The sequence below is a fragment of the Natronoflexus pectinivorans genome, assembly GCF_004345615.1.
Classification (GTDB): Bacteria; Bacteroidota; Bacteroidia; order Bacteroidales; family Marinilabiliaceae; genus Natronoflexus; species Natronoflexus pectinivorans.
This window is the reverse complement of record NZ_SLWK01000004.1, coordinates 230,687-288,357: the sequence shown is the minus strand read 5'-3', so window position 1 is coordinate 288,357 and position 57,671 is coordinate 230,687. Positions and strand designations below refer to the sequence as shown.

The window sequence follows — 57,671 nt, the reverse complement described above, 5'->3', positions numbered from 1 at the left end:
TTGCTCATTTCTTCGGTATAGATTTGACAACCTTAGTACTACTGAATAATCCCGAGGATTTTGGTCTAAAGATATCTCATAGTAATAGATGGCAGAATCAGGCTGGTTTATATTTTCATAAATTCTTCCCAATTGTTTATTCAAATGCTGTGTTGAATGATTGTTTCGGCATTTTATATAGTATTGTTTCGCTTCTGAAAACTGGCTGTTATTAAACAATGCGTCTCCAAGTCTCTGACTGATATAAAAGTTTTTCGGTTCTATTTCACGTGCTTTTCGGTAATATGAAATGGCATTATTGTAGTTGTACATCGACATATATCCGTTGGCTAATTCCAAAATGGAATAGACATTTGTGGTGTCCTGTTTATATAACAGCTCCTGAAACTTTATGGCCTCTTCAAATCTGTTTGTATTTCTGAGTGCCGTAATTTTAAGATGGAGTAATCCTGTTTCTAATGATTCTGCGAGTCTGATTTGCTCCAGTGCTTCATCATATTTGTGCTCAGCAACGAGTTTTGCAATTGCTTCCTGATTTGAAGCTGAGATATGGTTTGTCACTATCAGGACTATTAGTATTAAGATAAATCTATGCATATAGCTTGTTTTTGGGTTAGCATTCAAAGTAATAGGAGAAGTTGCCTGATCTGTTTTAAGTTCATCTCTTATTTAAAGAGTATACTTGCACTTGTCAGGCAACTTCTGCTTTGTGGGTTAGGGATTTAACTGTTACACTTCGTTGTTTAGAACAAAGTTTATGGGAACGGTGTAACTTACGGCCACTGGGATGTTTCTTTGTGTTCCGGGTTGCCAGTTGGGCATTTGGCTGACTACCCTGTATGCTTCATTATCAAGTAAAGGATGAACTCCACGTAGTATCTTAACCTTGTCTATTTCACCTTCTTTCGTAATGACGAATTGAACATATACGCGCCCTTGAATTCCGTCTGCAGCTGCCAGTGTAGGATACCTTATACTGCTTCTGAGGTAGTCTTGAAGAGCTTCTATACCTCCTGGAAATTCGGGCATGTTTTCTACCATCACGAAAACGGCCTCTCCATCACTGCTGCGAATTGTTTCTCTTGGAAGGTTTGCTCTTTGATCTTCAGTCATATTTCGATAAAAATCAGCCAGCGTTTTACCAAAATCCTGAGTTCGGGTGTTTATCTCAATGACTCCATTTTTCCCAAGATTTCCGAATTTCTCAAGAGCAAACTCATCTTTATAAATCTGAATTGAAGCTATCATGTCAGGAGTCAGTACTTTATTTAAAACTTCCTCATGCACGTCTGTAATGACGCCGTCAATGAAGTAAATGACTCCCTCTTCATGTGGGGGGATTGTGGAGGGTGAGTGTTCCCCTTTTTCGATGGAGCCATAGTTCTCATCCAGTTTTGTACACGCATAAACTGTAAAGGCAATGGCTGGTAAAATCCATAAGAATTTTAACTTCTGTAATGCTGTTGTTGTTTGTTTTGTCATCATGGTAAATCGTTTTTTGTTGAGTGAGTAACAGAACATATTGCCCAGACGAATGGCTTCTCCACCTACCATCTGGTTAATGAGAACAGCTCTGTAAATTGCCGGATTACTGCAGTTTTGTATTGCGTGATTATCTGCCAGATATTCATGGTTTTGGCGAACGAAATGACCATATAACCAAGCAACCGGATTAAACCAAAGCAATAAACGGACAATTTCGGAGAGCATCAGGTCAATACAATGATATTGCTTAATGTGCTCCGCCTCGTGTCTCACAATTTCTCTCATATCGCTTTTATTAACAGAGGGATTAATAAAAACATAAGAGAAGAATGAAAACGGGGCAGGGTATCGGTTTGATTCTATAACTGTAAAGTCATTGACGTAAGTTCGTGGTGAATTAACAATTTCTTTGAATAGAATGCTGGTTTGGTAGAGGAGTCTGGAGGCTAAGGCAAGCAGACCTATGGCAAACAGTATCGGTAAAATGAACACCCAATTTATGCGTCTGGTGATATCATCAGTGATGACTTCTCCTGCAACTAATTCCCCAACAATCACCTGTTCGGTATGTGTTAACGAGTCAACTAACAGAGTTGGATAGGAAAAAGTAAATAAGGGTAATATGATCGATGCCAGTATTCCTACAATCAGGAATATTCGGTTTGCAAAGAATAGTCGTTGGTTGCGTAAAAAAAGATAATAGACCAAGGCAAAGGCTGAAAGCCACAGCGACGATTTTAAAAGATAGAGGATTAGAGCATTCATAATTATACTTTAAAGGGTTAATCTTTATTCTTGTTGTTATTCGAGCCAGGTTTAAATTGCTTTAACTCCAGCTTTGTTTGTTCCATAAGCTCCTCCAGTTCTCTAATCGACAAATCTTTTTCTTTAGCAAAAAAGGAGGCCATGGCAGGAAATGAATTGTTGAAATAGTCATTCATTAATCCAAAAAGTTGATTTTTTGAATAATCTTCCTTTTTAATTAGAGGGAAATATACGTGCACATTGCCATAGGTTTTGTGGTCAACAAACCCTTTTTTTTCTAGTATTCGTATTATGGTTGATACAGTATTGCGGGCAGGTTTTGGGTCAGGAAATTGTTCCCTGACATCTCGCACCGGCCCTTCTTCCAGTTTCCATAAAATCTGCATTATTTGTTCTTCTGCTTTCGTTAGTTGCATAGTTCGTTTTATTGCAAAATGAAGTCGATTGATAAAGTATATGCCACATCAACTGGGATGTTTCTTTGTTTTCCTGGATTCCACTCGGGCATGGACTGTACAACTCTTAAAGCTTCACTATCTAAAGAAGGATCAACACCCTTTAAAATGGTAGCATTGGTAATTTGTCCAGTTTTCTGAACAATAAATTGCACCAAAACTTGACCTTGCATGTTTTTCTCTTGTGCGCTTATCGGATATCTAATGGAGGTAGCTATAAAACGCATTAAGGCGTCTTTACCTCCCAGAAATTCAGGCATTTGTTCAACGACTATAAAAATTTCTTTACTGTTATCCTCGTTTTCCAGATCAGTTGTAACTGTTTTTTTTGTTGTGATTTCAATCACGCCATATTGACCTTTTTCTCCATATATTTTTATGGCTTCATCGATTTTGTATACACTTATGTGTTCAATGTTATCATGGTTTAGTTTATTGAATTCTGATTTGCTGATTACTTGTCCGTCTAAAATATATAATGGTTCATTATCATTTTTATGGTGTACTGTAGTTTTTATTGCAGTATCCAGTTCACTTTTATGACCATATCCTACAACTACTATGTTTTCAAGTGGCTCGTTTATATTAATTAGTACAACTTTCATCGTTTCCGTAAATTCAGGTCTAGTTATTACAGACTTAAGGCCAACAAAGGAGAAAACTATTTGGCTTTCTGTAGGTACATCTGAAAGATTAAAGACTCCATCTTTATTTGAAACAGTTCCGTTCGAAGTGCCCCTGATGATGACGCTTGCACCATGCAATGGAGTTCCATCTTCTCTGTAAACAATGCCTGAAATAGTATTAGTCGATTGATCTGTATTTTCGTTTACTACAATGCTTTCGCTATCGGCGAAAACATGCTCAGGTTGAGCAAATGCATAAAAAACGAACATTACAACGGGCACAATCAAAAGAATTTTTGATTTTCTTAATGTTGAAGTTTTTTTATTAGTCATCATGGCAAATCTTTTTTTGTTTAGGGAATAGTTAAATGAGTTAGCAAGTCGGATTACTTCACCACCAAATAGGTAGTTAATGAGAGTGGCTTTATAAAGAGCCGGGTTTTCAGAATGTTGTATAGCTTTTGTGTCGGCCAGATATTCATGGTTTTGCCTTATAAAACGCCCATAAATCCAAGCTGTTGGATTAAACCATTGAAAAAGAATAATGAGTTCCGAAAGTATAAGATCAATCCAGTGCATTTGGCGGATATGTTCTTTTTCATGTTTCAATATTTCCGTTGTTGACGTGCCTGAGACTAAAGGATTGACAAACACATAAGTAAAAAATGAAAAATGAGTTTTGAATTCTTCGGATTCAACTATTTTTATTTCTTGCTTGACAACAACTTCTGAACGTTTAATAATTTTATATAGAGAATAGCTTTGTTTTAGTATTCGAAAAAGAAATATGGCAAAACCTGTTGTGAATATTATTGCTAGATAGGCAGTCCAATTAAAATGAAATGCTTGATCAATAATTACTGCCTCTGTTATTTGTGATGATTCAGAATTGATAGGAGGTAATGAATTAGGAACTGGTAAGGAAGTTAAAAGTACCTTATAGCTAAAGTTTATGAATGGAAATATGAATGCTGCTAGTATTCCTGAAATCAGGTACAAACGGTTTAGAAAAAAATATCTTTCGTTTCGCAGAAATAGGAAGTATATAGATGCGAAACAGCTTAACCAAAGCGAAGATTTCAGAATGTATCCGATTATAGATTCCATTTTATGAGTAGTTGTAAGGTTCCTTTAATTAGATTTTCAATCCGTCAATACAAACGTACGACTAAATAATTAGTCAGTCAATGCTTTTTGACAAAAAACGACTAAGAAGTTAGTTAAATAATCTTAATTGAATTGTTTTGAGGGAGATAGATTTATGGAAAATGTTTTGTACAAAGGTTTGAACCAGCATGATAGTATCATTAAGTTCCTTTGTCTACAAATAATATACACTGAATATCGCCAAATTGGCAGAAGCTATGTCTGAAGATTAATGAGATATGATGCAAATTTCGATGTAATGCATCGAAATGCAAAATAAAATTGGGGTTTATGGGAATAAGCAAAATAGAATTTATTTTCTACAATACTTTTAGTATGGTTTGAAACAGCAATGACTCATCAATAGGTTTTGCAAGATAACCATCAAAACCGGCCTGATTAATTTTCTTTTTGTCGAAGTCGCTAGCATAGGCCGTTTGTGCTATCACAGGTATTAAAATGCCATGTTCTCGTATGAGTCTGGTTGCTTCAAATCCATCCATGAAAGGCATTTTAATATCCATTAAAATTAAATCAATGGCTAAGCTTTGGTTTAATGTCATGTCAATGGCTTCTTGGCCATTGGTAGCACGAAATAATTCAGCAACATATGGCCCGAGAATTTCAATGAGAAATTCCATGTTAATAAAGTCATCCTCAACAATAAGGACTTTTAGCCGGCTTAACTGTTCTGATGTCTCCATATAACTCTCATTCAAAGATTATGCATCTCTCCTTTATTGCATTAATCATTATTAGCGGGAATTGTGAAATGAAAAACTGAACCTCTACCAGGTTCACTCTCTAATGATATTGTTCCGCCGAGTACTTCAATATACGCTTTTGAGATTGGAAGTCCAAGCCCTATACCTTCGTGTCCTCTCGAAAGCTCTGTATTAGCTTGAATAAATCTCTCAAATATTGCTTCATGCATTTCTTTTGGAATACCTATTCCTGAATCTTTAATATAAAAATTAACTAAGTCAGTATCTTTGGTGCATTCGATAATTATAGAACCTGAGTAACTAAATTTTATGGCGTTATCAACCAGATTTGATAGTATTTTACTAAGTTTGTCGTAATCTGAATGAATGGTTCTAAATGATGGCGGTAAATGATTTTTAATTTCAATTGAGAGTTTTCTCTTTTCTGCAAAGTTTTCATGTAGTTGCATAATTTCCATCAATAGATTATTGATGCTAAAGTCTGTTCGATTCAAAAATATTTGACCGGTTTCAATTTTTGAGATATCGACCAAAGCATTGATGGTGTTCATCATGCGTATCCCCGATAATTCAATCATTTCAACATAATATGCATAGCTGCTTGGGTCGTCCGGTTTTCTTTTTAATAACTGTGTAAATCCGAGAATTCCATTCATGGGCGTTCTGATCTCATGTGATAGGTTCTGAAGGAAAGCGGTTTTTAATTGGTCGCTCTCTTCAGCTTTTTCCTTGGCTTTCAGTAACTCTTCTGTTCTTGCTTTTACCTCGGTTTCTAAAGATGCATTTAATGTTTTAAGTTGCTCCAAACTATGTTTTAAAGTCAGATGAGTTTCAACCCTCATGATTAGTTCCTGGTGGTCAAAGGGTTTGATGATATAATCCTGTGCACCTACTCTGAAACCTTCGAGAATACTTTCGCGATCACTTTGAGCGGTGAGAAAAATTACCGGCAGGTTTATAAAGTCAGGATTGTTTCTTATTTTCCTGCATACTTCAAAACCGTCCATCCCCGGCATGTGAATATCAAGTAAAACCAGATCGTAATGATTATTCCACAGCAAGTCTATTGCTTCAAATCCATTCATAGCCTGATCGAACGGATAGCCTTCCAGACTTAAGGATTTATTCAGAAGGGTGAGATTTACCTTGCTGTCGTCCACAATTAGTATTTTACTCTTGGCTTTGTTCATTGGTTTTGGGGTTATGTTTTTTAAGTAACAACCTGAATTTATCAGTTGCTCTTAATAAGTGGTAGAGATATAGACATTTAATATAGATATAAATACGATACTATGAAATGTTTTGTTGATGAAATTTTGTTAACTGTTTGATTTTTATTGACCAATGAATGTTTTTTTGTTGTATAAGGATTTTAAATTAAATATAGATACAAAAAAAGCTGTCGTTTCCGACAGCTTTTTCGATTATGCGTTATCACTTAATATTAAATACTTGCAATTTTATCTGCCTTATAATGTCCTGCTTTTAATTTTTCGGCCACTTCAGCAAAAGCTTTAATGGTGTAATCCACGTCTTCTAAAGTGTGCACTGCTGTAGGGATAATTCTTAGCATGATTTGTCCTTTGGGAATAACCGGGTACACCACGATGGAGCAAAATATGTTGTAATTTTCTCTCAAATCCATTGTTAATGTGGTTGCCTCAGGTACGGTTCCGTCAAGAAATACAGGCGTTACAGGGCTTTCTGTTTTGCCGAGGTTGAAACCTTTTTCACGCAATCCGGATTGTAAAGCGTTTACGACCTTCCAAAGATTTTCTCTTAATTCCGGTTTGGTTTTTAACAGTTCCAGTCTTTTTAAAGCGCCCATTACCATTGGCATGGGCAGCGATTTTGCAAAGATCTGTGAACGCATGTTGTATCTTAAATAGCTGATTACATCTTCACGTCCGGCAACAAAACCTCCAATTCCGGCCATGGATTTGGCAAAAGTTCCAAATATCAGGTCAATTTCACTTTCAACATCAAAGTGCTCTGCTACACCGGCTCCGGTTTTACCCATGGTTCCAAAACCGTGTGCATCATCAACCAATATGCGGAAATTGAAATCTTTCTTTAGTTTAACTATGTCATCAAGTTTTCCTAAGTCACCTGCCATCCCAAAAACTCCTTCAGTAATCACGAGAACACCGCCGCCTTGCTTATCTGCCAGTGCAGTTGCGCGTTCAAGTTGTTTTCTCAGGTTCTCAATGTTGTTATGGGGAAACACGTAGCGTTTTCCCATATGCAGCCGTAATCCATCAAGAATACATGCATGCGACTCGGAATCGTAAACGATAACGTCGTTTCTGTTACATAAAGTATCAATAATGGAAACCATACCCTGGTAACCAAAGTTAAGAAGGTAAGCATCCTCTTTTTTTACAAATTCAGCAAGCGCGCTTTCAAGCTCTTCATGCTTGCTGGTATGGCCTGACATCATTCTGGCACCCATAGGATATGCCATGCCGTACTCTTTTGCTGCTTCGGCATCTGCTTTACGGACTTCCGGATGGTTGGCCAGCCCCAGGTAGTTGTTCAAGCTCCAGGTGAGGACTTCTTTTCCCCTAAATTTCATTTTCGGATTAATTTCCCCTTCCAATTTGGGGAACATGAAATAACCGTGAGCCTCTTTTCCGTATTGACCCAGCGGTCCCATGTTAGCGCTTATCTTATTAAATATATCCACGTTAATAAGTTTTTAATTATTTCCATGGCAAATGTAATCTTTTTATCGCTTTCCACCATTTTTGCAGGTTAAATTTTACGTTGAGTGCTTAATAACTGCTTGCTAATGTCAAGTCAACCTTAAAATGACGGGTTAGTGTTGTGCACTTGGTATCCCCCCCCCCCCCTGGGGGTTATGTGTGAGCGAAGGAGACAATTCAGTTTTGGCTTGACAATGGTTGTTCTTTTATTTTAACATATTTTTCATGCAAAACCCCTAAAAGTTGGGATTGTGAGACAAGAGTCACGGTAGTATGTTTGCAGTAGAATTTCAAAGGAGTTTATTGTCTTTTATGAAAGGCGATTTTTTATTAAAGAAAAAGCAAAAAAGTACTCAATTGGCAATACGTTTAAACCAAACTTATTTAGTTATGAAATCTATATATCTATCATTTCTGTTTGTTTTTATACAATTACAGACAAAAGTAGAAGCATCAGATGCTCACAACATATTGGGAGGTCGGGTTCTAAGTGATGGAGCCGGAGTCCCTTACATCGCTGTTTACATTAAAGGTACCAATACCGGAACAATTACGGATGAGACGGGTCAATTTACCTTGCCTTATGGCGATTTTGATCAATTGGTGCTTGGGGTTCAGGGACTTGGATATAAAACTACGTTTATTGATCTCTCACAAGATGAAAAGGAAGGTAACTTGGATATAAATATCGAACCAGATACGCTGTTACTTGAGCAGGTCCTTGTATCCGGAAGTCGTGTAGGGGTTCTCAGATTTCTTCCTGGCTCTGTTAGCTTTATAAATAAAGCACAACTGGAAAATACGCGCCCCGTAAGTGCTAACGAGGTGTTAAGGAATATTGCCGGCGTTCACGTGGTGGAAGAGGAGGGAGCCGGACTTAGGGCAAATATTGGTATCAGGGGGTTAGATCCTGATAAAAGCCGCAACGTATTGATGCTAGAGGATGGCGTACCTGTTGCGCTGGCTCCTTACGGCGAACCTGAGATGTATTTTTCCCCAAATATTGACCGGATGAGTGGCGTCGAGGTTCTAAAGGGAAATGGTTCTATTTTGTTTGGCCCTCAAACCATTGGAGGGGTAATTAATTATTTAACGCCAGATGCACCTGAAAATCCTGAAGGCAGACTTTCAATACGTGGTGGTGATTTTGGCTTCTTCAACTCCTATTTGGAGTATGGTGGAACTTGGAATAATACTGGAGTCATTATGAATTATTCGCGAAAACAAGCAGATAATTTTGGGCCAACCCGGTTTTTGTTTCATGATTTTAATACTAAGATTCAAACCCGGTTTTCTCCGGTATCACAAATGGTTTTTAAACTTGGCGTTTATGATGAAAACAGCAATGCAACCTATGTGGGGTTAACGCAGCCAATGTATGATCGGGGTGGGTATGATGATTTGAGAATCGCACCGGATGACGAACTAAATGTCAGAAGGTATTCAGTCAGTATTAATCACAAATATCTGCTAAGTCCAGGGTTGCAGCTTAATACCACCGCGTTTGGCTATACCACAACGCGTAACTGGAATCGTCAGGATTTCACCTATAGTTCTACAGCCAGCAATTTATCAGGTGTTGTTCACGGAGAGCCCGATGGCTACCAGGGATCCATCTATTTAAGAAACTCAACCGGGCAAAGGAACCGTCAGTTTGAAGTGGCCGGTATTGAGCCACGTCTCCAGTACAGATATGATTTGGGTGGCTTTATCGTTAAAACTGATGCCGGAGTGAGGTATCTGTATGAACGTGCTTTTGAGCAGAGGGTCAATGGAATAAAACCCGGAGTTCTTTCCGGTGACCTCATTAATGATGAGGTGAGAACCGGCCATGCCGTTAGTGCTTATGTGCAGAATAATATCATGTTGAGCAACAGGCTCTCAATAATGGCTGGTCTTAGAAACGAGAATGTTCGTTATGAACGTGAAATTTTGAGGATGGGATCCACTGACACGCTTATTACAAATACCACAGATGTATTTGCATTGATTCCAGGTGCGGGAATCAATTATAATCTGACTGATGAGATTGGTTTTTTTGCTGGTTTGCACAGAGGATTTGCTCCTCCGCGTACCAAAGATGCAATTAGTAATGAAGGAGAAGATTTGCAACTGGATGCAGAGAAAAGCTGGAACAGCGAAATAGGGCTAAGGCTTGCAACCGGAAACCTGAGTTTTGAGACGGCCTTTTTTCACATGAATTTCTCCAACCAGGTGATTCCGGTATCCGAATCCTCCGGAGGAGCCGGAACCGGATATGTTAATGGAGGGAAAACATTACATTACGGAATTGAAGCTTCTGCTCTAATGGACATTGCCGGCATGCTGCCTGCAAATTGGAAAGGTAGCCTCTCTCTTTCGGCTACTTATGTCGTTTCAGAATTTTCGTCAGACAGATACATACTGCAAAAAAGGTCATTGGTTGCAGGGTTGGATGATGTTTATGTGAATGTAAAGGGCAATAGAACTCCGTATGCACCTGATTTGGCCATCAATGGGGGATTTCAGATTGAACTTCCGGCAGGTTTAGGTTTAAGCGTGACCGGAAATTATACAGGCAGTCAGTACACCGATGTGTTGAATACTGACAATGTATACGACTGGATTGATATTCATGAAGCCGATTCAGACTATCAATATGTACAAGCAGTAACAAATGGTCGAATTGGAAAGCTGGATAGTTTTTTCATTACAAATCTGAATGTTTGGTATAATTTCTCCGGCAGTGGCCTTGCAATTAATGCCGGGGTGAAAAATATTACCAACCAAAGATATATTGCCACTCGTCGCCCACAAGGAATAAGGGCAGGAATGCCAAGATTAATAACAGCAGGAATTAATTATACTTTTTAAGACCAATAGATGTTAGATTTTTAGTAGTAAGATGCTGGAAATATGATGTGTTCGACAATCTGTTTTGTATATACCTTAAGATTAAGCAGATAAAAAAACGATCAAGCCAATATAAAGAAACAAAGTCTTTGAGTTAAAACAGCATACGGCAAGGAATAATATTCCTTGCCGTTTCTCTCTTTTATGGCCTGCTTTTTGCAATGTACAATGAAGATTTTTCAGGGTTTAGCATCATCCATAAAAATATCTATATCAGAATTAGAGATTTGAAACTTATTGATTATCTTTGCACGATATTTTGTATGGACAACAGATGTGAAACCTTCATATTTGTTCAATTAAGGAAAAGTATAGTCTTTTATGAGAAACCTGATTATTGTTGTATTAATTGCCTTGTTTACATCATCGTGTAGTGAATATCAAAAACTACTAAAAAGTAATGATTATGATCTGCAATATACCCGGGCAATGGAATACTACGAAGCTGGGGATTACATGCGGGCATCCACTCTGTTTGGAGGTTTGATTTCAATTTTCAGAGGAACGGAACGTTCCGAAATTTCGCATTACATATATGCCGACTGCCTCTTCAGGATGCGTAATTATTTGATGGCAGCTCATCATTTCCGTATGTTTGTACAAAATTATCCAACCAGTGACCGGGCTGAGGATGCACAGTTTATGGCTGCATATTGTCATTATAAACTCTCCCCAAATCCCCGTCTTGATCAAACAGATACTTATCAGGCGTTGGAAGGATTTCAATTATTTATTAATCTATATCCTAATAGTGAGCGAGTTGTAGAGGCTACTCAACTGATGGATGAGTTGAGGGATAAGTTAGTATATAAAGCCTATCTTAACGCAAAATTATATTATAATCTGGGTACTTACATGGGAAATAACTACCAGTCGGCTGTTATAGCAGCAAGAAACACACTGGATGAGTTTCCCGACACCCAACATAGGGAAGAGCTTTCTTTCCTGATTTTGGACGCAAAGTACATTCAGGCGGTGAATAGTATTGAAGAACGAATGCAGGAAAGATTAAGGGAAACCATTGATGAGTATTACACCTTTATAAATGAATTTCCCAACAGTCAATACATACGTAGGGCACACCGAATTTTTGAAGAAACATCTTCGTTATTGAATTAGAAATTTAAAGTGATTTTATTTACATAGCTATGGACTACAAAAAATCAAAAGCTCCGGCAAATACCGTCACATGGGATACGGCCAAATTGGCTGAACCAACCGGTAATATTTACGAGTCGGTTGTGATTATTGCTAAAAGAGCAAATCAAATTGGTGTGGAAATGAAAGAAGAGCTTAACCGCAAACTTCAAGAGTTTGCTTCTTACACCGATAATTTGGAAGAGGTTTTTGAGAACCGCGAACAGATTGAAATATCCAGATTTTATGAGCGTTTACCAAAACCATCTGCCTTAGCTACTACAGAATTTGCTGATGAAAATGTCTATTTTCGGAATCCTGCAAGAGAAGATGTTCAGGATGCAGATATTGAATAGGGATTAATAGCTCATTTTATAAAGAATTTTGAAAGATAAAAGAAACTTATTGTTTCTTTTATCTTTTTTGTTCATATATAGTTGGTTATATTTGTTGTTGTTAACCATGGATTCTTAATTTCGGCTTATTTGTTTTCTAAGAATGCAAGTTTTCATCTATGAGGTTTTTAGTTGCTATATTGTTTTTGTTATATCTAATCTATAGGTCTACATTCTATACTATCTGGATAAAGATTTGGAAATCTATAGTTTACTGTAGCTATATCTTATGTTATCGGGTAAGAAAATCATATTAGGAATTACTGGAAGCATCGCAGCTTACAAAGCTGCATTGCTTACTCGTTTATTTGTTAAAGCGGGAGCTGAGGTTCAAGTTATAATGAGTTCCGCTGGGAAGGAATTCATTACCCCAGTTACATTGTCAGCACTGTCCGGTCGACCGGTTTTAGGCGACTTCTTTGAAAATAAAGATGGAACATGGCACAGTCATGTGGATTTAGGTTTATGGGCCGATGCCATGATTATTGCTCCGGCCACTGCAAATACCATGGCAAAAATGGTAGGAGGTGTTTGTGATAATCTTTTAGTCACCACCTATATGTCCGCACGTTGTCCGGTTTTTTTGGCCCCGGCGATGGATCTTGATATGTTTCAGCATCCTTCAACCATAAGGAATATGCAAACTCTGGAAGAGTGGGGCTGTACAATCATTGAACCAGGAACCGGAGATCTCGCTAGCGGTTTGTCAGGTAAAGGACGCATGGAAGAACCGGAAGTTATACTGGATCGGTTGATTAATCATTTTAAAGGTGTGCTGGTTAAAAAAACACTTACGGGAAAGCGCATCATGATAACGGCAGGTCCTACCTATGAAGCCATTGATCCAGTTCGGTTCATTGGAAACTACTCATCCGGAAAAATGGGATTTGCCATTGCCGAGGAATTGGCAAAGCGAGGTGCGCATGTAGATCTGGTTAGTGGTCCTGTTCAAATTAAAATAGAGCATCCCGGGGTTTATCGTCACGATGTTGTTACGGCACAGCAGATGCATGATAAATCTGTGGAGCTTTTTCCAAACACAGATGCGGCCATTATGGCCGCTGCTGTGAGTGACTATACACCGGCAATTGTCTCGGATAATAAAATTAAGCGTTCCTCTGATCATTTCAATATTTCATTGAAACCCAATCCTGATATTGCAAAAAAAATGGGAGAGATTAAAAAATCTGGCCAGATTCTTGCTGGTTTTGCATTGGAGACTGACAATGAAATTGCAAATGCCTGTGAAAAATTGAAAAAGAAGCATTTGGATTTTATCGTTCTCAACTCTTTAGCTAAGGAAGGAGCCGGTTTTATGACTGATACAAATCAAATAACCATCATCAGTAAAGAAAATAAACATATGGATTTTCCGTTAAAGAGTAAAAGAGAGGTGGCCGTTGATATTGTAAATTATTTAGAGTCGATGATGGTATAAGATATTTTGTCCCGAAAAATGGTAAAGCATAATTTTAAATATTTGTTCCGTGCAGCACTGATGGTTTTACTGATGTTCATAATCAGTTATCCATTGGCTGCTCAAGAGTTACGAGCCAGAGTTCAGGTTGTGGCTCCCGGAGTTCAGGGAACCAATCGTGCTGTGTTTGAGACGCTGCAAACATCCATTATGGAGTTTTTGAACGGACAGCAATGGACCGAGCACAAATTTAATCCCGAGGAACGAATCGATTGCACCATTCTTATTAATATTCGTGAAGTTATAGGAAGTGATGAATTTCGAGGCACCATACAAATACAGGCTCGAAGACCGGTTTATAACTCATCCTACAATACGCCGCTTTTAAACTATCTCGATCAGAATTTGCATTTCAGATACATAGAGTACGAAACCCTTGTATATAATCCATCGAATATTGAATCCAATTTAGTAGCCATTCTTGCTTATTATGCTTACATCGTTCTTGGTTTTGATTACGACTCGTTTTCTCAACGTGGTGGGACACCATATTTTCAACGCGCCGAGCAAATTGTTAATATGATGCAGAATGCAAGGGAAAGTGGTTGGAGATCCTTCGAAAGTCAACGCAACCGTTATTGGTTGGTGGAGAACTTACTAAACGAACACCATACTCCTCTGCGTAACGCCTTCTATCAGTACCACAGACGAGGGCTGGATATGATGGCCGATCGAGTTGATGAAGGACGGTCAAATATTGCATCCTCTTTGGAATTGCTGCAACGAGTGCACCGTCAGCGTCCTAATAGTTTTGCGCTTGGTTTTTTCTTTGATGCTAAATCTGAAGAGTTGGTTAATATCTTTTCAAACTCTCCTTCTATGGAACGTGGAAGGGTTGTAAATCTTCTTTCAGAAGTAGATCCAACCAATTCAGATAAGTATCAACAAATTCTTTCTGAGCGGGGGCGCATGTAATTTGTGTGATTCCTTATCTTTTTGATTTCGAAAATGAAATTCAAGACTTTCTTTATATCTTTGTTTTAACAAAGATATAAACTATGCTAAGGCAACTTTCCATATCTAATTACGCATTAATAGATTCCGCTGAACTTGTTTTACACGAAGGTTTTACGGCCATTACTGGTGAAACAGGAGCAGGTAAATCAATAATGCTTGGTGCCCTATCTCTGATTTTGGGACAGAGAAGTGATACATCTGCAATTCGTGATAAAACGCAAAAATGCGTCGTAGAAGCGCATTTTTATCTGAATGGTTATCAACTTGAGCAGATGTTTGAAGAGGCCGATGTGGATTATGATGTTGAAACTGTCATCCGGCGTGAAATTTTACCTTCCGGAAAATCACGAGCTTTTATCAATGATACCCCTGTAACATTGCCATTTTTAAAGGATTTGACTCAAAAGTTGATTGATATTCATTCTCAACACCAAAATCTGCTTCTTGGCGATGGTCTGTTTCAGCTTAACGTGGTGGATATAGTGGCAAATAATAAGAATATTCTGCAAGAATATCAGCAAAAATACCATGTGCTTCGTGAGTTGGAGAGAGATAGGGAGGCGTTGATGCAAATGAATAATCAACAAAAGGCCGATCGCGACTATTGGGATTTCCAGTTTAATCAACTTCAAAGTGCTGAATTGCAAGTCGATGAGCAAGAGTTGGTAGAGCAGGAAGTGGAACAGCTTTCACATGTTGAAGAGATAAAGCTGGCATTGGCCAATGCGGGAGTTTTACTAAACGAGCATGAGTTTCCTTTGGTGGATGGAATGCACCAGGTTGTAAATGAGATTAAAAAAATCAGTGATTTTTTATCTGGTGGAGATGAACTTTTGTCTCGGCTTGAGTCGGTTTATATAGAATTAAAGGATATTGCCGGAGAGGTTTCTGTTAAAGCATCGGAATTGGAATTTGACCCGGTTCGTTTACAGCGATTGCAGGATCGGCTAAATCTGATTTATGAATTGCAACAGAAACATCAGAAGAACAGTATTGGTGAGCTTCTGGAATTGAAGGGTGATCTTGAAAGCAAACTGCTCTCGTTGGATTCGTTTGATGAAAAACTAAAGAAACTGGATGATACCATCGAAAAAGAGAAAGAGATCGTCGAGAAGATGGCATCTCGATTGTCCCAGTCCCGAAAAGATGTTTTTGAAAAAATAGAAAGCACTATAACTGATCAACTGCACGAACTTGGGATGCCGCATGCACGTTTCAGTGTCGAACATGAACTCTTGGAAGTGTTTACACGAAACGGAGTCGATGAGATCAAATTTTTGTTCAGTGCAAACAAAAGTGGGGAGTTGGCTGATATTCCTAAAGTTGCATCAGGAGGTGAATTGTCAAGACTGATGTTGTGTATAAAATCGCTTTTATCTTCTGCAAAAAGATTACCTACCATCATATTTGATGAGATTGACACCGGAGTATCTGGAGAAATTGCCGACAAAATGGGGCGTATTATGCAGCAGATGGGGAATAGCATTCAGGTAATCAGCATTACGCACTTGCCGCAGATTGCGGGTAAAGGTCAGCACCATTTTAAAGTCTTTAAATCTGAAGAGAGCGACCGCACCGTTTCTCACATCAGACTACTTTCCGATGAAGAACGCATCCGTGAAATTGCCGGAATGTTGAGTGGTGCCAAACTCTCTGATGCAGCCATTCACAATGCCAAAGATTTATTGAAAAACTGATTGGTCGTTGTGTTAATGTGCAGGTAGACAGGTGGATGCGTTGGCTTTCACCGTCTTAAATTGTCTTAATAAAGTCAAAAAAAAGTTATGACTTTATTTCTGTGCAATTATACCTTATATTTGTAGCCTCAAAAATCAAAACGAAAATGGGATATAATCTATTAAAAGGGAAAAGAGGGATCATATTTGGTGCCCTTAACGACATGTCAATTGCCTGGAAAGTAGCAGAGCTGGCACATGCCGAAGGAGCCACTTTTACGCTCTCTAATACACACGTAGCATGCAGAATGGGCAGTGTTACAGAATTGGCACAAAAAACCGGATCAGAAGTAATTCCGGCTGATGCCACCAATCTGGAGGATCTGCAGAACGTCGTAAAAACATCCACCGAGGTTTTGGGCGGTAAAATAGATTTTGTACTGCACTCCATTGGGATGTCTTTAAATGTAAGAAAGAAACGTGTTTATCACGATTTGGATTACAATTATCTGGCTAAAACCCTTGATATTTCAGCCATTTCTTTTCATAAGCTGATTCAAACGGCATTCAAAATGGATGCTATGAATGAGTATGGTTCCATCGTTGCTCTCTCTTATGTAGCTGCACAACGTACGCTTTACGGCTACAATGATATGGCCGATGCAAAAGCTTTGTTGGAGTCCATTGCCCGTAGTTTTGGGTACATTTACGGACGCGAAAGGAAAGTAAGGGTTAATACCATCAGCCAATCGCCAACCGTTACCACAGCCGGTAGCGGAGTAAAAGGTATTGATGGCTTGATAGACTTTTCTGATCGTATGTCTCCGCTTGGTAATGCCGATGCAGAAGATTGTGCCAAGTATTGTGTTGCTATGTTTTCAGATCTGACTCGTAAAGTTACCATGCAGAACCTTTTCCACGATGGTGGATTCTCCAGCATAGGTATGAGTTTAAGAGCAATGAAGCAATACAACAAGAGCTTCGACTCTGATGATGTTCAGGATTTATATTAGAAAACTGATTAAGTTTATCATTTTATTTACCTGAATTTGCGATTTCATATCGCTCGGATGGGAATAAAAAAATATGATAAATTGACTAGTCTTTTGATACACAGTGTAAAAGCCTCCTTTTCAAGGAGGCTTTTTATATGTATCCTGCAAGCTGTAAATTTCTGAATCTCCTTTTAAAACATTAATTTTGTCATTCTTATTTATAACTGGTATAAATCAGATATTTTTAGTCTGTTATTTAAACCCGAAATATTTATAATTATTAAACATGGATAATTATCAGATCAATCACCTTAAGGAGTTAGAGGCTGAGTCGATATTTGTAATTCGCGAAGTCGCAGCTCAGTTCGAAAATCCTGTGATGCTATTCTCGGGAGGGAAAGATTCAATTGTGATGTTTCATCTTGCGCGTAAAGCTTTTTGGCCTGCAAAAGTGCCTTTCCCTTTGATGCATATTGATACTGGGCACAACTTCCCTGAAGCGCTTGATTATCGTGACAAGCTAATGCAAGAAACCGGTTCTGTTTGTATTGTTAAATTGGTGCAGGATTCCATCGATAAAGGGAGGGTTAAAGAAGAATCAGGATATAATGCAAGCCGTAACAAGTTGCAAACTGTTACTTTATTGGATGCTCTGGAAGAGCATAAGTTTGATGCTGCGATGGGAGGCGGACGACGCGATGAGGAAAAGGCAAGAGCAAAGGAGCGTTTCTTTAGCCATCGTGATGAATTTGGACAGTGGGATCCTAAAAATCAGCGCCCCGAACTTTGGAACTTATTCAACGGACGTAAAAATATGGGCGAGCATTTCCGGGTTTTTCCAATCAGCAACTGGACTGAGATGGATGTATGGCAATACATCTATATGGAAAATATTGAACTTCCATCCTTGTATTATACTCATGAGCGTGAAGTTTTTGAAAGGGACGGAACATTACTAGCAACGGCTCCTTTTATGAAACTTCGTGAAAATGAGAAACCGCAAATCATGAAGGTGCGTTGTCGTACCATTGGTGATATAAGTTGTACAGGACTTACTCTTTCTACTGCGAACTCTCTTGAAGATATCATTCAGGAGGTTGCAGCTTCACGGGTTACGGAGCGAGGTGGACGGGCAGACGATAAACGATCAGAAGCCGCCATGGAAGACCGTAAGAAGGAAGGGTATTTTTAATTCTTATTTTGTATCATAAGTTGGTGACTCCAAACACCTCTATAATATTAATGTTGTTATGAGTGGAAAAAATTCCGGATATCTGGACATGGAACTGTTGCGGTTTACCACCGCAGGCAGTGTGGATGATGGTAAAAGTACCCTGATCGGACGTTTACTATACGATTCAAAGGCCATTTTTGAAGATCAGATGGAAGCCATTGAACGTGCAAGCGTTAGAGCCGGTGGTGAACAGGTTAATTTAGCGCTACTTACCGATGGTTTGCGTGCCGAGCGTGAGCAAGGTATAACCATCGACGTGGCTTACCGGTACTTTGCTACCCCAAAACGCAAATTTATCATCGCTGATACTCCCGGGCATATTCAATATACCCGTAACATGGTTACAGGAGCCAGTACTGCCAATGTCGCATTAATTCTTGTTGATGCCAGACATGGAGTGCTTGAGCAAACTCGTAGGCATGCATACATTGCTTCTTTATTGCAGATTCCCCACATCATTGTTTGTGTTAATAAAATGGATTTGGTTGATTATGACCAAACTGTTTTTGAAAATATTGTAAGCGATTTTGAAGCCATTGCTTCAAAATTGTCTGTTAAGGACGTGCGTTTCGTTCCCATCAGTGCTCTCGAAGGAGATAACGTTGTGGACAGAAGCACCAAAATGGACTGGTATCAGGGTCCAACCCTGATGTATTTGCTTGAAAACATTCATATTGGCAGCGATATTAATCGTTCTGATTTTCGTTTCCCTGTTCAATATGTAGTGAGGCCTCAATCAAAAGATTGGCCGGATTATCGTGGCTATGCTGGCAGGGTTGCAAGTGGTGTAGTAAATGTTGGAGACAAAGTAACTGTTTTGCCCTCCGGGTTTAGTTCGGTTGTAAAAAGCATAGACCTTTTCACCGAAACCCAGGACAAAGCATTCGCTCCACAGTCGGTTTGCATCACACTGGAGGATGACATTGATATCAGTCGGGGAGATATGATCATTAAAGAAACCAACGGACAACAGCCCCGAATTGATCAAAATATTGATGTGATGCTTTGCTGGTTCAACGAAAAGAAATTGATCCCGGGAGGGAAATATGCGCTAAAACATACCTCTACAGAGGTGCGCTGTATGATTAAAGAGGCGCAGTATCGGGTAGATATCAATGAACTTGAAAAGGTGTATGATAACGTTGAAGTGGGAATGAATGATATAGCAAGGGTTTCAATTCGAACAACGAAACCTCTGTTTTTTGACTCTTATAACGTAAACAGAAACACCGGCAGCATTATTCTGATTGATGAAGGTACCAACGAAACAGTGGCTGCCGGAATGATCGTATAGATGAAGTTTTTAGCTTGTCGATGATTTTAAGGTCTATAACACTCCTAAATAGGAGATTATAGGCCTTTTTTATTCATCGGTTTATTTGCTGTAAAATTAAGTTTGAATTTAGTTCCTGCGTTTATTATGCTTTCAACTGACAGTTGTACTTCGTTCTTGATTAAGAATTCTTTAACAAGAAGCAAACCAATACCTGTGCTCTTTTCCCCTTCTGTCCCTGTTTTTTGATGATTGATTTTATATTTAAATAGATGTTCAATCTGATTTTGGCTCATGCCAATTCCAGTGTCCTCAATTTCAACAACAATTAAATTGTTATTATTGTAAACTCTGATGTATATGTCTTTTTCGGATTTCGTAAACTTAATCGCATTACTTAAGATGTTGCGTAATGATGTACATATCATTTCTTGATCGGCATATACCAAAATTTCCTTGCTTTCATAAGATTCTGTTACTTTTAATTGTTTTAAAGCAATTGATAGATTAAAATATACCAGCAGATCCTTAATGGTTTTTACTATATTGAAGTGTGTTTTATTGGTCTTTAGTTCAAGCAGATCTATTTTTTTCCAACTTAACAAATTCTCCAAAGTAAGCAGAACAGAACTACTGGTTCTGCTGATGGATTTTAGAAATTGTTTCATTCTAACTTCGTTATATGCCGCAAAATTGCAAAGCATTATATTAAGAAGTTGTTCAATTGAGCTGATGCTGCCTCGCACATCGTGAGATATAATGCTTATGAATTTGTTGTTGATCTGGTTTAGATTTTCAATGTTTTTATTCTTTGCTTTTAGTTCGTAGTTTGCAATAAGTAACTTTAAATCTGTTTCTATGTGTTCTTTTAGTTGCCTAACCAGCGAAATGAAATTACTATTAAACGAGTTTTCTTTGTTGTCAAGAAGGCATACTGTTCCAAAAACTTCTCCATCAGGCCAGTTAAGCGGAACTCCTAAATATGAAATCATCTCAACCTTTACTTCCGGGTCTTCATTTCTCCATACAGGATCTTGGGTTGCATTATGAATTACCAGTTCCTTTTGTGAACCAATTACCTTCTCGCAATAGTGCCCGAACCCCAGTTCAAATGTATCGGTAGCTTTAATTGGATTGTCCTCATTACTGCTGTTCAAAAAGACTTCAAGATGTTCTTCCTTTAGCTGGGTAATGAGACCGGAGGGTACGTTGCAAATGTTTGCCGCTGTATCAATAAGTGCTTGCCATTTATTAGTAATCACTTTTACTATTTTGGGCTTGAGAGTTCCAATTTCCACCTGTTTTAGGTCATTCTCACCACGAACCTTTACTTTGGAATACCTTGTTGCCATTTAATTGAAATTAGTGCGAATTTGACATCTTTTCTTTTTTGGTAAAGGGTTGTGTCTGTCTGAGATTTTTATTGGTATATATGTTCTACATTAATCAAGGCAGTAATAGATATGCAAGAAACAGCATTTATAATATTACGTAGATTTGTTCTCTGATGTTTCACATTTTGTGTGTGATAAGTGTCATAATTTACATTAAGATTTATTCTTTCAATAGGTTCAATCATCTGAATTGTTCTAATGCTTTGTCTTTATTTTTACTAAATATAAATAACACTATAAAGGGTAAATTGCAATGTAGAAATTGCAATTTCATGAAAACAAAACTTAACTTTGCATCATAAAAAGAAACATTTTTTGTTATGATGCAGGCTTTTTTTAAAACGCATAAGTACCTGCTGGATCATTTAAGTGTACCTATTCGTAGAGGATTAATGGATCAGGTTAACTGGAATAGCCGGTTAATCGGAATTGTTGGTGCTCGTGGGGTAGGAAAAACCAGTTTTTTGCTGGATTTTGTTTCGACTGTATATGGCAACGATAAATCATGTCTATACGTAAACTTGAATAATCTTTATTTCTCTGATCGCACCATCATATCTTTTGCGGATGAATTTCAGAAGACAGGTGGAAAAACCCTGGTTTTAGATCAGGTTTTTAAATATCCCGAATGGGCTTCAGAATTGGTTACCTGTTATGACAGTTTCCCTGATTTGCAAATTATCTTTAGTGGCTCACCACTGATGCTACCCGAAAAAGGGCACGACTTGCTTGTAAAAGCTGATATATACTCTTTGGAGGGCTTCTCTTTTCGTGAATACATTAACCATAAAAGCGATAATAAATTTCCTGCATTTAAGCTAGACGAAATTTTAACTGATCATACTCGCATTGCAACAGATATTGTTGATTCCATAAAACCTTTGGCTTATTACAACGATTATCTGCATCATGGGTATTATCCATTCTTCCTTGAGAAAAGCAACTACCTTGAGAATTTATTGAAAAACATCAATTTGGTACTTGAAATCGACATTAGCTATTTGCAACAAATTGAACTTAAATATCTTCCCAAACTAAGGAAATTATTGTATATTATTGCCTGTTCAGCTCCTTTTCAACCAAATGTGAGTCGATTGAGTCAGGAAGTGGAAACAAGTCGCGCAACCATTATAAATTATTTAAAGTATCTGAATCAAGCCCGTTTAATAAACCTATTATATGAAGGCCAATCAGAACCTTTGAAGAAACCCTCGGAGATATACTTGCAGAACCCAAATCTTTTGTATTCGGTGGCAAGAGGAGATGTTGAAAATGAGGTTTTAAACAAAACGTTCTTTAGCAATCAGATAGGCTATAATCATCAGGTTGGATATAGTCGAACTACCGATTTTATTATAGATGAGACTCATCTGTTTAATGTAGGAAACAGACCAAAAACAGGAAAGGGAAAGAACGAGGATGTGTGGCATGCCTGCAATATGCTTGAAGTAGGTCATGGAAAGGATGTTCCATTATGGCTGTTTGGTTTTTTGGAGTAGTTCAGTGTGATCTAAATAGTGGAGTTAATAGATATAAAATTCGATAAAGCGAAATAACTAATTGATTTATAAACTGTAAAAGAGAATAGACAAATGGCAAAAGCAAAAAAGTTTATTACCTGTGACGGGAACTATGCTGCCTCACATATCGCTTATATGTTTAGCGAAGTGGCTGCTATCTATCCCATTACACCCTCTTCCAATATGGCTGAGTACGTAGATGAGTGGGCGGCTAATGGAAGAAAGAACATTTTTGGAGAAACTGTAAAGTTGGAAGAAATGCAGTCAGAAGCCGGTGCTGCCGGTGCTGTGCATGGAGCTCTTCAGGCTGGTGCGTTAACATCAACCTTTACTGCTTCTCAGGGACTGTTATTGATGATCCCAAATATGTACAAAATTGCGGGTGAGTTGTTACCCGGAGTATTTCATGTGAGTGCACGTAGTTTGGCTGCTCAGGCACTATCAATTTTTGGAGACCACAGTGATGTTATGTCCGCACGTCAAACTGGTTTTGCTATGCTGGCTACCGGCAGTGTGCAGGAAGTAATGGACTTGGCTGGTGTTGCTCACCTTACATCCATTAAGTCGAGGGTTCCATTCCTTCATTTCTTTGATGGATTCCGTACTTCTCATGAAATTCAGAAAGTTGAATTGATGGAGCAAGATGCTCTTGAGCCACTTCTTGATAAGGAGGCGCTTCAGAAATTCCGTGATAACTCATTGAACCCTGAGCGCCCAGTTACCCGTGGTACAGCTCAAAATCCGGATATCTATTTCCAGAGTCGTGAAGCTGCTAATCCATTCTATAACGCCATTCCTGATATGGTCGCTGAGTATATGGATAAGATTTCAGAAATCACTGGTCGTAAGTATCGTCCATTTGATTACTATGGAGCTGCTGATGCTGAAAATGTTATTGTGGCAATGGGGTCGATTACCGATACCATCAAAGAAACCATAGATTATCTTAACGCTAAAGGTGAAAAAACAGGTCTGATCGCTGTACATCTTTATCGTCCATTCTCCGCCAAATATTTCTTCGAAGCTTTCCCAAAAAGCTGTAAGCGCATTGCTGTTTTGGATCGTACCAAAGAACCAGGAGCAAACGGAGACCCACTTTATCTTGATATTTGCGAACTTTTCCAAGGTAAGGAAAATGCACCAATGATCATCAGCGGACGTTACGGTCTCTCTTCAAAAGACACAACTCCGGCCATGATGGTTTCTGTGTTTGAAAACCTGAAAAGAAATGAGCCTAAGAATAAATTTACTGTAGGTATTGTTGATGATGTTACTTTTACTTCTCTGCCATTATTGCCAGAGATTGATTTGAGTGCAGAGGGAACTTTTGCCGGTAAATTTTATGGTTTAGGTTCTGATGGAACCGTAGGTGCCAATAAGAACAGCATTATGATTATTGGTAACACCACTGACAAATACGCTCAAGCCTACTTCTCATACGACTCCAAAAAATCTGGTGGTATTACCATTTCTCATCTTCGTTTTGGTGATACACCAATTCGTTCACCATATTTAGTAAATACACCTGACTTTGTTGCATGTCACGTACCTGCTTACCTTGGACGCTACGATATGCTTAAGGGACTGAAAAAGGGAGGAACATTCCTGTTGAACAGTCACTGGGATGTTGAAGAAACCAAGAATCGTCTTCCCAATGATGTGAAACGCTACATGGCTGAGAACGACATTCAATTCTACATCATTAATGCAACTGCCATTGCAGAGGAGATTGGGTTGGGGAACCGTACCAATACAATCATGCAGTCTGCATTCTTTAAAATTGCCGGAGTAATTCCTTACGAACAGGCAGTTGATGAGATGAAGAAATTTGTTGTGAAGTCTTTCGGAATGAAAGGTGAAGACATCGTTAACATGAACTACAGTGCTATTGACAAAGGAGGGGATGTTACAAAAGTTGAAGTTCCTGCAGATTGGGCTTCTCTTGCTGATGCCAAGTCTAATGGAAATGGAAAAGTGTTGCCAGAGTTTATCAAAGATATGGTGTTCCCAATCAATGCTCAAAAAGGTGACGATCTGCCTGTTAGTGCATTTTTAGGGCGTGAAGACGGAACTTTCCCTGCCGGAACTACCGCTTACGAAAAACGTGGTATTGCTGTTAACGTTCCCGAGTGGCAGTCTGACAACTGTATTCAGTGCAACCAGTGTGCTTATGTTTGTCCTCATGCTGCTATCCGTCCATTCCTGTTGGATGAAAAAGAGTTGGCATCTGCTCCAGATGGAACAGTAACCATTAAGCCAAACGGGAAAGGATTTGACGGTTTACAGTACCGTATTCAAGTAAGTGTACTTGATTGTACAGGTTGCGGTAACTGTGCTGAAGTTTGTCCTTCAAAAACAAAGGCTTTGGTAATGAAGTCTCTGGATAGCCAAATGGTAGAGACTGATCGTTGGGACTACATGGCTGAGAAGGTGACCATAAAGGATACCATCCAGGCAAAAGATATGAACGTTAAGGCTTCGCAGTTTGCTCAGCCATTGTTTGAGTTCTCCGGAGCTTGTGCTGGGTGTGGTGAAACGCCTTATATCAAGCTGATTACCCAATTGTATGGCGACAGAATGATGATTGCCAATGCAACAGGTTGTTCTTCAATTTATGGTGGTTCAGCACCTGCAACTCCATATTGTGCCGACAAAGACGGACGTGGACCAGCATGGGCCAACTCTCTATTCGAAGACAATGCTGAGTACGGTATGGGTATGGTTACCGCAGTTGACAAGTTGCGCGATCGCATTGAACTTAAAATGAAAGCCTCCCTGAACGAGGTTGCACCTGCTACTAAAGCAGCATTTGAAGCGTGGTTGGCAGCGAAAGATGATGGTAGTAAAACCCGTGAAGTTTCAAATGCTGTTCTGAAAGCTCTTGAATCTGAAAAGCATGCCGTTGCAAAAGAAATCCTTGCTCTGAAAGATTATCTGGCTAAGAAATCTGTTTGGGTGTTCGGTGGTGACGGATGGGCTTATGACATCGGTTTTGGTGGTCTTGACCACGTTATTGCGTCAGGTAAAGACATTAACATCCTGGTAATGGATACCGAGGTTTATTCAAATACCGGAGGTCAGGCTTCTAAATCGACTCCAGTAGGTGCCGTTGCCAAGTTTGCTGCTGCTGGAAAACGTATCCGGAAAAAGGATCTTGGCTTGATGGCCACCACGTACGGATATGTGTATGTAGCTCAGGTTGGAATGGGAGCAAATCAGGCTCAATACTTCAAAGCGTTGAAAGAAGCTGAAGCTTATCCCGGACCATCTGTTATTATCGCTTATTCTCCATGTATTAGTCATGGATTACGCGGCGGTATGGGCAACGCACAAAATGAAACCAAATTAGCTGTTGAGGCTGGTTACTGGCAACTGTACCGTTACAACCCAATGTTGGAAGCGGAAGGAAAGAACCCGTTTGTGCTTGATAGTAAAGAGCCGGATTGGAGTAAGTTCCAGGACTTCCTGAAAGGCGAAGTGCGTTATACATCATTGATGAAAGCATTCCCCGATGCAGCAAAAGAGTTGTTTGTTGCTGCTGAGGAAAATGCAAAATGGCGTTACAGCACTTATAAGCGACTTGCCGAGGTGGATTACAAAGTTGTAGAGTAGTCGAAACTTTTCGATAAAATTAAAAGCTGCCCCCTACGGGGCAGCTTTTTTTGTGATATTAACATCAGATTAAGACTACAACCAGCCCTTTCGTTTAAAATAAAACATCATGATGGCAGCTACCGTTGCCATTATGAGCAGTGAGGCCGGATAGCCCCATTCCCAGTTGAGTTCAGGCATATTTAATGGGCTCGTTTCCGGATTGAAATTCATTCCATAAATTCCTGCAATAAATGTAAGTGGAATAAAAATGGTGGCGATGATGGTGAGCACTTTCATGATTTCATTCATGCGATTGCTAAGACCGGACATGTACATGTCGTACAAACTGAATACCATCTCACGATGGTTTTCAATACTGTCAATGACCTGAACGATGTGATCGTAAACATCCCTTAAAAAGACTTTTACGTCGGTGCTAATCAAAGGAGATTCATCACGTATTAAACTATTTAGTCCATCCCTCAACGACCAGACTGATTTTCGAAGAAAGATAAGATCCCTCCTCAATGCATGAATATGTCGAAGGTTAATTGGCTTAGGATTGCTGATCACTTGTTCTTCGATTGATTCTAATAGTTCTCCGGTCATGTCCAGTGCCGAGAAATAATGATCTACCACGTTATCGAGCAATGCGTATGCAAGATAGTCACAGGATAATCTACGTAATCGGGTATTACTCAAAGTAAGTCTTCGTATTATTGGATCAAATAGCGAATCATCACTCTCCTGAAATGAAAGTACATAGTTTTTTCCCAAAACAATACTGAGTTGTTCTGTTTGTAGTTCCTCGTTTGTGTTGTTAACCCCTTTAATCATTCGCAATACAATAAAAATTATGTCATCGTATGGCTCTACTTTGGGACGTTGATTTACACTTACGATGTCTTCCTGTACCAATGGATGAATGTCAAAAAAGTTCCATATTTCCATTAATTTTTCGATGTCATGAAGACCATGTATTTGAATCCATGTTTTTGATGCACTTTTAATATATCTTTCTGCGTCTGTTATTTTTTCTATGGATATGTTCTCGTAATGGTTTTCATCAAAATCATGAAGAGTCATTTTTAACTCTTCTATTTTTTTTATCCCGGTGTGGAGAACAGTTCCGGGTGGCTGACCTGGTGGTTTTCGTTTTACTTTGTGCTGAATTACCGAGCCAAAAAGACCCCGGATTTGAACTGCTGATTTTTTTGTTTTATATTTCATTTGTGTATAATTAATCTAATTTGCTGGTCTCATGGAACTTTCATTTGAAAATGATTTGTTTAAGTTGTTGGTTTCGTATGATTTGGGTTATTGGTTTCTCACTCAAGAATGGTTCATTTGTTTGTTACGCTAATTTCATACTTTTTTGTGATTCGTGCTTAATTTTTATATCTGCATTTGTTGGAGTCGTTTGCAAATTATTAATTCAATATGATCTGTTTTTTATCCAAATGATCTGTTTGATCTTATGATGCTACATGTTATACTGCTTATCTTCGGGTTGGCTATTACAGTAAAGGGTGGTGACTGGCTTGTTGCTGGAGCCTCAGGAATTGCTCGTAGATATGGGTTTTCTGAGATGTTAATTGGGCTTACGATTGTTGCCTTTGGGACTTCAGTGCCTGAGTTTGTAGTCAGCCTACTGGCTATTATAGATGATCATTCAGACATTGCCCTCGCTAATGTAATAGGGAGTAATAACTTTAATTTATTGGTGATTCTGGGTGTGTGTGGCCTGATGATGCCATTGTCCATTCAGAAAGAGACCATTCGCAGAGAGATCCCGGTTTCTTTATTGGCTGTTGTAATGCTTTTGCTATTTGGAAATGATTTTTTTATTTCTTCGCGTACTGATTCTGTTTCCAGGTTGGATGGTATATTTATGCTTATTGTTTTCACTCTGTTTCTGATATATCTGTTTCATCAGTCAAAATTGGATAGAACCGAAGACCAGAAGACAGGAATAATTGTATCGAAGAAAAAGGGATGGTTATTAATCGTTTCCGGATTGGGCTTTCTTCTGGTTGGAGGACAAGTTTCTGTCACTTCTGCTGTAAATCTTGCCAAAGCAATTAATATCAGCGAGAAGGTAATAGGTTTAACTGTTTTGGCGATTGGTACCTCATTACCTGAACTGGTAACTTCAATCGTTGCCATGCGCAAAAAGAATGTTAATATCGCCATTGGAAATATTATTGGCTCTAATATATTTAATGTTTTATGGATTTTAGGAATCGGTTCTGTTATTATGCCTATTAACTTTTCTGGTTCATACAATATTGATCTCTTGTTTTTAGTAGCTGGAACCGTATTCCTTATTCTGGCAATGTTTACAGGCAGAAAGCGGCAGCTCGATCGTTGGGAGTCTATTATTTTATTGGGGATATATGGGGTTTGGATGCTTCTTTCTGCTGGATTGATCAAATATCCAATCCTACATTTTTGAGATACGTTTGGGCTGATAATCCCGAAGTGGCAAATGTATTATTTCACAGATCTTTCATCTTCACCCTTCGAGGTGAATATGATTGAAGCAGTTAAATAGGATGTGTATAGAGATTGTCGGTCGACAAAAACTATAGTATAACACAAAGATTAAGATTGTTGATGTAATCTTCAGATATTTAAATGATAAGGCCTTGTTTTTCCATGTTTTTCTTCATGTATTTTGCGTTTTCCCTCATTCGACTTGCTTTTTAAAACTCTTCCTTAATTATTCTGTCCGATTCAATGTTTAACTCTTTCAGGATGATCTCTATGGACTCCATCATTTTTCCCGGACCGCATAGATATATTTTCTGATTTTTAGAGGAGATGTTAGAACTTACAGTTTTATAGTCAATGAATCCATGTTTGTAATCAGGATTGTTTTCCTCCGATAAAATATGAATCACGCTCAATCCGGGCATCTTTTCAAGTTCCTCTTTAAGGATGATGTCTTTTGTCGTTTTATTGGCATAAATGAGTTTGTTTTCTTCCGATTCCCAATCCTCTTGTAATTGACGCAGAATTGAAATAAAAGGTGTAATACCTGCACCTCCGGCAATGAAAATGCCGGATCCACGATGCTCAATGGAACCTCAGGGATCGCCAATCTTAAGCTCATCCCCTGGTTTTACCTGTTGTAATTCATTGGTAAACCCATTATGATCGGCGTATATTTTAATTATGAATTCCAAATAGGGTTTGTCGGGGGTTGATGTAAATGTAAAGGGTGCTGATTTTTTATCCAGTCCCGGCTTGTTTATAGTAAGATTGGTCGCCTGCCCCGGAATAAATGTATACCCCTTCGGTTTATTCGTTGTAACTTTTAAAACATCATGATTTATCCATTCAGCGCTGCTGATTTTAACTATATAGTCCATCATTTTAAATTTTAATTAACTGATTTTAATTCAATTAAAAGTTAAGAAAAATTCTGAACCATTCAAAGCTGATGGATTACTTATTTCTCTTGTTGCGGAGCATTTAGTTTAAATATCGCACTTTTTGAAGGCCGATAAAAATAATCTCAGATTGCAAAGGAAGTTCTATGAAGAAGAAAATGATCCCTCAAGACGAAACAGTGATATGGTTTAAATTTTGGCATGCCAAGAAGTAATCACCAAACAAATTTATTGCTCGGTGATTATCACTATATTGCCTTTATTATGTTTTCCTGAAATACAGAAGAATAAAAGAATTTGTAAGATGTGATTTGTATCTGTGGGTCGTCGGAAATTTTACTTTTTACTTCTGTACACCCAAACTGAGCTAAAGTGGGGCATGTTTCTCAGAGAGTCCATTTTTTGAATAGCGGTTTCTCTATGCTCAAACGATTCAATGGCAATTCGTATTTTTCCGGCCTCGTCATCAAGAATCTGAGCATTGGTAAATCCTTCCTGAATAAAAGATTGTAATGCTTCCCGGGCAGGTTCTTGTTTTACAAAACTGGCAGCTATTATATGAAAAGACTTGTTGGCCTTTGCCTTCACGTTATTGGTTGCAGTATAAATATCTTGTACTTCTTGGATAACTTCAACAGGTTCTATAACCTCAGTTGATTGGGTTTCTGTGTTGTTGAAAACCGTGGTGGGCTGTAGCAAGCTTAAAAAGCCTGCTTCCTGATTCAGTTCCGGTGTTTTTAACTCTGAGGTGGTAAGAAACAGTAATCCTGCCATCATGGCGGCAACTGCTCCCCAATAATATCTCGAAGTTTTTTGTTTTAGCGCTCTTGGGACACGAATTTCCCTCTCAAACTTCACTGTGTGATTGTAATCAAGAGGTTCAAACCGGAATGAGGCAAGGCCAAAAGCTTCCGGTAAAAAACTATTTGTTGTTGAGGGAGTAAACAATATATTCCCAATTGCATCTCCTCGCAAACTTCCAATGTCGCACAAATCTACACTCTTGCCAACTGCAACATCAGCACGTACTACAGAGACAAAGTCTTCTATGGCAATAAGCGCTTCTTCAAAGCTAATTCCCTCGCTCCTTGAAATACAATTTGCAAGTAGTCCATCATTGTGAATCAAACTTCGGTTAAAGCCGATTTCCTTAGCTGGTGGTAAAAAAAGATTCTTGTCCTCTTTTATAACAGATGCACGGTGGTTTGCCACAAAACCACCCAATCCAGGTACTATTACACAATCATGATTGTGTAACAGAGAAGATATATGTTGAATTATCATTGTCATATTTACAAAGATATATAAAAATTAAACGATGTGCATCCCTTATTTTTTAACACCTGTTGAAAAATTGTTGATTACTTTTATCAAGCTACCACTGTAATCTCCCTCTCATGAGCGCTCTTTTATCAATAAAACCTTCAAAAATTATCTATATTGAGTACTTTTGCAGAGAATAGATCGTTAGACTTTTAGAATTATAGATGTAAGATACTGAACACAGCGAAGTCCCGCTCAGCGGGATTATACACAAGAAAGTTTCTTATTATTAGTTGATTGTGTAATGTTACATCGAGTTTTTAAACGTTTGATAATTAGGCAAATAAAAAGATTAGCGAACTATTAACAGAGATAGACACATTAAATCTTGATGATTTATTGATGAGGTTGTCTGAATCTGATTAATGTTATAGAATGCCGGATTTCTTTTTTTATGGAATTCGCATCATACATTAATAGCAAGCGATCCCCTAATTTCTTGTCTTCTTTTGAGTTAAGATCCGGTTATGCGGACAAAAGTTTAGCTCAATAATATGAAACGAGCCTTGAGAATCGCCAGATCGACGAAGTCAAAGCATTTCTCACAAAGGCGATGTTCTGAGGCCAGTCGAAGTAAATATGATTATGAAAGCGAGTTCCATCCCGAGTATTCGGGAACCTTAAAATACAAATTATAGACACATGAAACATCCATATCTAGTAAAAGTGACACACAGGCGAATGATTATTCACGGATGTTACATCTGACAAATAAAAAACAAAATCTTAACAGATGAAACGAGCCATGAGAAAAAGTTCTCACACAGGAGAATCCAAGATCGGCGTAGCCAATGATTATTGGCGAGTTCCATCTGGCCTATAAAAAACAAATTATAAACAGATGAAATTGATACATCATAATTAAATCAGGTCTGAAAAATGAAAAAGCAAATATTGGTAACCGGAGGCACCGGTTACATAGGTTCTCATACGGTAGTTGAATTACAGGAAGCTGGGTTTGAAGTGGTAATCATTGATAATTTATCCAATTCAAATATTGAGGTGTTAGACGCCATTACAAAAATAAGCGGACAACAACCAGGTTTTGAAAAACTTGATCTGGCTTGTAAAAAATCAACATCAGATTTCTTTGAAAAATATAATAAAATTGAAGCCATTATACATTTTGCCGCTTACAAGGCAGTTGGAGAATCGGTTCAGAAACCTTTGGATTACTATCAAAACAACCTTAATTCACTGATGAATTTGTTGGAAAACATGAAAAGACATCAAATTCAACATCTGGTATTCAGCTCCAGCTGTACTGTATACGGTCAGCCCGATAAGCTCCCCGTAACCGAAAGCACACCACGCAAACCTGCCGAATCCCCATATGGTAATACAAAAGCCATATGCGAGGATATATTGCGCGACTTCAGCAAAGTAAACCCTGAAATCAACAGTATCGCTCTCAGGTATTTTAATCCAATTGGTGCTCATCCATCGGCACTTATTGGTGAACTGCCGCTTGGGCTACCCAACAATCTGGTTCCATTTATTACACAAACAGCAGCCGGAATAAGAAAGGAACTCTCTGTATTTGGCGATGACTACAATACTCCCGATGGTACTGCCATAAGAGATTACATCAATGTAGTTGATCTTTCGCAGGCTCATGTGGTAGCAATTAACCGTTTACTTGAAGGCAAACAGAAAGTAAACTACGAATTCTTCAACATTGGAACCGGTAACGGATTTTCTGTGATGCAGCTGGTGAAAACGTTTATCGAAGTGAATAAAGTTAATCTTCCATACAAGATTACTGATCGTCGGGCTGGGGATATCGAAAAAATATGGGCCGATACTTCCTATGCCAATTCCGAACTTGGATGGAAAGCCCAAAAGAGCATTGAGGAGACGCTTCTATCAGCGTGGGAATGGGAGAAAAATGTGAGAAATTTAGATTAAGTTTTCGGAATATTACATCGATTTATTGCTTTACACCGGAAAATTTACGTTTTTGCAGGTGTTTAACATCATCAAAACAAAAACAGAATAATGAAAAACATATTAATTACAGGAGGTGCCGGCTTTATTGGGTCGCACGTTGTAAGATTAATGGTGAAGAAATACCCCAACTATCAGATTGTAAATCTGGATGCTTTAACCTATGCGGGTAATCTGGAAAATCTGACTGACATAGAGCATGCCTCAAACTACGAATTTGTTAAAGGTGACATCACAGATGCAAAGCTTGTTAGCCGGTTATTCGCCACGCATAATTTTGACGGGGTCATTCATTTGGCTGCGGAATCACATGTGGACAGATCCATAAGTAATCCTTTAGAATTTATCCAAACCAATATCATCGGAACTGTAAATCTGTTGAATGCTGCTCGCATGCAGTGGAAAGATCAATTTGAGGATAAACTTTTTTATCATATTTCTACTGATGAAGTTTATGGCTCATTGGGGGAAACTGGATTGTTTACCGAAACAACCTCTTACGACCCAAGAAGTCCTTATTCTGCATCCAAAGCCAGTTCCGATCATCTGGTACGGGCTTATTTTCATACATACGGTTTGCCTGTGGTCATAAGTAACTGCTCAAACAATTACGGCCCTAACCAGTTCCCTGAAAAACTTATTCCATTGGCTATAAATAACATAAAAAACAACAAACCAATTCCAATATACGGAAAGGGAGATAACATTCGTGATTGGCTTTTTGTTGAAGATCATGCATCCGCCATTGACGAGATTTTTCACAATGGGAAAAATGGAGAAACCTACAACATTGGCGGATTAAATGAATGGAAGAATATCGATTTGATACATCTTCTATGCAAAATTATGGATAAAGCCCTCCACCGGGCAGAAGGTGAGTCGGCAAAGCTCATCACTTTTGTGAAAGACCGTGCCGGTCATGATCAGCGATATGCCATTGATTCGTCAAAATTGATGAAGGAGTTGAACTGGAAGCCTTCCTTACAGTTTGAAGAGGGTTTAGAAAAAACTGTTGACTGGTATTTAAACAATCAGAAATGGATGAGCAGGATTCTCTCCGGAGAATATGAATCATACTACAATACCCAATATGGGGACAGGTAGATCTTCAAATACTGCAACAAAAAAGGAACAATAAAATGTTCCTTTTTTGTTGTATTACTATCAACCTTGTTTGAACAAATCTTAATTTGTTCAAACTTTCATCAATAAAATTCAGATATTAATAAGGCAAAACTGACCATTCACAAAATTGCAATATTTTATTCAGTAAAGTTTGCTATTTTTACTGTAGTAAATTTAATAACCCATTATAATCCGAAAATGCATAAAAAAATAGTACACCTAACCTCGGCTGTTGTTGCTCTATCTGTATTGTCTATTGCATCTAATTATTCAGAAGCAGATGATCTCGGGAAGGAACAACTCCAAAAAACTTCAATTGATTTAATCCATCATCAGGAACAACCGGATACAATTCAAGAACTTGATAGATTTTTGAAACATCAACAAATAGAGTATTTTATGTCTGTTGGTGCAATAAGTATATTGTAAAACGATTTGTTCTATAAAAATATCAACAACCCCTGATCCAAAAAACAATGTTGTCCTGTGACCTCCCTTTACAGACAATTTAACTATTGCAGACTAAATATAACAGGTAGAACCTGTTATATCTACTTTTCTCAACCCCCAAAACTTGTCTGTAGTAATTCAGGACAACTTCGTTTTTTAATATCTCCTGCTATTATCTATTCTACCGTTACAGATTTTGCCAGATTGCGAGGCTGATCTACATTACAACCTCTCATAACGGCAATATGATAAGATAGAATTTGAAGAGGAACAACTGCCAATAAAGGCGAAACTGCCTCATGGCATTCAGGAATTTCTATTACATGATCGGCCATTTTTCTGATCCCTTTATCGCCTTTTGTTGCAATGGCTATCACTTTCCCTTTGCGTGCTTTTACTTCCTGAATGTTACTAACCATTTTTTCGTATGACTGATCATTGGCAGCAAGAGCGAAAACAGGCATGTTTTCATCGATTAGAGCTATCGGACCATGTTTCATCTCTGCAGCAGGATATCCTTCAGCATGTATGTAGGAGATTTCCTTTAGCTTTAGAGCCCCTTCGAGTGCTACTGGAAATAAAATTCCTCGCCCCATATAAAGTGCGTTGGTCACGTCTTTGTAAACAGCGGCAATCTTCTCTATTTCCGATTCCTGTTTCAGTATTTCTTCTATTTTAGAAGGAACCTGAATCAGTTCATGAATTAATTCTTTGTACTCTGAGGCAGGCAGTACCTGTCTCTTGCTTCCCAATAAAAGAGCCATCATGGTTAATACGGTGATTTGGGAAGTAAAGGCTTTTGTTGACGCTACCCCAATCTCAATGCCTGCATGGGTGTATACACCTGCGTCGGTTTCACGTGCGATGGATGAACCTGCCACATTGCAAATTCCAAGGATTGTTGCACCCGTTTCTCTGACTTTTCGAATGGCAGCAAGGGTGTCTGCAGTTTCTCCGCTTTGGGAAATTGCAATTACCAGATCGTCCTCCTGTATGATTGGATCGCGATAACGAAACTCAGATGCGTATTCCACTTCAACAGGTATGCGGCCGTATTTTTCAAAGAGATACTCCCCAACCAAACCAGCATGCCATGAAGTTCCACATGCCACGATTATTATACGTTTGGCTTTTATTAATTGAGGCATAATATCGAGAACTCCTCCAAGAAAGATCTTGCTTTCATCCATGGCAACACGGCCACGGAATGTATCACGAATCGACATGGGTTGCTCATGAATCTCTTTTAGCATGAAATGCTCATAATCTCCTTTGTCAATGTGATCTATTGATAGTGTGATTTTTTTGAAATCAGGCGTTTTGCTGTCGTTTTCAAGGTTCTTTAGATCCAGTCCGTCCCTGGTTATGACGGCTACCTCTTCATCGTTCAGGTACATAACCTGATCGGTGTATTCAACAATTGGGGTTGCATCTGATGCAAGGAAATACTCGTGTTCCCCAACGCCAACCACCAAGGGACTTCCTTTACGCGCAGCAATTAGCATTCCAGGTTCATCTTCACATGAAATAACCAACCCATAGGCTCCTACAACCTTTGTTAGTGCAAGGCGAACTGCTAGTTCTGCACTCACCGATTTTTCAAGATAAATGTTCTCTATCAGGTTTGCCAGTACTTCGGTATCCGTTTCGCTTTGGAATTTGTATCCCCTGTTGGAGAGCTCCTTTTTAAGGTGAGTGTAGTTTTCAATGATGCCATTGTGAACAACGAAGAACTTTCCGTTCATCGATCTGTGTGGATGTGCGTTATGGTCACTCGGTTCTCCATGAGTTGCCCAGCGTGTATGCCCCATGCCAACAGTCCCGGATATTTCCTTATCTTTCGATAAGGCCTGCAAATCCTTTACTTTGCCTTTACATTTATAAACATTAGTCTGACCATTGAGCAAAGCAATTCCTGCAGAATCATAACCTCTGTATTCTAATCTCTGAAGTCCTTTTATTAATATGGGATAAGCTGTGCGATCCCCTACATATGCAACAATTCCACACATAACTATCTGTTTTAATTATAAAATCTTACTTAATTTATCCAATACCTTTGAAGCAAGGTTGCTTTTCTTTTCAATATGTTCCAGTATGTCAGTAACTGCAGGGTGGCTGGTGAATTCGCCCCTTACGTTCTCAAAATCGCACATTCGGGTCTCTTCCTTTCCATCTATACCAAATCCGGTTTGCGATTTTAGTGTAAATTCCTTTCGGGCATCTTCATACATCATCTGATCCAGCTTTACTACAGCATTTTTCCACTCCTCCACGTAGTCCATTACTTGCTGAACAGATACAGACTCAACATCAAGGCCTGCTTCAGTTTTCAGTCGTGGGACAATCCAGTTCCATGCCCAGTCGAAATAGTGATCTTTGAAACTCACAAAACGTTTGTTTAATTCACCTGCTGTGGTTACAATTCCCTTTTCAACGTCATTTACCAATTGATCTACCTCTTCCTTTGGAACCAGCAAACCAGCCATGTCAACCCACTCTCCTGAACCTTGTTTGCTTATCGGAGCAATGGCTTTTAACATCTCTTCCCGGTTTGAAAAATCAGCCAATTCAAGTTTTTTTACCAAGCCATTACCTAAGAACTTTGTGATCCCAATGCGATACATCTGAATCCCTCTGTCGAGTGCAGATGCCGTGATTTTCACACTGTTGTACATGTAGTACTCAGAAGTTGGGCCAGAGGTTGATTTTAAATCAATTAACACCTTTATCCCTTTTATCATTTTTTGAATTGAATAGGGACTAAGCAGGTTAAATACAATGGCATCAAGCAGTACTGGGTCTTTTCGTCTGTCTCTGCGGGGCCATTTGCGGGCATCACGAATGGTTCCAATACTTCTGAGATTTACTCCCGGAGCAAGAAAACTCTCATCAGTGTTTTCAATCAAATAGGAAAAAGGAAGATCTGCGGTATCGGGATTACGATAATGTCGTCCCATAACGAGTGAAAATGCTCCGATTTTGGCAGGCCACAACAAATATGAGTCACTGGTGGTTTTACTTCCCCGCTCAACTACACCTTGGTGGATTGGCCCCAATTTGTACATGTGATTGCTCTGGTTTGAACCGCTTCCTGCATTTAGAAAGGAGTAATAACCGGCAATAAGTAGCGTTGATTTGTGATGTGAAACAGTATATGGTCCAGCAAATATGGAACAAGCCTCTCCATGGAAACCTTGACAATTGGCAAAAAATACAGAGTTTTCAGCTGAGTATTGTTTTGCCAAAACAGTTCCCTGACCTACGAAACATTTCGAAATCATAGATGATTCGGTAACTTCACTTCCGCTGGCAGTTATAAAATCCTGGGCTATAACTCCAGGTCCGATGTAAGACGGATCTTCCAGGCTGCTGTTGATGGTTCCGTTTACAAGTCGGTAAACGCCTTCAATAAAGGCGTGTTTGCCAATTCGCACATTTTGAATGGTACGGCAATTGACCAGGTGAGCTCCCTCTTCAATAGTACCCATGGCAGAAGTAACCCCCTTTGCAAAATCATCGGCCTTTTTTAGTAACTGGTCAATTAAGACTGGTCTATGACGATAAAATGCCATTAGGTAGGCAGTATGGGCTGAAAGTTCATCATACATGGCTATTTCTCTTCCGCCGGTTTCGTTCAAAACGGCAACTCGTATACCGTTTCCAAAGGATGTCTCTTCCGAAACAAACAATGAATCCACATTTTCAATTATCACATTTTTTTTAATGTGATAATTGGCAAGATGATTTTTCACCTGATTTATGTACACATCATCATCAATAATGCAATTATGAATTGTGGCATTATATATCCCGGACTGTTTTGGCACTCCACCGGGTGAGGTGAATTTCTTTAATAGAAGTCCGATTTTTACATGCCCGGAAAACGAAACATTTCGAATGTTATGAGGAGAAAAGGCAGAGTGCACTTCAATGGTACTCCAATCTTCGCAGAAAGATCCATTTAATATGAGGCTTTTAATCTCTTCTTCTGTTAGTTTTCGATAGGTCATATGATAAATGCTTTAATTTTCGGATCGAATGTAAAAAAAAGATGATATGAATGGGAAGAAAAAAACAAAACGAAACTCATTTAAAAGAAAAAAGCAACCAAACAAAATGTTAAAAAAGCATTCAAAAGGGTTTTGTCTGTTTTATCACCAATCACAATAATAGGTATTATTCTCAGTTCTGGCATGCTGTGTGCTGATATATAATTGATTATGTTGTTTGTGCCGAAATGGTAGAGGATTTCAGCATAATAGATTATTATGATTAATTAGTAACGTTAAATAATAAGAAAAGCTGCATTAATGTTTCGTATATGTGTTATTAAGGTTACAAAACATTTCTTTAATTATTTGTTATTAACAAATATATGACAATAAACTGCCTAATGGCAGAAATTGTTATTAAATGCATGAAACTTTTGATTAATGGAATATTTTCATGGACAGCAGCAGTATGTAAAGAAAAAATAGTATTAGGGTTTGGAAGATCTGGAGATATTTCCTCTTTTATAGACAAAGGAATTGATGATAAAATATACGTTATAAGAGACTTAAATTTAAGAATAAGATGATTCACTTGCAAGAAATGAGAAGACTGGCAGATGTCTTCGTCCTTAATATCTGATTAAATAAAAAAGAGAAAAGCTTTCAGGCTTTTCTCTTAAATTAAAATTCTGATATTTTCAGGAAACAAATTGAATTTACTTCACTTCCGACCCATTTTTTACTTTTTCTGAAGGACTTACAAAAACCAGCTTTCCATCAGCATCCTCGGCCATTAGAATCATACCCTGAGATTCAATTCCTTTTATTTTACGGGGAGCAAGATTTACCAAAATTGATACTTGTCGACCAATGATTTGAGTTGCTTCAAAAAACTCAGCAATACCCGATACCACAGTTCTTTGGTCTAATCCGGTATCAACTAAAAGCTTCATCAGTTTTTTTGTTTTTGGAACTTTCTCTGCTTCCAGAATGGTTCCGGTGCGGATGTCCATTTTTACGAATTCATCATAGCTGATGTCTGGTTTGGCAGGTGACGATTGCTTTCCTGCTGCTTCGTTGGCAGTTTTTGATTCTTTTAGTTTGTTTAGTTGCTGTTCTATCTCGGTGTCTTCAATTTTTTCAAAAAGCAAAGCTGCTTTTCCAATTTGGTGATCAGAAGCCAGAACTTCTTTTTTACCACAAAGACTCCAATCAACTTCACTCATGTTTAACATGTTGCGAAGTTTCTGAGCAGAGAAGGGAAGGAATGGTTCCAGAAGAATGGCAAGATTTGCAGTGATTTGTAGCGAGACATACATAATGGTAGGTACTCTGCCTTCGTCAGATTTAATTAATTTCCAGGGTTCTGTGTCGGCCAGGTATTTGTTGCCCAATCTGGCCAGGTTCATGGCTTCTTTTATGGCTTCTCTGAATTTGAAGTTCCTTAAAGCGTTTTCAGTTTTTTCAACGTATGTTGAAATGGCGTCGAGAGTTTCGTTGTCAAAATCAGTGAATGCGCCGGGTGTTGGAACGGCACCATTGTAGTATTTGTGCGTGAGAACCATACTTCGGTTAACAAAGTTCCCTAAAATGGCAACCAGCTCGTTGTTGTTTCGGGCCTGGAAATCTTTCCAGGTGAAGTCGTTGTCTTTGGTCTCAGGTGCATTGGCTGTCAGTACATATCGCAATACATCCTGTTTGTCTTTGAAATCTTCAAGGTATTCGTGCAACCACACCGCCCAATTGCGTGAGGTTGATATTTTATCACCTTCAAGATTCAAGAATTCATTGGCCGGCACATTGTCGGGCAAAATAAAACTACCTTCAGCTTTCAGCATGGAGGGAAATACAATGCAGTGGAATACAATGTTATCTTTACCAATGAAGTGCAAGAGACGTGTTTCGGGATCTTTCCAGTATTTCTCCCATTCAGGTGTCAGTTCGCGTGTTGCCGAGATGTAACCGATTGGGGCATCAAACCACACATAAAGAACTTTTCCATCTGCCCCTTCAACGGGAACTGGCACTCCCCAGTCGAGATCCCGACTTACTGCACGTGGCTGAAGTCCGAGGTCTATCCATGATTTACACTGGCCATACACGTTGCTTTTCCACTCTTTATGATCCTCAAGAATCCATTGCTTAAGAAAAGGTTCATGTTTATCAAGAGGCAAATACCAGTGTTTGGTATTTTTTCTTACAGGTGGTTTTCCTGATATGGTAGATTTTGGATTGATTAAATCTGTGGCGTTAAGAGATGTTCCACAGCTTTCGCACTGATCGCCGTACGCACCTTCTTTATGGCAATGGGGGCAAGTTCCCATAATGTATCGATCGGCAAGAAACTGGCCGGCTTCTTCATCGTAATATTGTTCGCTCTCTTTTTCAAGGAATTCGCCTTTTTCGTTCAGCGTTTTAAAAAACTGAGAGGCGGTTTCATAATGCACCTCACTGCTTGTTCTTGAGTAAACATCAAACGAAATCCCGAATTCAGAGAAGGATTTTTTTATAATTCCATGGTATTTATCAACCACATCTTGCGGTGTTATACCCTCATTTCTTGCTTTTAAAGTAATTGGAACCCCATGTTCGTCCGAACCACCAATTAAAAGAACATCTTCTCCTTTAAGCCTGAGGTAGCGAACATAGATGTCGGCAGGCACATATACGCCAGCCAAATGACCAATGTGAATTGGTCCGTTTGCATATGGAAGTGCTGTTGTTACTAGAGTGCGTTTAAATTGTGTCATAGAATATTTTGAATCCAAAATAAAACCGGGGTTTCTTTAATGAAACGAGTCCCGAGGTTTCGGGACGAGTTCCATCCGGCCAAATTTTTATAATTAATTACGGATGAAAATTTATTTTTAATAACTTCACAAAGATAATTAAACATTTTCAATAATGATTATTCCTCCCTATATACAAAAAGGCGATACCATTGGGCTGATAAGCCCTGCCGGAAAAATTGCTCATAAAGTTGTCACTCTTGCCGAGAACTTTCTTGAACATGCCGGTTTTCGTTATTTACAAGGTGCTTGTTTGTCAGGTGCATGGAATCAGTTTAGCGGTACAGATGAGCAAAGAGTGGCGGATATCAACGAGATGATTCATAACCCCGAAGTTAAGATGATTTGGTGCTCCCGTGGAGGATATGGTGCCATGCGTTTATTGAATCGAATTGACTGGGCTCATTTAAAGAAGAATCCAAAGTGGTTGGTTGGCTTTAGTGATATCACTGCATTTCATTCTGCTTTGCAAAACATTCATGGAATGGTTTCTATTCATGGTCCCATGTTGAAAAACCTGGAGAAAGGTAATTTCGAATTCTCTGGTGTAAAGACTTTGTGGAATATGGTGCAAGGTGAAATTCCGAATTATGTTATCGATTTTCATAAATTAAACAGAACTGGAGAGGCCTCAGGTGTTTTAATCGGTGGAAATCTCACACTGCTCTCTGCCTTAAAGGGAAGTGTTTATGATTTTCATCCAAAGGGAAAAATTCTGTTTGTCGAAGAGGTCGGAGAGCATTTTTACCATCTGGACAGGATGATGCAGGGACTTAAAATTTCAGGAAAATTGTCTGCCTTATCAGGATTGGTTGTGGGACAAATGACCGATATGACCGATAATACGACACCCTTTGGTTCCACGGCAAATGAGATTGTAATGGATGCAGTGAAAGATTATGATTTTCCGGTTATGTTCGGATTTCCTGCCGGGCATGATGTGCGAAACGAACCTTTGCTCTTGGGAGCAAAGGTGCAACTTTCAGTTTGCGACAATCAATCCAGATTAAAATTTCTAAATTCATTGTAAAACTCAAAACACTAATCTTCAAACCTAACAACCTAAAAATAATGGCTGATCACAATGAATTAGGAAAACTTGGCGAACAGAAAGCCTTTGAATATTTGGTGGATAAAGGCTACCGGATAGTTGCCCGAAATTGGCGTTTTAAACATAAGGAGGTGGATTTGATCGCTTACGATGGAGAAATTCTAGTCGTAATTGAGGTGCGAACCAGAACAAGTTCTAAGTGGGAACACCCCAGAGAGAGTCTTACCCAATCGAAAATCAGATTTTTGGTTCTTGCGGCTGATGAGTTTTTAAACCGCAACAAAATAGATAACCGTATGCGATTTGATGTGGTAACCTGCATGCCTGTTGATGATGATAATTGGGAAATTGAACATATTGAAAATGCTTTTACGGCACAGGTGGAGTAGGAGGATCGTCTTGTTTTCTCTCAAAGAGAATTATATAAACCTGACCTTTTTTTAGGATATGTTTCTTCTTAAATGAGTCAGAGTGAAAAAGTAAATCTATTGCTTCATCAGACATATTATATACGTTTGAGTAAAAAACATATTGGCTTTTTAAGTTGTTGAACCTGTTGAAATTAAATGTGTTAATGGTGTCCAGGTCGATATGATAACTTGATGCAAGATTTGGAAAAAAACTACTGACGTTGTTTTTGTCAATGGACTGATTATCTAAATAACTAATCATTTCTTTTCTTAAAGAGTAATAAGACCAATGTGCAGGGGTAGCATCCCATCCTTGAGCTATTTTCTTGGGGTAAACAACGAAATAGCCACCTGTGAGAGCAATAAAAGAAATTGCTGTTAATAAGTGTGTTTTATTAAAATATTTATGGATAAGATGTAATGTTAAAAAGGGGAGTAATACTATTATTGGCAAAAAATACCTGTGCCCAAAAGGGTTTTTATGTGCTATAGTAATTGGAAACCAAATAATGATTTGAGTCGCAATAAGGACAAGCAATATTAAGGTCGTATTGTCAAATGCTTGCTTGTTTCTTATTATTTTATACAATCCATAGAAGCTAATGAACCAAAGAACTATTCTTCCATAGTCAGCTAATTGCCAATTAAATACAATGATGTTTTTTATCAGATGTGAAAAATCTACCAATTCAGATGATGAACTCCAATTGCTTGAGTTTATATTATGAACAACCCAGCCTTTAGTGAAGTAATGAAGTCCATATGCAATTCCCACTATAAAAACTGGAAAAATAATTGTAGATATTTCACGTATTGATAATTTTTTAAAGGAGTATTGATACAATAGATAAAATATAGTTATGCCTCCAATGGTCATCGTTCCACGCATGCTGACTAGTCCCATAAGAGTTACTGCAAAAACTAATAATGCTCTTTTGTTTGACAATATCGCATTAATTGAAAGTAAGTAAAAAAAAATATGTGGGGTATCGGGGGTTATCATGCTCAATTGCGACAGCAAAGTTGCATCAAGCAATACAAGTAGCATTAATAGATTCTGAAGAACAATATTGTCATGAAAAACCTTTTCGGAAAGACTTTTTAGCTGATAGATTATTCCAATAACAAATGGTACAAAAAGTAGATTTGTTATTACGATGGATTTCCCGAGTAAACTCCATCCAAAAGCCACATAAAGAGGTAATACTGGAAGGTGGCCAGTTGTACTTTCATCAGGTACCCAAAAACTTTTGAAGTTATTATCAAAATACCAATTAGCCGGTATGGATATTTGAGAAATGGTATCCCAAAAGAAAAAATAGTTTCTACTAATTATGAATATTAGCATTCCAATTATTAAAGGTATGCTTTTTTGAACTATATTTTTTTTTAAGATAGAAGTTATTTCAATCATTCCATTTTTAATTCTTCAAAAATACAAATGTAGTTTAGATCTGATTGTTTACGTTATCGCAACATAAAATAGCTTATTAAACATTGAGCCTGATTAAATTTTTAACTGATTACGCATGGATATTAGATATTCAGTTTTTTAAGGTAGTTTTTATCAAACTCTTATAATTATTCCGTTTTGGTTGCTTTAAAGGCACTGGCTGCTTTGTGCAGTCTTTGTGAATAGCTTTGAAGCATTGTGGAAGCATTGTTGATATCATCTGCATTGGCCGCATTTCTTTGCGTAACCTGATTCAGTTCCTGTATCGCCAGATTTATTTGCTGAACTCCACTCACCTGCTCCGATGATGCAGCGGATATTTCTCGAATCAATTCGGCTGTTTTTTCAATTTGAGGGGTAATGGAATCGAGTAATGCCGTAGAAATGTTTGAAGATTCTATTGTGGTGGTTGATGCCTTAGTAATTTCCTGTGCTGCAGCCTGACTTCTTTCTGCCAGTTTTCTTACTTCAGCTGCCACAACTGCGAATCCGCGACCTTCCTGGCCTGCACGTGCCGCTTCTACTGCCGCATTTAAGGCCAGAATATTGGTTTGGAAAGCGATGTCCTTTATGACTGCTATTTTGGTTGTAATATCTTCAAGATTTGCGGCAGATTCTTTGGATTTCTTATTGCTTTCACTCATTTCCGATGCTGCCTTTGATGATAACCCTTCAGTTTCTCTGGCATTTTCTGTGTTTTGTTCTATATTGGCATGCATTTCCTGCATAGCAGAAGATACTTCTTCTGTGGAAGAAGCCTGCTCGTTAGCTCCCTCGGCCAAATCAAGTGCTTTTTGTTGTAACGATTCGCTAGAACTTACAATGAATTCAGAAGTTTCAATGATATCCGAAACCAGATTGTTTAAGTTAGATGTCATATGGTTTAAGGCCTTAGCCAATCTTCCTACTTCATCGTTTCGGTTCTGTTCAAGCTTCACAGTTAAGTCACCATCTGCCACTTTTTCTGCCATCTCTATGCCTTCCGTAATTGGCTTGCTTATTGAATTGGATAGCAGAATTATAAGAATCAATCCTAATAATAAAGAAAGAATTATGGTTGTTAACTGGATGGTTGTTTGTCTACTGGTGATTTGGTTACTTATATCACTAACAACCATAATTTGATCTACTCCGATATCAGTGGTTGCACGCACTTCCCATAGTACATTTTTAGCAGCTTCAAAGGCTTTCAATTCTGCCAGTCTGAGCGTAGAATAACCATCTATGGTTCTGATAGCCAGATTGCATATTTCAATTATGTCATTTCTGAACTCCCCTGAAACCTGGTTTTGATTTATAGTTTCACGCTGCTCAACAAACGAATCTCTCAGATCTCTCAAGTTTAGACCATCTCGGTCAATGATGTTTAGTTGCATTTGGCTGACTAAATGATTTAAACGGGCAAGTATTTGTGCCTGATTAAAACTCCTTAGAGATAGCGAATTGTTGTTTATTGCCATCAATCTTTCCCTGAATTGTAAAGCGATGGTTTCATAATCATTCGCTGCATTTTCATAATCATTTCGCGTTTGACTGTATTCTCTGGCAAATTGATTTAATAAATCAATAAAGACTCCCTGTTGTTCTAGTTCTGCCTTTCGGTCTTCAACAAGAATGGTTAAATCATTAAGAGCGTTCAACATTCTTGTCATAGCGATCTGGTTCTCAAACAAAAAATGCTTGTTTGCAGTAAAATCATATGACCTGGCACTCTCACTTGCTTCATGCCAAAAGCGCATCAATTGGGTTGATGCATTGACCGTAGGTATATGTACCTCTGCCATTTCGTTGGTTTGCCTTGAAATGGAGTAGAGGTTAATGATTAAAAATAAGCCGGTTAATAATGTAATTCCTATGATTAACGAAAATCCGGTTCCTATTTTTTTTCTGATGCTGAGGTCGTTCCAAAGTTTTGCAATTGACATGATGTTTACTTTTTTGTATAAGGATGCTATGATTTGGTTTCTTAAAATTGATTAATAAACTAATCCTTTGATTCAGGTAAAATTAAAGTTTTCTTTTATATTTGCTATCTTCACATGTGCAATTTTTTTGTTGAAAGCCATTGTTGCAAATATTGTAAAAATTTAACAATCTTTACGTGTGATTTCGTGATAAGGTTTTAAAATTACCAATTTTCTAATTACTAATTATGCGACATTTTCTAAGTATTTTGGTTTTAATTTCTTTAATATTGCTGTCTTCATGCAGTAAGAGAAGCGATTTTACCGTAGCATATCTTAATCCGTCTGAGGACAGGGTCCGATTTGTTAATGAAGGACGGTTTATGGGAGAGCGTTTTGCTGAATTAGGCGTTAATTTTATCGTTCGTTCTGCTGAAGACAATGATGCATTGCAATTAAGACAGGGTTATGAATTGCTTGATGAAGGTGTGGATATGTTAATTATTGCATGTGTAAACGGTAATACAATTGCACCTTTGGTAAGAGACGCTCAGCGCAGAGGTGTGCGAGTAATTGCCTATAACAGACTTATTAATAATTCAGATTATGATTTATTCATAACTGGAAATAATCAGCAAATAGCGCAAATCTTTTGTGATGAAGCATTAAGGTTAAAACCTACTGGTAATTATATTGTGCTTGGAGGCGATCGGTTTGATAGAAATGGACTTGAACTGAAGCAGCACATCGATTCAATTTTGGCTCCTCATATCGAATCTGGTAGAATTAATTTAATATATAGTACCTTTGTGGAGAATTGGAGTGGAACACGAGCCAAATTTGAGTTACAACAAATACTGGAGTCACATGGAACGGATATAGATGCAGTCATTGCTTGTAGTGATCCGATGGGTGTGGGCGCTATCGAGCTTTTGTCAGAATATGGTCTTGAAGGTGATGTTGTTGTGACTGGTCAGGATGCTATACTTGAGGCTGTGCGTCAGGTGTATAATGGCAATATGACTGTTACTGTTTATCATCCACATAGGGCTTTGGGATATCGTGTTGCAGATTTGGCTTTTGAAATGCTCAATGGAGAAAGATCATCAAGGTTGGCTAATTGGGAAACATTTAATGGCTTTGTTGAAATCCCAACCTACAGGATGAATTCTGTTGCCATTACAAGGCAGAGTATTGAAGAGGAATTGATAAACGTTGGGCAATACACCTGGAATCAAATACGAAATTAGTCTTTCTAATTTAATTATAAGTATATAAACTCGGTATCCTAAGTATTCAACAAAAAAGTTAAAGGTGTTAGGATGGTTTTTAATCGTGAGTTGTAGGTTTAATTTAAGATTCGTCGCTTTGCTTAGTTACCCGGGTGTCGATTGAGTTAAATTCTTAAATGGTTTATTCCTTTGTTTTGTTGTTCCAGAAGTTTCGGGAGAACTTGTCCCGAAGCCTTGGGATTCTTTTTATGTAAATATAATTTTGTAAAAAATTTATCATTGTTATTCTTGCAAAATGTTAGTTAATCATATTGTTGTTTGCTTTTAAACTAAAAGACAAACTTGTGTAAAATAATCAAAAAAATAAAATGTCAAAAAGCACCGGTTTTTATTCGCAGCCCAAACATCTTGTAGCTGTAGATTGTGTAGTATTTGGTTACGAAGACGATGAGTTAAAACTATTACTATATAACAGAGATCTCGAGCCTGCCAAAGGCAGTACATCACTTGTGGGAGGTTTTGTTCAGGAAGATGAATCGATAGAAGATGCCGCAAGAAGGGTCTTGTTGGAGATAACAGGTTTAGAAAACATATTTCTTGAGCAGGTTTCAGCTTTTTCAGAGGTGTCCAGAGATCTGGCCGAAAGAGTAATAAGCATCGCTTTTGCGGCGCTCATCAGAGTAGATGAATACAATCATGAACTGGTAAAGAAAATGGGAGCATATTGGGTTCCTGTAAAAGAGGTTCCTCAATTAATTTTTGATCATAACCAAATGGTTGATAACGCACTGGAGTTTCTTCAGAAAAAGTCTTCATATGATCTTACAGGTAAGGAGTTATTGCCGGATAAGTTTACATTGACTGAATTAAGACTTCTTTATGAAGCGATTTTTCAGCGTCCTTTTGATCCTGGTAATTTTAGAAAAAAAATATTGTCATTGAATCTCCTTGAGAGGTTAAATGAAAAAGATCGACAAAGCTCAAAGAAAGGAGCTTTTTACTATCAGTTTAAGAAGAATGAAGAGATTACCATTGGTGATAGAATATTTAAAATTCACTAGAATTTTATTTTGTATCTGAACTTTTTTACCAGACTAATATCTAGTCTGGTTTTTTTGTTAAATCAAGAGGTGTGTGTCGCATCAATCAATCAAAGTTGATTCCAAAGTTATATGCATTGAAAACGTTACCTAAATGTTCTTAAGATGCTCGATATTTTCGCAGATTGTCATTCATATTATGCTGTATCAGACCATAAAAGTTATTTGTAAAACAAAAAGAATAGCGTTCTCAAAAAACATTAAACAAACAGATAGAAAATCTTCGTAAATTATTAGTTTTGTTGCTTAAATGTGAATGATTTAAAATTAATTGATATTCATATGATGGATAAAACCAAAATTCTATTTGTGTGTCTGGGAAACATTTGTCGATCGCCAAGTGCTGAAGCTGTGATGAAAAATTTGGTGGAAAAGCAAGGTGTTGCCGAAAAGTATGAAATTGATTCAGCCGGAATTATTAGTTTTCATCATGGAAAACCTGCTGATGCACGAATGAGAAAGCATGCCGAGCGAAGAGGGTACAGTCTCACCAGTATCAGCAGACCTATAAATCCTTCAAAGGATTTTAGTTATTTTGATTTGATTGTAGGAATGGACAACCAAAATATTCGAGATTTAAAAAATCTGGCGCCAGATAAGGATTTGACACAGAAAATTGTGAAAATGACAGATTTTTGCTCAGGGGGTAAACATACGGAGGTTCCCGATCCTTATTATGGTGGATCAGAAGGTTTTGAATTGGTTCTTGATATTTTGGAAGATGCCTGTAGTGGACTGCTCCAGCATATTTCAGCCATGCGATGAGGATTATTGATATTTTTCCTCCCTCTCATTGTCAGGAGTTAATATTAATATGAAGAGTCCGCTATTGGCGGACTTTTTGTTTTTTATTCTAAATTACAAATAAAAGGAATCAAATGTTATGATAAACTCTTGTTGGAAAAATATTTCAATTTGCAATTTGTTTTTTTAAAATATAGTCATAAATTAGCAAAAAATTTTCGAAAGTGTAATCGAAACACTTAGAATTGCGCCAAAAAACACTAGAAATGAGTAATCAGGTAATTACTACAAAACCAAAAGCCCGAATTAATGATTATGTATCAGTAGACTGTGTAATATTCGGATTTGATTTCACACAACTGAACGTTTTATTGGTAGATAGGGTTCTAAAGGATGAAATAACGGACAAGGAGAAGTTTAATGATTTGACATTAACAGGAAACCACATTTATGAAGATGAAGATCTTGAGGCTGCAGCTGCCCGTATTTTATTTGATCTTACCGGATTAAAGGATATCTACCTTGAACAGTTTCAAACTTTTGGTTCTCCCCAAAGGATCACTCGAGAGAATGATAAAGCCTGGCTTGCCGCCAATGGACGTGATCCAGATCAGCGAATTATCACTGTAGGATATTATTCATTATTGGCCACCGATAAAGTAACACTCGAATGGAAGGGTAGGAATGTAAGTTGGTTCCCGGTATCGGAGGTCAAAGAACTTGCGTTTGACCATATGGAAATTCTGAATGAAGCTTTAACAGCACTAAGAAAGAAACTGCTTCAGGAACCCATCGGATTTGAATTGCTTCCTCCTAAATTCACGCTTTCTCAACTACAGCGATTGTACGAAGTTGTTCTCGGAGTATCTCTGGATAAAAGAAATTTCAGAAAGAAGGTCTCCAGAATGAAGTACCTTGTGGCACTTGACGAAAAACAAAAAGGTGTAGCACATAAGCCTGCTCGTTTGTATGTTTTCGATCGGGAGATATACGAAAATACTCGTAAAGAGCTTTTTGATTTTGCAATTTAGTATGAGTCAAATTTATTACTAAGTGTTGAGTTAAGCATTTTAATAATACAATATTATTTCCTCGCTATAACAATAATTTGGGAACAGATTTCATCCAAGTTTTAGCTTGAGAAAATTTGACTCATCATCCATAATGTATACATAACGAATTATGGATTTGATAATCCGGAGATTCTTAAAAAGAAAATATGGCAATCAGGCCATTTGAATTAACTAAATAATTTCTGATGAGTAGTTTCGAAAAGATTTCAATAAGGGAAAAAATCGGATACGCATTTGGAGATGGAGCGGCAAATATTGCCTGGAGGGGAGTTTCCACATTTCTATTTATATTTTATACCGACGTGTTTGGCCTCAATCCCGCCGCTGTTGGATTATTGTTACTGATAGCCCGCTCAAGTGATGGCATCAGTGATATTATGATGGGCGTTGTAGGTGATCGAACCAAATCAAAGTACGGCAAATTCCGGCCATGGATACTCTGGACTGCAATTCCACTTGGTGTCATACTTTCTATGTTATTTACAGCACCCAATTTGAGTCCTGTCGGGAAATTAATTTACGCCTACACCACTTATATCATATTCACCCTGGTTTATACAGCCAACAATATACCATACGGTGCGCTGATGGCTGTTATGTCAGGCGACGATAAAGAGCGTACCAGTTTAGGTTCTTATCGAATGGTTGGAGCTTTTACCGGTGGGATGCTGGTACAGGGAGCTTTATTGTTTTTGGTAGCTCATTTTGGAAATATAAATCCGGAAGTACAAGTAACGCAAATAAACTCTGACAAATACGAGGTCGCTGTATCCACGAACATGGACGTGGAAAATGTAAACATTAAAACAAGAAATGGTTTTGGCCTGTTTGTCTGGGCTGAACCTTTCATTCATGATTCCATTGATGTTCCAACGCAAGGCAAAAGTTTCTCAATGAAAGCTCATGAGACTTACCGTTTTATTGTAACCGGCGAGGAAAATCTGGATGAAGGAGAATTTGTAATCATTGATCAAAGCAGTGGGTACAGTAAGGCCATATATTTGATGTCCGTTTTTCTTTCGTTGTCGCTTTTAATTACATTTTATACTACAAGGGAGCGGGTTTCCCCTCCTAAAGCACAAAAAACTGACTTAAAGAGAGATTTAAAAGATCTGTTCAGAAACAGGCCCTGGATTATTTTGCTACTGATTGGTTTATTGTTTCAAATATATAATTCTATAAAGCAGGGCATCATTGTTATATATTTTACCCATTATCTGCACAATCAGTTAATGGCTGGAACATACATGGTGGCTCTCATGATTGCGTCCATAGGAGGTGCCATGGCTACCGCTGCTTTGGCCAGGAAATGGGGGAAACGAAACTTGTTTATTGTTGCCTTGATATTTTCAGGCGCTGTAAATGCATTGTTTGTTTTTTGCGGACCTGGTGATATGATGGCAATATTTACAATAGGAGTAATATCAGAATTTGCTGCGGCCATTTTCCCAACCCTCTTTTTTGCTATGTTGGGAGATGCTGCTGACTATTCAGAGTATATTAATCGCCGGAGGGCAACAGGATTGATTTATTCTGCCGGGTCATTTTCAACGAAATTTGGGGGTGGTGTAGCCGGAGCCATCATTGGATTTGTACTTGCAGCCTTTAATTATGATGGGCAAAGTACTGCAGCCATACAAGGTGCAGTACCCGGAATTATTATGTTGATGAGCTGGATTCCTTCATTGATCGCACTAATAGGAGCTGTTTTAATGTATTTATATCCATTAAATCAAGCTAAGATGAATGAAATTACTCTTGAGTTGGCACAAAGAAGAGTTCTGGAGACTAAAGAGCAATGAGATTGAGGATATTTAAAGATAATTAGAAAGTTAATAATAAAGATGAAGTACGGATATTTTGATGACGAAAACAGGGAGTATGTAATTACAGACCCGGTAACTCCATGGCCATGGATAAACTATCTTGGCAATGAGGATTTCTTTTCTTTAATTTCCAACAGTGCAGGGGGGTATGCTTTTTATAAAGATGCAAAATTTAGGAGATTAACCAGATATAGGTACAATAATGTACCGATGGATAACGGTGGCAGATATTTCTATATTAAGGATAATGACACAGTTTGGTCTCCCGGATGGAAGCCTGTGAAAACGCCATTGGATAAATACGAATGCCGGCATGGATTGAGTTATACAAGGATAAAAGGAGAGAAGAATGGTCTGGAAGCTGAAGTTCTGTTTTTTGTTCCATTAAAATCATGGTGCGAAGTTCAAAAAGTAAAGCTCACTAATAATAGTCCAGATGTTAAGAGCTTTAAGCTTTTCTCATTTATGGAATGGTGCTTGTGGAATGCGGAAGATGATCAGAATAACCTTCAGAGGAATTTAAGTACCGGTGAAGTTGAAATTGTTGGATCAACAATTTACCATAAAACAGAATACAAAGAGAGACGAAATCACTATGCTTTCTATCATGTTAATTCAGAAATTCAGGGGTTTGATACCGACAGGGAGAGTTTTGTGGGGCTGTATAATGAGTACAGTGGTCCTCTGGCGGTGCTTGAAGGAAAACCACGAAATTCCCATGCACACGGGTGGTCACCCGTGGCTTCTCATTATCTTGAAATTGATCTGAAACCGGGAGAATCAAAAGAGTTGGTGTTTATTCTTGGCTATGTTGAGAATTCCGATGATGAAAAGTGGGAATCTAAAAATGTAATCAATAAAGCCAAAGCAAATGATGCAATTAAACGGTTCAATACTCCGGAAAAAGTAGATGCCGCCTGGAATGATTTGCAAAAATACTGGGACGATTTACTAAGTGTTTATGTACTTAACAGTGGTGATGAAAAACTGGACAGAATGGTGAATATCTGGAACCAGTATCAATGTATGGTGACTTTTAACATGTCCCGTTCAGCTTCGTTTTTTGAAGTTGGAATTGGAAGAGGAATGGGGTTTCGTGATTCAAACCAGGATCTAATCGGATTTGTTCATCAGATTCCGGAACGAGCAAAGGAGCGAATCATAGATATAGCCTCTACCCAATTTGAAGATGGTGGCGCATATCACCAATATCAACCTCTTACCAAAAGAGGGAATGACGCTATTGGTGGGAATTTTAATGATGACCCGTTGTGGTTGATTTTATCAACCACAGAATATATTAAAGAAACCGGTGATTATGGAATCCTGGATGAGATGGTGCCATTTGACAATGATGAATCAAGAGCTAAACCGCATTTTGATCATCTTAAGGTATCATTTTATCATGTAGTGAATAATTTAGGGCCACATGGTTTGCCGTTAATCGGTCGGGCTGATTGGAACGATTGTCTTAACCTCAATTGTTTTTCAACCAATCCGAATGAATCTTTTCAAACCACAGAGAATAAAAGCGGTGGAACTGCCGAATCGATTATGATAGCCGGACTTTTTGTGGTTTATGGTCGTGAGTTTGTAAAACTATGTCGTCAAATTGGTAAAAATGACGAGGCTGATGCAGCCGAGCCTCATGTGCATAGAATGGTGGAAACCATTAAACAACATGGATGGGATGGTGATTGGTATTTAAGAGCATACGATTTTTATGGCAAAAAGGTAGGGAGCAAAGAAAATCAGGAGGGACAAATTTTTATTGAATCCCAGGGATGGTGTTCAATGGCTGAAATTGGTAAAGAGGAAGGGATGGTTCATAAAGCGCTAGATGCTGTAAAAGAACGCCTGGATTGCGAATATGGTATTGTCTTAAACAATCCGGCCTTTACCAGTTATGTGCTCGAATATGGAGAAATTTCTACTTATCCTGCAGGTTATAAGGAAAATGCAGGCATTTTTTGTCATAACAATCCCTGGATCATGATAGGCGAAACAGTAATTGGACGTGGCGATCAGGCCTGGGATTATTACAGGAAGATTTGTCCGGCATACCTTGAGGACATCAGTGATTTGCACAAAACCGAGCCTTACGTTTACTCACAAATGATTGCGGGTAAAGATGCACACAAGCCGGGAGAGGCAAAAAACTCATGGCTTACCGGTACCGCAGCCTGGAACTATTATGCCATAACCCGTTATATTTTAGGTGTTCGACCCGATTACGACGGAATTATTATTGATCCCTGCATACCTGCAAGCTGGAAGGGATATGAAGTTAGTCGAAAATTGCGTGGCACAATTTATAATATAAAAGTTGAAAACCCCGATGGCGTATGTAAAGGAGTAAAGGAGATCAGGGTTAATGGGAAAAATTGCAATGATGCAATTGTTCCGTATTCTCCTGGTGAGGTTTTAGATGTGGAAGTAATAATGGGGTAATTGATATGGATGTCTGTTAGAACCTCGTGTAACATGGAAGAAATCACAAGAGGTGTTGCGATTCTTTGAGAAAACTAAACCCTTAAATAGCAATCTTATGAAAGATTTATCCAAACTCTTAATCCTTTTTATTGCCGCATTAAAAATACTTTCCTGTTCACAACAGGAAAATAATGAAAAGGAGATGCCTGTTCTATACAATCAGGTTGGGTATATTACCAATGCTCCAAAGTTATTGTTGGTAGCAGAGGATGTGAACAATGTTATAATAATTGATGCTCAGGGAAATGAGGTTTTTTCTGCAATTCCGGAAGAACCATTGTTCTGGGAGCAATCTGGTGACGCGGTGCGTAAAGTTGACTTTTCTCAATTAAATGTTCCCGGTACCTATTTAGTGGTATTGCCTGAGACCGATGAGAACTTTGAAATACAGGTGAAAGATCAGCCATTCAGAGAAATCACCAAAGCGGCTTTAGAGGCTTTCTACTATAATCGCTCAGGTATGGCAATTGAAGCTCAATATGGTGGTAGATGGGCTCGTCCTGCCGGTCATCCCGATACCGTTATTTATGTTCATTCTTCGGCAGCTGATGAAAACAGGCCGGAAGGAACAATAATATCCTCACCACTTGGGTGGTATGATGCCGGAGATTATAACAAATACATTGTTAATAGCGGAATCACAACATACACTTTGCTTTCAGCACTGACTCACTTCACGGATTACTATAAAAAACTAGATGTAAATATTCCTGAAAGTGGTAGTGGTGTTCCTGACTTATTGTCGGAAACTCTTTATAATCTCAAATGGATGTTAACCATGCAGGATCCCCATGATGGTGGCGTTTACCATAAGTTAACGACTAAAAATTTCGAAGGGATGGTGATGCCGCATGAAGCCACAAACGATCGGTTTGTTGTATCAAAAGGTACGGCAGCGACATTAAACTATGCAGCTGTTGCTGCAAAAGCTTATAGGGTCTTGAAGGATTATGAGTCACATTTTCCCGGTTTGGCCGAGAAATGTTTGCAAAAGGCTGAAAAAGCATGGGGGTGGGCCATGAGTAATCCCAATTTGCCTTATGTACAGCCAGAAGATATCTTCACTGGTGGGTATGGCGACCGTAATTTTAGTGATGAGTTTTTCTGGACAGCATCAGAACTGTTCTTATCAACAGGAAAGGATGAGTATCTTGATGTGATTATAGAAAAATACAGCAAGCCCGTCGTGCCATCATGGAGCCAGGTTTATGCTTTAGGTTTTATTTCTTTATTAAACAACTACGATGAATTGCCTGAGATTGTCAGGAACCTTGGATTAAGGAATGATTTTATCGCTCTAATTGATGAACTTGTTGAAGCATCAAAAACGGCTCCTTATGGCGTAAGTATTCAGAATTTTGTATGGGGTAGCAATTCCCAGGTTGCCAATGAAGGGATGTTAAAGATCAAAGGATATCAATTAACCGGTAACAGGGATTATCTGTATTCAGCTTTGTCTGATCTTGACTATATTCTTGGACGCAACGCTACCGGATATTGCTTTGTTACTGGATTTGGTTATAAGAAAGTCATGAACATTCATCACCGACCCTCTGAGGCCGATGATAATGAAGCACCTGTTCCTGGTTTCTTGGCCGGTGGTCCGAATGTTTCTGTTCTTACCGATTGTGGCCCGGAAGTGGAACGTAGTCCTTATCCCGCAAAATCATATGTGGATTTGGAATGTAGCTATTCTACCAATGAAGTAGCGATAAATTGGAATGCCCCCCTTGTTTATCTTTCAGGTGCCATTGACGCATTGTTAACACAAAAATGATTCATGTTCGCGCGCATGAAAATATGCTTTGTAACAGTAATTGAAATAGTTTAGAAAATTTTTATTTAATTCTGTTAGTCCACAAAGGTTTGTATCTTAATTTACAAGCCTTTGTGGATTTTTTACTTTTAATATTTGCTTATTGTTTTGTCTATCACTATTCGGTTTGTTTTAGATGTATAACTTGTCTATACAAATACTTAAATATTCTCTGATTTTTATATCTTAGCTGAATATTATCATTTATGTTTCTGCTTTTAAATCCTTATAGTTTTGCAGATTTATGAGAAAATCCAATTAATAACACTTAAAATCCTATATTATGATCAAAAGAATTGTGTTGTCATGTTTTACATTTTTGTTGGTTTCAAGTATGCTTTCGGGAGAATCGGTACGCCAGCAAATTACACTTGAAAGAAATTGGAAATTTACTCGTGGAGATTTCCCGGAGGCCATAAATCCTGAGTTTTCTGATACCAAATGGGAAACAGTATCTATTCCACATGATTGGGCAATATATGGCCCTTTTAATGAAGAGCATGATTTACAAATTGTAGCTGTTGAACAGAATTATGAGACTATTCCAACAAGGAAAACGGGGAGAACAGGAGGACTTCCTTATATGGGTGTTGGATGGTATAGGACCACTTTTGATGTTGATGGCTTTGTAAAAGGTGAACAACGGGTAAATATTTTATTTGATGGAGCCATGAGCGAAGCTCAGGTGTTTATAAATGGAGCGGAGGTTGGTTTTTGGCCATATGGATATAACTCTTTTCACTTTGATATAACAGAATATCTGAATGATGATGGAAAAAACAATGTGATGGCTGTTCGATTGGAGAATCAGGAGTTCTCCAGTCGCTGGTATCCTGGTGCAGGTTTGTACAGAAATGTTCATCTAATCGTGACAAATGAAGTGCATGTACCTGTTTGGGGTACATTTATCACAACTCCACATGTTACCAAGGAGTTTGCATCCGTAAAACTTGTCACGGAGTTGAATAATGCAGAGAATGGTCAAAATGTTCGTGTAAACACGAAAATTTATGACCGTTGGGGTAAAATGGTTGCCAGCCAGGAAACAAATCAGAAGTTTTTTGAGGACAGACCCTATGAGCAGCATTTTCTCA

The 57,671-nt window shown here is 38.3% G+C and carries 43 protein-coding genes (2 of these 43 running past the window's edge); 26 read left to right on the top strand and 17 right to left on the bottom strand.

Going from position 1 to position 57,671, the window contains the following annotated elements; genetic code table 11:
• The 7 genes from EV194_RS07765 to EV194_RS07735 form a co-directional block, all read right to left on the bottom strand.
• Positions 1–597 carry the 5' end (the start) of a tetratricopeptide repeat protein gene (locus tag EV194_RS07765; RefSeq protein WP_132433468.1) on the bottom strand. 675 nt of this gene lie to the left of the window's left edge, so the window shows 597 of its 1,272 coding nt (coding positions 1–597); the start codon lies at positions 595–597; its stop codon lies beyond the left edge, outside the window.
• A gap of 132 nt (positions 598–729) precedes the next feature.
• Positions 730–2,250: a M56 family metallopeptidase gene (locus EV194_RS07760; RefSeq protein ID WP_132433467.1), complete on the bottom strand. Its 1,521-nt coding sequence runs from the start codon at positions 2,248–2,250 to the stop codon at positions 730–732.
• A gap of 17 nt (positions 2,251–2,267) precedes the next feature.
• Positions 2,268–2,666 carry a BlaI/MecI/CopY family transcriptional regulator gene (locus tag EV194_RS07755; protein WP_132433466.1) on the bottom strand — a complete coding sequence of 133 codons (399 nt, stop codon included), beginning with the start codon at positions 2,664–2,666 and terminating at the stop codon, positions 2,268–2,270.
• Between the two features lie 8 nt (positions 2,667–2,674).
• The gene (locus EV194_RS07750) at positions 2,675–4,330 is read right to left on the bottom strand and encodes a M56 family metallopeptidase (protein ID WP_165921828.1); all 1,656 of its coding nucleotides are present in this window, start codon (positions 4,328–4,330) and stop codon (positions 2,675–2,677) included.
• Positions 4,331–4,797: 467 nt separating this feature from the next.
• A complete protein-coding gene (locus EV194_RS07745; RefSeq protein ID WP_132433464.1) occupies positions 4,798–5,181 on the bottom strand; it encodes a response regulator in 384 nt (127 codons plus the stop codon).
• A 41-nt stretch (positions 5,182–5,222) separates the two neighbouring features.
• Positions 5,223–6,392, bottom strand: a complete 1,170-nt coding sequence (locus EV194_RS07740) for a hybrid sensor histidine kinase/response regulator (protein ID WP_132433463.1) — start codon at positions 6,390–6,392, stop codon at positions 5,223–5,225.
• Between the two features lie 254 nt (positions 6,393–6,646).
• A complete protein-coding gene (locus EV194_RS07735) occupies positions 6,647–7,888 on the bottom strand; it encodes an aminotransferase class I/II-fold pyridoxal phosphate-dependent enzyme (RefSeq protein ID WP_132433462.1) in 1,242 nt (413 codons plus the stop codon).
• A gap of 409 nt (positions 7,889–8,297) precedes the next feature.
• On the opposite strand from EV194_RS07735, the gene EV194_RS07730 reads away from it, so the two are divergent.
• The 9 genes from EV194_RS07730 to cysN all read left to right on the top strand — a co-directional run bounded on the left by EV194_RS07730 (position 8,298) and on the right by cysN (position 19,964).
• Positions 8,298–10,760: a TonB-dependent receptor gene (locus EV194_RS07730; protein WP_165921827.1), complete on the top strand. Its 2,463-nt coding sequence runs from the start codon at positions 8,298–8,300 to the stop codon at positions 10,758–10,760.
• Between the two features lie 360 nt (positions 10,761–11,120).
• Positions 11,121–11,918: an outer membrane protein assembly factor BamD gene (locus EV194_RS07725; protein ID WP_132433460.1), complete on the top strand. Its 798-nt coding sequence runs from the start codon at positions 11,121–11,123 to the stop codon at positions 11,916–11,918.
• 29 nt (positions 11,919–11,947) lie between these two features.
• On the top strand, positions 11,948–12,292 hold the full coding sequence (locus EV194_RS07720; RefSeq protein WP_132433459.1) for a DNA-directed RNA polymerase subunit omega: 345 nt from the start codon (positions 11,948–11,950) through the stop codon (positions 12,290–12,292).
• Between the two features lie 268 nt (positions 12,293–12,560).
• On the top strand, positions 12,561–13,769 hold the full coding sequence (gene coaBC / locus EV194_RS07715; RefSeq protein WP_132433458.1) for a bifunctional phosphopantothenoylcysteine decarboxylase/phosphopantothenate--cysteine ligase CoaBC: 1,209 nt from the start codon (positions 12,561–12,563) through the stop codon (positions 13,767–13,769).
• 18 nt (positions 13,770–13,787) lie between these two features.
• Complete coding sequence (porD, locus tag EV194_RS07710) at positions 13,788–14,723, top strand: type IX secretion system protein PorD (protein ID WP_243699362.1); 936 nt, start codon at positions 13,788–13,790, stop codon at positions 14,721–14,723.
• Between the two features lie 83 nt (positions 14,724–14,806).
• Positions 14,807–16,462: a DNA repair protein RecN gene (gene recN, locus EV194_RS07705; RefSeq protein ID WP_132433457.1), complete on the top strand. Its 1,656-nt coding sequence runs from the start codon at positions 14,807–14,809 to the stop codon at positions 16,460–16,462.
• 146 nt (positions 16,463–16,608) lie between these two features.
• Positions 16,609–17,454 (top strand): enoyl-ACP reductase FabI, encoded by an 846-nt coding sequence (locus EV194_RS07700; RefSeq protein WP_079557342.1) that lies wholly within the window; start codon positions 16,609–16,611, stop codon positions 17,452–17,454.
• 268 nt (positions 17,455–17,722) lie between these two features.
• Positions 17,723–18,628, top strand: coding sequence for a sulfate adenylyltransferase subunit CysD (gene cysD, locus EV194_RS07695; RefSeq protein WP_132433456.1), 906 nt, complete (start codon positions 17,723–17,725; stop codon positions 18,626–18,628).
• 58 nt (positions 18,629–18,686) lie between these two features.
• Positions 18,687–19,964: a sulfate adenylyltransferase subunit CysN gene (cysN, locus tag EV194_RS07690; protein ID WP_243699361.1), complete on the top strand. Its 1,278-nt coding sequence runs from the start codon at positions 18,687–18,689 to the stop codon at positions 19,962–19,964.
• A gap of 56 nt (positions 19,965–20,020) precedes the next feature.
• On the opposite strand, the gene EV194_RS07685 is transcribed toward cysN, so the two are convergent.
• Entirely contained in the window at positions 20,021–21,295 is a 1,275-nt protein-coding gene (locus tag EV194_RS07685) for a GAF domain-containing sensor histidine kinase (protein WP_132433455.1), read from the bottom strand.
• A gap of 362 nt (positions 21,296–21,657) precedes the next feature.
• Between EV194_RS07685 and EV194_RS07680 the strand changes: the two genes are divergently transcribed.
• Both EV194_RS07680 and nifJ read left to right on the top strand, forming a co-directional pair.
• Positions 21,658–22,836 (top strand): ATP-binding protein, encoded by a 1,179-nt coding sequence (locus tag EV194_RS07680; RefSeq protein ID WP_243699360.1) that lies wholly within the window; start codon positions 21,658–21,660, stop codon positions 22,834–22,836.
• 93 nt (positions 22,837–22,929) lie between these two features.
• Positions 22,930–26,469: a pyruvate:ferredoxin (flavodoxin) oxidoreductase gene (gene nifJ, locus EV194_RS07675; protein WP_132433454.1), complete on the top strand. Its 3,540-nt coding sequence runs from the start codon at positions 22,930–22,932 to the stop codon at positions 26,467–26,469.
• 75 nt (positions 26,470–26,544) lie between these two features.
• Here nifJ and corA read toward each other — a convergent pair whose 3' ends face one another.
• Entirely contained in the window at positions 26,545–27,681 is a 1,137-nt protein-coding gene (gene corA / locus EV194_RS07670; RefSeq protein ID WP_132433453.1) for a magnesium/cobalt transporter CorA, read from the bottom strand.
• Between the two features lie 247 nt (positions 27,682–27,928).
• Between corA and EV194_RS07665 the strand changes: the two genes are divergently transcribed.
• Entirely contained in the window at positions 27,929–28,906 is a 978-nt protein-coding gene (locus tag EV194_RS07665; RefSeq protein WP_132433452.1) for a calcium/sodium antiporter, read from the top strand.
• Between the two features lie 250 nt (positions 28,907–29,156).
• On the opposite strand, the gene EV194_RS07660 is transcribed toward EV194_RS07665, so the two are convergent.
• From EV194_RS07660 to EV194_RS07650, 3 genes are all read right to left on the bottom strand, one after another.
• Positions 29,157–29,507: a ferredoxin reductase domain-containing protein gene (locus tag EV194_RS07660; RefSeq protein ID WP_262708655.1), complete on the bottom strand. Its 351-nt coding sequence runs from the start codon at positions 29,505–29,507 to the stop codon at positions 29,157–29,159.
• 33 nt (positions 29,508–29,540) lie between these two features.
• On the bottom strand, positions 29,541–29,825 hold the full coding sequence (locus tag EV194_RS07655) for an FAD-binding oxidoreductase (protein WP_165921826.1): 285 nt from the start codon (positions 29,823–29,825) through the stop codon (positions 29,541–29,543).
• 357 nt (positions 29,826–30,182) lie between these two features.
• Positions 30,183–31,136 carry an HU domain-containing protein gene (locus EV194_RS07650; RefSeq protein ID WP_132433449.1) on the bottom strand — a complete coding sequence of 318 codons (954 nt, stop codon included), beginning with the start codon at positions 31,134–31,136 and terminating at the stop codon, positions 30,183–30,185.
• 912 nt (positions 31,137–32,048) lie between these two features.
• Here EV194_RS07650 and galE point away from each other — a divergent pair.
• The 3 genes from galE (at position 32,049) to EV194_RS07635 (ending at position 34,670) form a co-directional block, all read left to right on the top strand.
• The gene (galE, locus tag EV194_RS07645; protein WP_132433448.1) at positions 32,049–33,077 is read left to right on the top strand and encodes a UDP-glucose 4-epimerase GalE; all 1,029 of its coding nucleotides are present in this window, start codon (positions 32,049–32,051) and stop codon (positions 33,075–33,077) included.
• A 90-nt stretch (positions 33,078–33,167) separates the two neighbouring features.
• Positions 33,168–34,220 (top strand): dTDP-glucose 4,6-dehydratase, encoded by a 1,053-nt coding sequence (rfbB, locus tag EV194_RS07640; RefSeq protein WP_207915939.1) that lies wholly within the window; start codon positions 33,168–33,170, stop codon positions 34,218–34,220.
• 219 nt (positions 34,221–34,439) lie between these two features.
• The gene (locus EV194_RS07635) at positions 34,440–34,670 is read left to right on the top strand and encodes a hypothetical protein (protein WP_132433446.1); all 231 of its coding nucleotides are present in this window, start codon (positions 34,440–34,442) and stop codon (positions 34,668–34,670) included.
• Positions 34,671–34,867: 197 nt separating this feature from the next.
• On the opposite strand, the gene glmS is transcribed toward EV194_RS07635, so the two are convergent.
• Positions 34,868–36,703: a glutamine--fructose-6-phosphate transaminase (isomerizing) gene (gene glmS, locus EV194_RS07630; RefSeq protein WP_132433445.1), complete on the bottom strand. Its 1,836-nt coding sequence runs from the start codon at positions 36,701–36,703 to the stop codon at positions 34,868–34,870.
• Positions 36,704–36,718: 15 nt separating this feature from the next.
• A complete protein-coding gene (locus tag EV194_RS07625; RefSeq protein WP_132433444.1) occupies positions 36,719–38,704 on the bottom strand; it encodes a DUF4954 family protein in 1,986 nt (661 codons plus the stop codon).
• Positions 38,705–39,087: 383 nt separating this feature from the next.
• Here EV194_RS07625 and EV194_RS07620 point away from each other — a divergent pair, with 383 nt between their 5' ends.
• Complete coding sequence (locus EV194_RS07620; RefSeq protein ID WP_132433443.1) at positions 39,088–39,273, top strand: hypothetical protein; 186 nt, start codon at positions 39,088–39,090, stop codon at positions 39,271–39,273.
• A 129-nt stretch (positions 39,274–39,402) separates the two neighbouring features.
• Here EV194_RS07620 and metG read toward each other — a convergent pair whose 3' ends face one another.
• Complete coding sequence (gene metG / locus EV194_RS07615; protein ID WP_132433442.1) at positions 39,403–41,436, bottom strand: methionine--tRNA ligase; 2,034 nt, start codon at positions 41,434–41,436, stop codon at positions 39,403–39,405.
• 154 nt (positions 41,437–41,590) lie between these two features.
• On the opposite strand from metG, the gene EV194_RS07610 reads away from it, so the two are divergent.
• Together EV194_RS07610 and EV194_RS07605 are read left to right on the top strand one after the other, a co-directional pair.
• Positions 41,591–42,505 (top strand): S66 peptidase family protein, encoded by a 915-nt coding sequence (locus EV194_RS07610; RefSeq protein WP_132433441.1) that lies wholly within the window; start codon positions 41,591–41,593, stop codon positions 42,503–42,505.
• 41 nt (positions 42,506–42,546) lie between these two features.
• Positions 42,547–42,915 (top strand): YraN family protein, encoded by a 369-nt coding sequence (locus EV194_RS07605; protein ID WP_132433440.1) that lies wholly within the window; start codon positions 42,547–42,549, stop codon positions 42,913–42,915.
• On the opposite strand, the gene EV194_RS07600 is transcribed toward EV194_RS07605, so the two are convergent.
• Together EV194_RS07600 and EV194_RS07595 are read right to left on the bottom strand one after the other, a co-directional pair.
• Positions 42,896–44,350: a hypothetical protein gene (locus EV194_RS07600; protein ID WP_132433439.1), complete on the bottom strand. Its 1,455-nt coding sequence runs from the start codon at positions 44,348–44,350 to the stop codon at positions 42,896–42,898. The genes EV194_RS07605 and EV194_RS07600 overlap by 20 nt on opposite strands.
• A 167-nt stretch (positions 44,351–44,517) precedes the next feature.
• Positions 44,518–46,314, bottom strand: coding sequence for a methyl-accepting chemotaxis protein (locus tag EV194_RS07595; RefSeq protein ID WP_132433438.1), 1,797 nt, complete (start codon positions 46,312–46,314; stop codon positions 44,518–44,520).
• A gap of 227 nt (positions 46,315–46,541) precedes the next feature.
• Between EV194_RS07595 and EV194_RS07590 the strand changes: the two genes are divergently transcribed.
• The 8 genes from EV194_RS07590 to galB form a co-directional block, all read left to right on the top strand.
• On the top strand, positions 46,542–47,543 hold the full coding sequence (locus EV194_RS07590) for a sugar ABC transporter substrate-binding protein (RefSeq protein ID WP_132433437.1): 1,002 nt from the start codon (positions 46,542–46,544) through the stop codon (positions 47,541–47,543).
• Positions 47,544–47,893: 350 nt separating this feature from the next.
• Positions 47,894–48,586 (top strand): NUDIX hydrolase, encoded by a 693-nt coding sequence (locus EV194_RS07585; protein WP_132433436.1) that lies wholly within the window; start codon positions 47,894–47,896, stop codon positions 48,584–48,586.
• A gap of 321 nt (positions 48,587–48,907) precedes the next feature.
• A complete protein-coding gene (locus tag EV194_RS07580) occupies positions 48,908–49,390 on the top strand; it encodes a low molecular weight protein-tyrosine-phosphatase (RefSeq protein WP_243699359.1) in 483 nt (160 codons plus the stop codon).
• A gap of 245 nt (positions 49,391–49,635) precedes the next feature.
• Entirely contained in the window at positions 49,636–50,400 is a 765-nt protein-coding gene (locus tag EV194_RS07575) for an NUDIX hydrolase (RefSeq protein WP_132433435.1), read from the top strand.
• 227 nt (positions 50,401–50,627) lie between these two features.
• Positions 50,628–52,244, top strand: a complete 1,617-nt coding sequence (locus EV194_RS07570; protein ID WP_243699358.1) for an MFS transporter — start codon at positions 50,628–50,630, stop codon at positions 52,242–52,244.
• Between the two features lie 42 nt (positions 52,245–52,286).
• The gene (locus EV194_RS07565) at positions 52,287–54,719 is read left to right on the top strand and encodes a GH36-type glycosyl hydrolase domain-containing protein (RefSeq protein WP_132433433.1); all 2,433 of its coding nucleotides are present in this window, start codon (positions 52,287–52,289) and stop codon (positions 54,717–54,719) included.
• Between the two features lie 97 nt (positions 54,720–54,816).
• Positions 54,817–56,538, top strand: coding sequence for a glycoside hydrolase family 9 protein (locus tag EV194_RS07560; RefSeq protein ID WP_132433432.1), 1,722 nt, complete (start codon positions 54,817–54,819; stop codon positions 56,536–56,538).
• Between the two features lie 322 nt (positions 56,539–56,860).
• Positions 56,861–57,671, top strand: partial view of a beta-galactosidase GalB gene (galB, locus tag EV194_RS07555; RefSeq protein ID WP_132433431.1) — the beginning only. Its footprint extends 1,649 nt past the window's final position; the window shows 811 of its 2,460 coding nt (coding positions 1–811); its start codon is at positions 56,861–56,863; the stop codon falls past the right edge of the window.

Bases quoted from the DNA above. Each gene is read 5' to 3' on its own strand.
- EV194_RS07665 (WP_132433452.1), top strand. From the start codon at position 27,929: ATGATGCTACATGTTATACTGCTTATCTTCGGGTTGGCTATTACAGTA.
- porD (WP_243699362.1), top strand. From the start codon at position 13,788: ATGGTAAAGCATAATTTTAAATATTTGTTCCGTGCAGCACTGATGGTT.
- EV194_RS07590 (WP_132433437.1), top strand. From the start codon at position 46,542: ATGCGACATTTTCTAAGTATTTTGGTTTTAATTTCTTTAATATTGCTG.
- EV194_RS07585 (WP_132433436.1), top strand. From the start codon at position 47,894: ATGTCAAAAAGCACCGGTTTTTATTCGCAGCCCAAACATCTTGTAGCT.
- galE (WP_132433448.1), top strand. From the start codon at position 32,049: ATGAAAAAGCAAATATTGGTAACCGGAGGCACCGGTTACATAGGTTCT.
- EV194_RS07700 (WP_079557342.1), top strand. From the start codon at position 16,609: ATGGGATATAATCTATTAAAAGGGAAAAGAGGGATCATATTTGGTGCC.
- EV194_RS07595 (WP_132433438.1), bottom strand. From the start codon at position 46,314: ATGTCAATTGCAAAACTTTGGAACGACCTCAGCATCAGAAAAAAAATA.
- EV194_RS07685 (WP_132433455.1), bottom strand. From the start codon at position 21,295: ATGGCAACAAGGTATTCCAAAGTAAAGGTTCGTGGTGAGAATGACCTA.
- EV194_RS07580 (WP_243699359.1), top strand. From the start codon at position 48,908: ATGATGGATAAAACCAAAATTCTATTTGTGTGTCTGGGAAACATTTGT.
- cysD (WP_132433456.1), top strand. From the start codon at position 17,723: ATGGATAATTATCAGATCAATCACCTTAAGGAGTTAGAGGCTGAGTCG.
- EV194_RS07650 (WP_132433449.1), bottom strand. From the start codon at position 31,136: ATGACAATGATAATTCAACATATATCTTCTCTGTTACACAATCATGAT.
- nifJ (WP_132433454.1), top strand. From the start codon at position 22,930: ATGGCAAAAGCAAAAAAGTTTATTACCTGTGACGGGAACTATGCTGCC.
- EV194_RS07720 (WP_132433459.1), top strand. From the start codon at position 11,948: ATGGACTACAAAAAATCAAAAGCTCCGGCAAATACCGTCACATGGGAT.
- rfbB (WP_207915939.1), top strand. From the start codon at position 33,168: ATGAAAAACATATTAATTACAGGAGGTGCCGGCTTTATTGGGTCGCAC.
- coaBC (WP_132433458.1), top strand. From the start codon at position 12,561: ATGTTATCGGGTAAGAAAATCATATTAGGAATTACTGGAAGCATCGCA.
- EV194_RS07680 (WP_243699360.1), top strand. From the start codon at position 21,658: ATGATGCAGGCTTTTTTTAAAACGCATAAGTACCTGCTGGATCATTTA.
- glmS (WP_132433445.1), bottom strand. From the start codon at position 36,703: ATGTGTGGAATTGTTGCATATGTAGGGGATCGCACAGCTTATCCCATA.
- EV194_RS07605 (WP_132433440.1), top strand. From the start codon at position 42,547: ATGGCTGATCACAATGAATTAGGAAAACTTGGCGAACAGAAAGCCTTT.
- EV194_RS07730 (WP_165921827.1), top strand. From the start codon at position 8,298: ATGAAATCTATATATCTATCATTTCTGTTTGTTTTTATACAATTACAG.
- EV194_RS07740 (WP_132433463.1), bottom strand. From the start codon at position 6,392: ATGAACAAAGCCAAGAGTAAAATACTAATTGTGGACGACAGCAAGGTA.
- EV194_RS07760 (WP_132433467.1), bottom strand. From the start codon at position 2,250: ATGAATGCTCTAATCCTCTATCTTTTAAAATCGTCGCTGTGGCTTTCA.
- EV194_RS07610 (WP_132433441.1), top strand. From the start codon at position 41,591: ATGATTATTCCTCCCTATATACAAAAAGGCGATACCATTGGGCTGATA.
- EV194_RS07570 (WP_243699358.1), top strand. From the start codon at position 50,628: ATGAGTAGTTTCGAAAAGATTTCAATAAGGGAAAAAATCGGATACGCA.
- EV194_RS07745 (WP_132433464.1), bottom strand. From the start codon at position 5,181: ATGGAGACATCAGAACAGTTAAGCCGGCTAAAAGTCCTTATTGTTGAG.
- cysN (WP_243699361.1), top strand. From the start codon at position 18,687: ATGAGTGGAAAAAATTCCGGATATCTGGACATGGAACTGTTGCGGTTT.
- EV194_RS07725 (WP_132433460.1), top strand. From the start codon at position 11,121: ATGAGAAACCTGATTATTGTTGTATTAATTGCCTTGTTTACATCATCG.
- EV194_RS07620 (WP_132433443.1), top strand. From the start codon at position 39,088: ATGGCAGAAATTGTTATTAAATGCATGAAACTTTTGATTAATGGAATA.
- EV194_RS07655 (WP_165921826.1), bottom strand. From the start codon at position 29,825: ATGGACTATATAGTTAAAATCAGCAGCGCTGAATGGATAAATCATGAT.
- EV194_RS07625 (WP_132433444.1), bottom strand. From the start codon at position 38,704: ATGACCTATCGAAAACTAACAGAAGAAGAGATTAAAAGCCTCATATTA.
- recN (WP_132433457.1), top strand. From the start codon at position 14,807: ATGCTAAGGCAACTTTCCATATCTAATTACGCATTAATAGATTCCGCT.
- metG (WP_132433442.1), bottom strand. From the start codon at position 41,436: ATGACACAATTTAAACGCACTCTAGTAACAACAGCACTTCCATATGCA.
- EV194_RS07565 (WP_132433433.1), top strand. From the start codon at position 52,287: ATGAAGTACGGATATTTTGATGACGAAAACAGGGAGTATGTAATTACA.
- EV194_RS07635 (WP_132433446.1), top strand. From the start codon at position 34,440: ATGCATAAAAAAATAGTACACCTAACCTCGGCTGTTGTTGCTCTATCT.
- EV194_RS07600 (WP_132433439.1), bottom strand. From the start codon at position 44,350: ATGATTGAAATAACTTCTATCTTAAAAAAAAATATAGTTCAAAAAAGC.
- corA (WP_132433453.1), bottom strand. From the start codon at position 27,681: ATGAAATATAAAACAAAAAAATCAGCAGTTCAAATCCGGGGTCTTTTT.
- EV194_RS07560 (WP_132433432.1), top strand. From the start codon at position 54,817: ATGAAAGATTTATCCAAACTCTTAATCCTTTTTATTGCCGCATTAAAA.
- EV194_RS07575 (WP_132433435.1), top strand. From the start codon at position 49,636: ATGAGTAATCAGGTAATTACTACAAAACCAAAAGCCCGAATTAATGAT.
- EV194_RS07755 (WP_132433466.1), bottom strand. From the start codon at position 2,666: ATGCAACTAACGAAAGCAGAAGAACAAATAATGCAGATTTTATGGAAA.